Annotated in this window: 39 protein-coding genes, 2 tRNA genes and 1 rRNA gene; 24 read left to right on the forward strand and 18 right to left on the reverse strand. The window is 56.4% G+C overall.

Annotated elements, in window-relative coordinates; translation table 11 throughout:
• Window positions 1-1,056, reverse strand: coding sequence for a LacI family DNA-binding transcriptional regulator (locus DWV16_RS03950; protein ID WP_118477866.1), 1,056 nt, complete (start codon window positions 1,054-1,056; stop codon window positions 1-3).
• Between the two features lie 307 nt (window positions 1,057-1,363).
• Between DWV16_RS03950 and DWV16_RS03955 the strand changes: the two genes are divergently transcribed.
• From DWV16_RS03955 to DWV16_RS04050, 20 genes are all read left to right on the forward strand, one after another.
• Window positions 1,364-2,179, forward strand: a complete 816-nt coding sequence (locus tag DWV16_RS03955) for a transketolase (protein ID WP_118477867.1) — start codon at window positions 1,364-1,366, stop codon at window positions 2,177-2,179.
• 1 nt (window position 2,180) lies between these two features.
• The gene (locus DWV16_RS03960; RefSeq protein ID WP_118477868.1) at window positions 2,181-3,125 is read left to right on the forward strand and encodes a transketolase family protein; all 945 of its coding nucleotides are present in this window, start codon (window positions 2,181-2,183) and stop codon (window positions 3,123-3,125) included.
• The gene (locus DWV16_RS03965; RefSeq protein WP_118477869.1) at window positions 3,122-4,591 is read left to right on the forward strand and encodes a glycerol kinase; all 1,470 of its coding nucleotides are present in this window, start codon (window positions 3,122-3,124) and stop codon (window positions 4,589-4,591) included. The genes DWV16_RS03960 and DWV16_RS03965 overlap by 4 nt, the downstream gene beginning before the upstream one ends.
• A 19-nt stretch (window positions 4,592-4,610) precedes the next feature.
• Window positions 4,611-6,026 (forward strand): L-fucose/L-arabinose isomerase family protein, encoded by a 1,416-nt coding sequence (locus DWV16_RS03970; RefSeq protein ID WP_118477870.1) that lies wholly within the window; start codon window positions 4,611-4,613, stop codon window positions 6,024-6,026.
• 77 nt (window positions 6,027-6,103) lie between these two features.
• Window positions 6,104-7,186: a C4-dicarboxylate TRAP transporter substrate-binding protein gene (locus tag DWV16_RS03975; RefSeq protein ID WP_118477871.1), complete on the forward strand. Its 1,083-nt coding sequence runs from the start codon at window positions 6,104-6,106 to the stop codon at window positions 7,184-7,186.
• A gap of 99 nt (window positions 7,187-7,285) precedes the next feature.
• On the forward strand, window positions 7,286-7,786 hold the full coding sequence (locus DWV16_RS03980) for a TRAP transporter small permease (protein ID WP_118477872.1): 501 nt from the start codon (window positions 7,286-7,288) through the stop codon (window positions 7,784-7,786).
• Entirely contained in the window at window positions 7,783-9,066 is a 1,284-nt protein-coding gene (locus DWV16_RS03985; protein ID WP_066452501.1) for a TRAP transporter large permease, read from the forward strand. The genes DWV16_RS03980 and DWV16_RS03985 overlap by 4 nt, the downstream gene beginning before the upstream one ends.
• 22 nt (window positions 9,067-9,088) lie before the next feature.
• Window positions 9,089-10,015 (forward strand): nucleoside hydrolase, encoded by a 927-nt coding sequence (locus DWV16_RS03990; protein ID WP_118477873.1) that lies wholly within the window; start codon window positions 9,089-9,091, stop codon window positions 10,013-10,015.
• Between the two features lie 219 nt (window positions 10,016-10,234).
• On the forward strand, window positions 10,235-11,791 hold the full coding sequence (locus DWV16_RS03995) for a PucR family transcriptional regulator ligand-binding domain-containing protein (RefSeq protein ID WP_158572773.1): 1,557 nt from the start codon (window positions 10,235-10,237) through the stop codon (window positions 11,789-11,791).
• 280 nt (window positions 11,792-12,071) lie between these two features.
• Window positions 12,072-13,382 (forward strand): uracil-xanthine permease family protein, encoded by a 1,311-nt coding sequence (locus DWV16_RS04000; protein WP_066452498.1) that lies wholly within the window; start codon window positions 12,072-12,074, stop codon window positions 13,380-13,382.
• A gap of 62 nt (window positions 13,383-13,444) precedes the next feature.
• The gene (locus DWV16_RS04005; protein WP_199719762.1) at window positions 13,445-14,302 is read left to right on the forward strand and encodes a cysteine hydrolase family protein; all 858 of its coding nucleotides are present in this window, start codon (window positions 13,445-13,447) and stop codon (window positions 14,300-14,302) included.
• A gap of 91 nt (window positions 14,303-14,393) precedes the next feature.
• Entirely contained in the window at window positions 14,394-15,368 is a 975-nt protein-coding gene (locus DWV16_RS04010; protein ID WP_118477875.1) for a carboxyltransferase domain-containing protein, read from the forward strand.
• Window positions 15,369-15,385: 17 nt separating this feature from the next.
• Complete coding sequence (locus DWV16_RS04015; RefSeq protein WP_118477876.1) at window positions 15,386-16,345, forward strand: 5-oxoprolinase/urea amidolyase family protein; 960 nt, start codon at window positions 15,386-15,388, stop codon at window positions 16,343-16,345.
• A gap of 14 nt (window positions 16,346-16,359) precedes the next feature.
• Window positions 16,360-16,620 (forward strand): hypothetical protein, encoded by a 261-nt coding sequence (locus DWV16_RS04020; RefSeq protein ID WP_066452495.1) that lies wholly within the window; start codon window positions 16,360-16,362, stop codon window positions 16,618-16,620.
• A gap of 14 nt (window positions 16,621-16,634) precedes the next feature.
• Complete coding sequence (locus DWV16_RS04025; protein WP_066452494.1) at window positions 16,635-16,997, forward strand: biotin/lipoyl-containing protein; 363 nt, start codon at window positions 16,635-16,637, stop codon at window positions 16,995-16,997.
• A gap of 164 nt (window positions 16,998-17,161) precedes the next feature.
• Window positions 17,162-18,367, forward strand: coding sequence for a sodium ion-translocating decarboxylase subunit beta (locus tag DWV16_RS04030; protein WP_066452493.1), 1,206 nt, complete (start codon window positions 17,162-17,164; stop codon window positions 18,365-18,367).
• Window positions 18,364-19,536, forward strand: a complete 1,173-nt coding sequence (locus tag DWV16_RS04035) for a hypothetical protein (RefSeq protein ID WP_147349421.1) — start codon at window positions 18,364-18,366, stop codon at window positions 19,534-19,536. Before DWV16_RS04030 ends, DWV16_RS04035 begins: the two co-directional genes overlap by 4 nt.
• 202 nt (window positions 19,537-19,738) lie before the next feature.
• Window positions 19,739-23,323, forward strand: coding sequence for a response regulator (locus DWV16_RS04040; RefSeq protein ID WP_368183614.1), 3,585 nt, complete (start codon window positions 19,739-19,741; stop codon window positions 23,321-23,323).
• A 3-nt stretch (window positions 23,324-23,326) separates the two neighbouring features.
• A complete protein-coding gene (locus DWV16_RS04045) occupies window positions 23,327-23,695 on the forward strand; it encodes an Hpt domain-containing protein (RefSeq protein WP_118477878.1) in 369 nt (122 codons plus the stop codon).
• Between the two features lies 1 nt (window position 23,696).
• The gene (locus DWV16_RS04050) at window positions 23,697-27,983 is read left to right on the forward strand and encodes a PAS domain-containing protein (protein WP_118477879.1); all 4,287 of its coding nucleotides are present in this window, start codon (window positions 23,697-23,699) and stop codon (window positions 27,981-27,983) included.
• A gap of 152 nt (window positions 27,984-28,135) precedes the next feature.
• Here the strand turns inward: DWV16_RS04050 and DWV16_RS04055 are convergent, their stop codons facing one another.
• The 5 genes from DWV16_RS04055 to DWV16_RS04075 form a co-directional block, all read right to left on the reverse strand.
• Window positions 28,136-29,239, reverse strand: a complete 1,104-nt coding sequence (locus DWV16_RS04055; RefSeq protein WP_118477880.1) for a Xaa-Pro peptidase family protein — start codon at window positions 29,237-29,239, stop codon at window positions 28,136-28,138.
• A 27-nt stretch (window positions 29,240-29,266) separates the two neighbouring features.
• A complete protein-coding gene (locus DWV16_RS04060; RefSeq protein ID WP_118477881.1) occupies window positions 29,267-30,562 on the reverse strand; it encodes a lactate racemase domain-containing protein in 1,296 nt (431 codons plus the stop codon).
• Entirely contained in the window at window positions 30,559-32,061 is a 1,503-nt protein-coding gene (locus DWV16_RS04065; protein WP_118477882.1) for a tripartite tricarboxylate transporter permease, read from the reverse strand. The genes DWV16_RS04060 and DWV16_RS04065 overlap by 4 nt, the downstream gene beginning before the upstream one ends.
• 12 nt (window positions 32,062-32,073) lie before the next feature.
• On the reverse strand, window positions 32,074-32,529 hold the full coding sequence (locus DWV16_RS04070; RefSeq protein WP_066452485.1) for a tripartite tricarboxylate transporter TctB family protein: 456 nt from the start codon (window positions 32,527-32,529) through the stop codon (window positions 32,074-32,076).
• A gap of 119 nt (window positions 32,530-32,648) precedes the next feature.
• The gene (locus DWV16_RS04075) at window positions 32,649-33,722 is read right to left on the reverse strand and encodes a tripartite tricarboxylate transporter substrate binding protein (RefSeq protein ID WP_079987957.1); all 1,074 of its coding nucleotides are present in this window, start codon (window positions 33,720-33,722) and stop codon (window positions 32,649-32,651) included.
• A 191-nt stretch (window positions 33,723-33,913) separates the two neighbouring features.
• On the opposite strand from DWV16_RS04075, the gene DWV16_RS04080 reads away from it, so the two are divergent.
• Window positions 33,914-34,795 (forward strand): AraC family transcriptional regulator, encoded by an 882-nt coding sequence (locus tag DWV16_RS04080; protein ID WP_158572774.1) that lies wholly within the window; start codon window positions 33,914-33,916, stop codon window positions 34,793-34,795.
• 37 nt (window positions 34,796-34,832) lie between these two features.
• Here DWV16_RS04080 and DWV16_RS04085 read toward each other — a convergent pair whose 3' ends face one another.
• The 11 genes from DWV16_RS04085 to DWV16_RS04135 form a co-directional block, all read right to left on the reverse strand.
• Window positions 34,833-35,861: a Gfo/Idh/MocA family protein gene (locus DWV16_RS04085; protein WP_118477883.1), complete on the reverse strand. Its 1,029-nt coding sequence runs from the start codon at window positions 35,859-35,861 to the stop codon at window positions 34,833-34,835.
• A gap of 164 nt (window positions 35,862-36,025) precedes the next feature.
• Window positions 36,026-37,054 carry an L-threonylcarbamoyladenylate synthase gene (locus tag DWV16_RS04090; RefSeq protein WP_243007270.1) on the reverse strand — a complete coding sequence of 343 codons (1,029 nt, stop codon included), beginning with the start codon at window positions 37,052-37,054 and terminating at the stop codon, window positions 36,026-36,028.
• 100 nt (window positions 37,055-37,154) lie between these two features.
• Window positions 37,155-38,117 (reverse strand): D-2-hydroxyacid dehydrogenase, encoded by a 963-nt coding sequence (locus DWV16_RS04095; RefSeq protein WP_118477884.1) that lies wholly within the window; start codon window positions 38,115-38,117, stop codon window positions 37,155-37,157.
• Window positions 38,118-38,130: 13 nt separating this feature from the next.
• Window positions 38,131-38,907, reverse strand: coding sequence for a FadR/GntR family transcriptional regulator (locus DWV16_RS04100; RefSeq protein WP_066452482.1), 777 nt, complete (start codon window positions 38,905-38,907; stop codon window positions 38,131-38,133).
• Between the two features lie 178 nt (window positions 38,908-39,085).
• The gene (locus tag DWV16_RS04105; RefSeq protein ID WP_118477885.1) at window positions 39,086-40,372 is read right to left on the reverse strand and encodes a TRAP transporter large permease; all 1,287 of its coding nucleotides are present in this window, start codon (window positions 40,370-40,372) and stop codon (window positions 39,086-39,088) included.
• Entirely contained in the window at window positions 40,369-40,860 is a 492-nt protein-coding gene (locus tag DWV16_RS04110; protein ID WP_066452480.1) for a TRAP transporter small permease, read from the reverse strand. Before DWV16_RS04110 ends, DWV16_RS04105 begins: the two co-directional genes overlap by 4 nt.
• 88 nt (window positions 40,861-40,948) lie before the next feature.
• Window positions 40,949-42,022 carry a TRAP transporter substrate-binding protein gene (dctP, locus tag DWV16_RS04115; RefSeq protein ID WP_066452479.1) on the reverse strand — a complete coding sequence of 358 codons (1,074 nt, stop codon included), beginning with the start codon at window positions 42,020-42,022 and terminating at the stop codon, window positions 40,949-40,951.
• A 26-nt stretch (window positions 42,023-42,048) separates the two neighbouring features.
• Window positions 42,049-42,924, reverse strand: a complete 876-nt coding sequence (locus DWV16_RS04120; RefSeq protein WP_118477886.1) for a 3-keto-5-aminohexanoate cleavage protein — start codon at window positions 42,922-42,924, stop codon at window positions 42,049-42,051.
• 16 nt (window positions 42,925-42,940) lie between these two features.
• Window positions 42,941-43,882 carry a transketolase family protein gene (locus DWV16_RS04125; RefSeq protein ID WP_118477887.1) on the reverse strand — a complete coding sequence of 314 codons (942 nt, stop codon included), beginning with the start codon at window positions 43,880-43,882 and terminating at the stop codon, window positions 42,941-42,943.
• Window positions 43,879-44,709, reverse strand: a complete 831-nt coding sequence (locus DWV16_RS04130; RefSeq protein ID WP_199719763.1) for a transketolase — start codon at window positions 44,707-44,709, stop codon at window positions 43,879-43,881. Before DWV16_RS04130 ends, DWV16_RS04125 begins: the two co-directional genes overlap by 4 nt.
• Window positions 44,710-44,714: 5 nt before the next feature.
• Window positions 44,715-45,773: a zinc-binding dehydrogenase gene (locus tag DWV16_RS04135; RefSeq protein WP_118477888.1), complete on the reverse strand. Its 1,059-nt coding sequence runs from the start codon at window positions 45,771-45,773 to the stop codon at window positions 44,715-44,717.
• 369 nt (window positions 45,774-46,142) lie between these two features.
• On the opposite strand from DWV16_RS04135, the gene DWV16_RS04140 reads away from it, so the two are divergent.
• Window positions 46,143-46,949: an SDR family NAD(P)-dependent oxidoreductase gene (locus DWV16_RS04140; RefSeq protein WP_118477889.1), complete on the forward strand. Its 807-nt coding sequence runs from the start codon at window positions 46,143-46,145 to the stop codon at window positions 46,947-46,949.
• Between the two features lie 190 nt (window positions 46,950-47,139).
• On the opposite strand, the gene DWV16_RS04145 is transcribed toward DWV16_RS04140, so the two are convergent.
• A tRNA-Arg gene (locus DWV16_RS04145) sits at window positions 47,140-47,216 on the reverse strand.
• Between the two features lie 558 nt (window positions 47,217-47,774).
• Between DWV16_RS04145 and DWV16_RS04150 the strand changes: the two genes are divergently transcribed.
• Both DWV16_RS04150 and DWV16_RS04155 read left to right on the forward strand, forming a co-directional pair.
• Window positions 47,775-49,301: ribosomal RNA gene (locus DWV16_RS04150) — 16S ribosomal RNA — on the forward strand.
• Window positions 49,302-49,410: 109 nt separating this feature from the next.
• Window positions 49,411-49,487: transfer RNA gene (locus DWV16_RS04155), tRNA-Ile, on the forward strand.
• Window positions 49,488-49,507 lie beyond the last annotated feature (20 nt).

The following is a 49,507-nucleotide window of genomic DNA, read 5'->3' on the forward strand; positions in this document are numbered from 1 at the left end:
CTATGCGCGCGCGCTGACCGCGGGCTTTCCTGGATGCAGCGTTCGAACGCTGTCACGCTTAACGAGCCCGGTGGAGACTTCTATTTTGGTGGTCACGCCGTCGGTTTCGCCGTTGATCAGGCTGACAAGCTGGTTGACGGCGAGCTTGCCCAATGTGGATTTGGGCACATCGATCGTGCTCAGCGGCGGATCGAGCGCTTCACAGATCGGGACATTGTCAAAGCCGACGAGCGAGATGTCCTCCGGGATCCGGTAACCGGCCCGTTTGAGGGCGCGCATGCAGGCTGCGGCGATGATGTCGTTGTCCGCGAAGAATGCGGTCGGCATGGGACCGGACGTGCTGGAAAGATAGGCCTCCATGTCGGTGAAGGCCTCTTCGGTGGTGGGAGCAATTTTGATGATCCGTTTACTGGAATGGTTGGGGACTGAGATGGTGCGGATCGCTTTGAGGTAGCCCTCCATGCGTTCGCGGAAATTGCGGATTTCCACCCGCGAGCTCAAATAGCCGATTTCGGTGTGGCCGCAGTCGATCAGGTGCTGGACGGCGAGCCGCGCGCCCTGGATATTATTGATCTGGATGCTGTCATAGTTTTTGAAGGGGAAACAGTTGTCGAGGATCACGATAGGGATGGAGAGCTTTTCGAACGGCCGCAGGTCGACGGTGTGCATTTCGGTGGCCAGCAGGATGATTCCCGCACAGTTGGTGGCCTGGAGGGAGCGGATCTGCTCCGGGATGCTTTCATTCTGGTAAAAGTAGGTGATGAGCAGCTGATAGCCCCGTTTTTTAACCTGTGCGTCAATCCCCTGGGTGAGCATCGCGAAGAATGGTGTGTCCGCGACGACGTTTCCGTGGCGCTTGTAAAGGATGAGCTGGATATGCTTCACCTGGCTGCCTGCGGATTTTTCAAGGTGCTTGGTATAGCCCATATCGGCTGCGGCCTTGAGAACCTTTTCTCGGGTTTCGTCGCTGATGCCGGGGTGATTGTTGAAAACCATTGAAACTGTGGTGGGCGATATCCCTAACGCATTGGCGATATCCTTGGCTAAAATTGCCATCTGTCAACACTTCCTTAATTATCGACCTTGTGCCTCTGGTAATTAATTCTATCATAAGCTTTATTTTTAGTCAACGATTTATTAAATTATTTATTAAAAAACTCTTTGTAAAGCTGAGTTGCTTAAAATAATATGGATGAAATATATAAAAAATTTAAAATTATAGCGATAATATAAACAAAAATTAAAAAAATATTTGGAATTCAATTGACCAAAATCAAAAGCGGTGCTAAAATATAGCTAAATTATTAATTAAAAATAAAGTTAATTAATGACGAAATTTAATTGACGCAATGGAGGCGTTCAAATGAGCCTATCGCTGGAGCAGCTCGCGTGGCGGCGCAGGCTGGATGTGCTCGAAATGGTCCGCCGTTCCAAAGGCGGCCATATTGGCGGCAGCATGTCCTGCATGGATATTTTGGTGAGCCTTTATTATGAGGTGATGGATGTTTCCAAAATCCAATCAGGCGCGCCCGACCGCGACCGCTTTATCCTCAGCAAAGGCCACTGCGCGGAAGGGCTCTATGCCGTGTTGGCCGACCGGGGATTTTTCCCGAAGGAGGAGCTCGATACCTACGCAGCGTTTCAAACCCGCCTGGCGCAGCATCCGACCCGCAAGGTTCCGGGTGTGGAGCTCGCAACCGGCGCGCTCGGACATGGACTTTCGGCGGGGACCGGTATGGCGCTCGCGCTGAAACGGGACGGCATTCCCGCACAGGTCTATGTCCTGATGGGGGATGGCGAACAGGCGGAGGGTTCGGTCTGGGAGGCGGCCATGGCGGCGGCGAAATACAAACTGTCGAATCTGACTGCGGTCGTTGACCGCAACCGGCTGCAGATTTCAGGCTGCACCGAAGATGTGATGCCGCTTGATGATCTTGCGCAGCGTTACCGGGCGTTTGGCTGGAACGCGGTGGAGTGCAATGGCCACTGCCAGGCCGAACTTTGCAGGGCTTTGCGCATCCGCGCGCAGGAACAGCCAACAGCGGTCATCTGCAGCACCATTAAGGGTTATGGTTCCCCGGTGATGGAAAACCGGGCGGATTGGCACCATAAGGTTCCAAATGATGAGGAATACACGCGGATCCGGGAGGATCTGCTTTCAAAGATGGAGGAACGGTGAGATGGCGAAGGGATCCTGCCGCAAGGCTTTTACAGGCGCGCTGCTCGATGCGGCGCGCGCGGATGGAAAAATCTACGCGGTTGCCACCGATTCCCGCGGCAGCGTGACGCTCGGAGCATTTGCCGAGACGCTTCCAGATCAGTTTGTGGAGGTGGGCATCGCGGAACAGAACGCGGTGGCGATATCGGCAGGGCTTGCCTGCTGCGGCAAACGGGTGTTTGTAACCGGCCCGGCCTGCTTTCTTTCGGCGCGCTCCTATGAACAGGTCAAGGTGGATATTGCCTATAACCGCAGCGATGTAAAGGTGGTTGGCGTAAGCGCCGGGGTGAGTTATGGACCGCTTGGCGGCACCCATACCGCGTTGCACGATTTCGCCGGGATGCGCAGCCTCCCGCAGATCAAGGTGTTTGCGCCGGCGGATGCGGTGCAGACCCGTTTTCTCACACAATATCTGGCTGCGACCGAAGGCCCGGCCTATATGCGGATGGGGCGCGGCGATGTGGAAGAGATTTACAAGGCGGACGAGAGCTTTGTAATCGGGAAGGCAAAACTGGTGTGCGGCGGCAGTGATGTGACCATCATCGCCTGCGGTGAGATGGTGTATATTGCAAAGGAAGCCGCGCGTCTCTTAAAGACACAGGGCGTTTCGGCCCGGGTACTCGATATGTTCACCGTTAAGCCGGTTGACGAACAGGCGGTGGCCGGCGCGGCCCGCGAAACCGCAGGAATTCTTACGCTGGAGGAACACAGCATCTTCGGTGGACTCGGGGAGGCGGTCGCCCACGCTGCGGCGGAGTATTCCCCCGTGCCGGTGAAGATCATGGGCTTTCCGGACGAGCAGTATGAGGTTGGAAGCAGCGCCGAACTGTTCCGGCACTACGGTTTCACACCGGAGAATATTGCGGCTGAAGCAATGAAACTGGCCCGGGGAGGCGCGCGCGGATGAGTTACATCCTTTCGATCGACCAAAGCACTTCCAGCACCAAAGGGACCCTTTGGAATGTGTCTGGCCAACTGGTTGCGCGGGAAGATCTGGCGCACCGGCAGATTGTGAGCCCGGAAGGCTGGATTGGACACGACCCGGAGGAGATCTATGCAAATGTGCTGCGGGTTTCCAGCCTGGTGCTGGAACGCGCGGGCGTGCAGCCCCGGGAGGTTGCAGCCGCGGGCATCAGCAACCAGCGCGAAACCGCGGTCTGCTGGGACCGGCAAACCGGCAGGCCGGTCTGTGACGCCATCGTCTGGCAGTGCGCGCGAGCCACGGACATTGTGTGGGACGTTCGGGAAGCCGGGTTGGAAGGGGATGTGCTGGGACGTACCGGCATCCCGCTTTCTCCGTATTACAGTGCGGCGAAGTTCGGCTGGATCATGCGGCACGTGCCGGAGGCGGCCGGGCTGATGCGGCAGGGCAGGCTCTGCTGCGGTACAGTGGACAGCTGGCTGCTTTTTAAGCTCACGGGCGTACATAAAACCGATTATTCCAATGCGAGCCGCACCCAGCTGCTCAATATTGATACACGCTCCTGGGACACGGATTTGGCAAAGGCTTTTGGGATTGATCCCGGCTGCCTGCCGGAAATCTGCCAGAGCGACAGCCTGTTTGGAGAATCCGATTTCGGCGGGCTGTTCCCTGGAAAGATCCCCGTCCACTGCATGCTTGGGGATTCGCATGCGGCGCTCTTCGCAAATGGATGCACCGCCCCGTTCACGGCAAAAGCCACCTATGGGACCGGATCTTCGGTCATGATGAATGCGGGGAGCGCCCGTCCGAAGGCGGGGAAGGGGATAGCGGTCAGCCTTGCCTGGGGAATGGGCGGCCAGGTTGACTATGTGCTCGAGGGGAACATCAACTATACCGGCGCGGTCATCAAATGGCTTGAGAAGGACGTGGGCCTGCTGGAAAGCGGGAAACAGGCGGGCGAATTGGCCGCGTCCGCCGGATCGTCGGGCGGCGTCTATCTGGTTCCGGCCTTTTCCGGGCTGGGCGCGCCGTACTTCAATGACCGGGCGCGCGCGGCGATTGTGGGAATGAACACCTCCACGGGGAAGGCGCAGATCGTGCGCGCGGCGGAGGAAAGCATCGCTTACCAGATCCGTGATGTGGTCGAAACGATCAACCAGGCGATTGCGCAGCCGCTTTCGGTGCTGCGGGTGGACGGGGGACCGACGCGGGATCGTTTCCTGATGCAGTTCCAGGCGGATCTTTTGCAGATACCGCTCGAGGTGAACGCGGTTGAGGAGCTTTCCGCCGCTGGCGCGGCGTATGGCGCGGCGATCGGCTGCGGCGCGGCGGACCGGGAGGCGCTCTTTGCAAGGCGGCAGTTCACGGCGCGGACCCCACAGATCGAAAGAACGGAAAGTGACCGGCTCTATGCGGGCTGGAAACAGGCGGTAAGCCTGATCAATCGGTAAGTAAGAAGGAGAAGGCAAGATGAAAAAACAGACGTTCGGCGTGATTGTGACGACGCGCGGTTTTTTTCCGTCGCACCTGGTGCAGACGGCGCGCGCGCAGATCACGCAATTGCTCGACGACCTTGGCTACGGGTATGTGATGGTTTCCGAGCAGGACACCCACCTCGGCGCGGTGCTCACTTATGAAGAGGCAAAAACCTGTGCCTCGCTCTTCAAAAAGCACGCGGACGAAATCAGCGGTATCATCGCGGTGCTGCCGAATTTTGGAGAGGAGCTCGGCGTGGCGGAGGCGATCGACCTGGCAGGGCTCGGCGTTCCAGTACTGGTGCAGGCATGCGACGACGATTTTGACAAGCTCGACATGGCCAACCGCCGGGACGCTTTCTGCGGAAAGATTTCGCTTTGCAACAACCTCTACCAGCGTGGCATCCGCTATACCGAAACCACCACCCACACCTGCAAAATTGACAGCCCCGCTTTCCGGGAGGACCTGGAACGTTTCGCGGCAGTCTGCCGGGTTGTGACCGGCTTGAGAGGTTCGCGCATCGCCATGCTCGGCGCAAGGCCGGTGGCGTTTAACACGGTGCGGTTCTCCGAAAAAATCCTGCAGCGGCTTGGCGTGAGCGTGCAGACGGTGGACATGTCGGAGATCCTCTTTGACGCGATCAACTGGCCGGACGGCGAAGCGGTTCGGGAAAAGGAAGCCGCGATCCGCGCCTATGGGAAAATCCCGGACTCCATTGCGAATGAAAAGATTACCCGGCAGGCAAAGCTCTGCCTTGCGATTGAGGCGCGTGTCGCTTCGCTCGACTGCCAGGCGAGCACCGTACAGTGCTGGGACAGCGTGGAAAACAACTACGGCTGCGCCACCTGCCTTGCGATGAGCATGATGGGCGAAGCGGGCAGGCCGAGCGCCTGTGAAAGCGATGTGACCGGCGCTGTGAGCATGCTGGCGGCCTATCTCGCGGCGGGGAGGGCCCCGGCGCTTATGGATTGGAACAACAATGTCCGCGAGGAACGCGACCGCTGTATTTCGCTGCACTGCTCGAATTTCCCGAAATCCTTTTTCCAAAACGAGGAGATGGAGATCGAATGTCTGGACGTGCTGGGCAACACGCTTGGAAAAGACCGGTGCTTCGGCGCCTGCAAGGCACAGGTCGCGCCCGGTCCGATGACCTACCTGCGGATCACCACCGATGATCAGCAGGGGATTGCGAAGGCATATGTCGGGGAAGGGGACTTCACCGGCGAACCGTTGCCGACCAAGGGCGGCCTTGCAAATTGCCATGTGCCGGGCCTGCAGGAGCTTATGAAATACATCTGCAAGAACGGATTCGAGCATCATGTCTGCTTTGTGCGCGGGCATGTGGCGGACATCCTGCAGGAGGCGCTCGAAAATTATCTTGGCGTCCAGGTCTACCGCCATCGGGCATAGGGCGGCATTGAAACGGCTTCTCGCTGCGCGGCAGATGAGATAGAAACAGAACCATATAAGAGAAGGAGAAGAACACAATGAAAAAAACGCTTGCCATTTTATTGTCAGCATTGATGTTGGTAACCCTGATCGCGGGATGCGGCGGCTCGGACGCTGCGCCTTCCAGCAGCGCGGCTCCGGCCGCACCGGCAGCTCCGGCTGCATCCTCCGAAGCGGCCCCGGCCGCCCCGGAAGTGACCCTTTCGATCGGCTACGAGAACAATCCCGGTGAAACGATCGACCTCGCGGCCAACGAGTGGAAACGCCTGCTCGAAGAGAGAAGCGGCGGCACCATGAAGGTGGAACTCTATCCCTCCAGCCAGCTCGGCAGCAAAAACGATCTGGTTGACCAGATGATCGCGGGCGACTCGGTCATCACGCTGGGCGACGGCGGCATGTTTGCCGACCGCGGCGTGCCGGATTTCTCGATCTCGGTTGCGTACGGCGTGTTTGACACCTGGGATCAGGTCTGGAAACTGGTCGATTCCGACTGGTTTGCAGAGCAGTCCAAACAGCTCGAAGAAAAGGTCGGCCTGAAAATCCTGGCCGCCAACTGGATCTATGGCGAACGTCATATCCTCTCAACCAAACCGGTTCGTTCGTTGGCTGATATGAAGGGCCTCAAGATCCGCGTCCCAACCGCCAATATGCATGTGGTTGCGTTCCAGCTGATGGACGCGAGCTCGGTTTCGATGAACCTGGGCGAGGTTTACACCGCTCTGCAGCAGGGCGTCATCGACGCGCTGGAGAATCCGCTTTCGGTCCTGTATAACGGAAAATATCAGGAAGTTGCGAAATACCTGACCCTGGACGGCCATTCGAAGGCCACCACCACCTGGTTCTGCGGCACCACCTTCTATAACTCCCTCACACCGGAGCAGCAGCAGTGGCTCTGTGAGACCGCTGAAGAAGCCGGCCTTTTCAACAATGACCTCGCGCTGGCCTCGGATGCGGAGATGATCGAGAAATTCAAGGCAGAAGGCGTTGAAATCATCGAGCTCACCGACGCAGAGAAAGCCGAATTCCTGGCGCCGATGAAGGAACTGTTCCAGTCCTCGGAAATTGCAAAAACCGTGAGCCCGGGCCTTTATGACACTGTCATGGGGATCATCAATGGCTAAAGAATAACCGAATACCACGGTGGCAGTACTCCGGAGCCCCGGAGTGCTGCCGCCGGCTGTGAGACCAGCCAACACATCCTGCCATAAGAAGGTGAACAAATGAAGACGCAAAAGGTTAAGATTCTAAAGGCTATTTTAAACATCGATCTTTTCATCGCGATTGCCGCGGCGACAGTTCTGATCCTCATCACCTTTGCAGGTGTGCTGTTCCGTTATTTCCTGAACTCCCCGCTTGTCTGGGTGGAGGAGGTCCAGCTGGCCTGCTTCGTATGGATCCTGTTTTTTGGAGCGAGCGCGGCCATCCGCAACGGCGGCCACGTGTCGGTGGACGTCTTTGTGGATATGATGGGCCCGAAGCAGCGTAAGGCAATCACCTGGTTTGTCTATATTGCTGTGACGGTGGTATTGCTGTTTTTACTGTTCAATGGTTACAAGCTCTTCTTACAGATGCTTGCGGTGAACCGCCGTACGGACACCCTGAAAATCCCCAGCGCGGCAATCTATTCGGCCATGCCGATCTCCTGCCTGCTGATGCTGATCAATTTCGCGGGCATGCGGTTTGCGCCGCAGATATTCTCGGATGAGGAGGAGGACACATGAATATCGTTGTTGGCTGCCTTGTGATCATGCTGACCCTGCTCCTGCTCAGCGTCCCGGTCTTCGCTTCGATCATCTCGGGCGTGGCGTTCTATTTTGCCATGAATACGACCGTGCCGACCCAGATCATCGCGCAGCGGATGATCTCAGGGGTGGAGAGCATCCCGCTTTTGGCGATTCCATTTTTTGTCTGCGCCGGTATTGTCATGAACTATTCCGGTATCACCAAACGGGTCATGGACTTCTGCGTGGTGCTCACCCGCAGGATGTACGGCGGCCTTGCGCAGGTGAACGTCCTGCTTTCCACCCTGATGGGCGGCATGTCCGGCTCGAACCTGGCGGACGCCGCGATGGAAGCCAAAATGCTCGTTCCGGAGATGGAAAAGGCGGGATTTTCGAATGCGTTTTCTTCGGTCGTCACGGCGACCTCTTCGATCATCACGCCGCTCATCCCGCCCTCGATCGGGCTTATCATCTATGGTTCGCTTGCGAACATCTCGATTGGAAAGCTGTTTGTGGCGGGAATCAGCCCCGGGCTGCTCCTGTGCCTTTCGATGATGATTCTCGTGACCATCATTTCCAAAAAGCGCGGCTACCAGCCCCCCGCGACCGAGCCGCTGCCGAAGGGTGCGTTTTGGGAGGCGTTCAAGAAAGCGGCCGCTCCGTTATGTATGCCGGTCATCATCATCGGAAGCATCCGCTGCGGCATCTGCACCGCGACCGAAGCCGGTTCGGTGGCAATCCTCTATTCGTTCATCCTGGGAATTGTTTACCGGGAGCTGAATGCCAGGATCATTTTCAAGGTTATGAAGGAGACGGTCATCACCACGGCGGGCATCCTGCTCATCGTCAGCACGGCGTCCTCGTTCGGATGGGTTCTGACCAAGGAAGGAGTCCCGCAGTTTTTGGCGAATGTGGTCCTGGGCGCCATCTCCAACAAATATGTATTCATGCTGATCGTCAACTTCCTGCTGCTTATCATGGGCATGTTCATGGAAGGCACGGCCATCCAGCTGATTCTGGTCCCGCTGCTCGCGCCGATCGCGGTTTCGATGGGCATCGACCCAATCCACTTTGCGATTGCCTTTGCCTTTAACCTCGGCATCGGCTGCCTGTCTCCGCCGCTCGGCACGGTCATGTTTGTGACCTGCGGTATTACAAAGTGCAAGATCAAGGACTTTGTCATAGAGGCGATCCCGTTCTATATCATGGCAATCATCTGCCTGCTGCTGCTCATCTTTGTGGAGCCGCTGTCGCTCTTCTTTGTCAATCTGATCTATTAAGCCGGGAAAGTGAGGAAGGACCATGATTTATAAACAGTCGGGTTTTCCCGTGCCCCCGGAAAAAATGATCCGTGTCATCACCAGCACCGACGCCAAAAATGAGGCGGATGACCAATATGCCATTGTGCAGACCCTCCTGAGCCCGCGGTTCGACAACCGCGGGATCGTCGCCGCCCATTTTGGGCAGGAGAAATCCGCCGCGAGCATGCTGGACAGCTATCACGAAGTGGAAAAGCTCTTTGGGCTGATGGGGTTGGAACCACAGATCCTGCGCAAAGGCGCGGAGCACGCCCTGCCGGACGAACAGACGCCGGTCCCTTCGGAAGGCGCGCGGCTCATCATCGAAGAAGCGCTGCGGGAGGACGCCAGACCGCTTTATGTCACCGTGCTGGGCCCGCTGACCGACCTTGCAAGCGCCTGCCTGCTCTGTCCCGAGATTGTGGGGCGCTTCACCGCCATCTGGATCGGCGGCGGACGTTATCCGAAGGGCGGTATGGAGTACAACCTCAAAAACGACCTGCATGCCGCAAATGTGGTGATGGACGCGGGGCTTGACCTGTGGCAGGTGCCGGAGGATGTTTATCAGCAGATGCTGGTATCACTGGCCGAACTGCGGGTGCGGGTGAAGCCGAATGGGGCGATTGGGGATTACCTGTTCACCCAGATGGTCGAATGGGGACAGACCTATTTTGGCAAACGCAGTTCGCTGCGCACCGGCGAATGCTGGTATCTGGGTGACTCGCCGGTCGTTGGGCTGATGCTCAATGAGCATCCGAACGATTACGATCTGGTTCCAGCGCCGCATATAGCGCCGGATATGACCTATCAGCCCTCGAAAAGCGAGCATATGATCCGGGTTTACCGCCGGATTGACAGCCGTTTCGTGCTGGAGGATCTCTACGCGAAGCTGCAGCTCTTCATCGAAGAGCCCGGGGAAATGATCTATTGATCCGGCCCCCACGGGATATTTAAAAAGCAAAAGGCCCGGGGAACCGCTGTGAAGCGGTCCCCGGGCCTTTTGAATTGGTGCGCTTTGCGGGGGTTCAAGCGGCTGATGGGAGGAGATTTACGAGGGGGGGAACAGGCCCGCGCTTTAAAAAGCAGGCAAAATACGAGTTGCTTTGTATCCAGGATCCTGTATAATCGAAATTGGAGGGAGGAGAGAAGCATGGGATTTGACATGAGCCGGATTTTGACGCTGGAATGCTTTGCGGGCGCGGAGGTGCTCGCTGGCCACCGCGGGCTGAGCCGGGAAGTACATCTTGTAAATGTGATGGAGGTACCGGACATCTCCAACTGGGTAACGGAAAATGAGCTGATCCTGACCACGGCTTATCCGTTTAAGGACGACCCTTCCGCGTTGGGCACACTGATCGAACAGCTTTGCCGGAAAAATGTCAGCGGCCTGGCAATCAAGCTCAGCCGTTTTATCAAGTGCCTGCCGGCGCCGGTCCTTGAAATTGCGGACCGTCTGGATTTTCCGGTTATCTCCCTGCCCTCAAACGTCCAGTTCGACCGTGTGATCCTCGAGGCGTTTTCGCATATCATCGAAGAGGACTATGTTGAAATCAAAACATCGGGAGACCTGTCAAAACGCCTGCAGGAGATTGCGGTGGGGGGCGGAACGCTTGAAGAGGTCGCCCAGGCGCTTGCCGGCTGGTGCGGCGGGGAAGTGGTGATCAAAAGCCCCGAAGGGAGGGTGCTCGCGCAGTCCGCGGGGCGATCGGTCAAACCAGGCGTGCCCGGCTCCGTCAGTTATGAAAAACAGGTGACCTTTGACGGCCGGCTCTATGCGGTGATCACCTTGAACCTTTGGCGCAGGACGGTCAGCCGCGCGGATCTTGAACTGATCGACTCGGCGATTCCGTCGATCATCATGATCCTTTTTCAGATTTCACTGCGGGCGCACATCCAGAAGCGGGAGGAATCACTCAATGACCTGCTCCTGGGCCGGATGGTTCTCTCCCCGAAAAACATGGAGTATATCAGTTCGCTCGGCGTCGACCTTGCCAGCCCGTGCACCGTCTGTGTCCTGCGCGCCGGACGGCTGCAGGGGGAATCCTACGACCTGCTTGCTCATGCAGTCACTCAGGCGCTTGAGGAGGCGGTGGGAACGCGGGGCGTGTGGCCGGTTATCACGAAAATGCAGGGCTGCATGGTGCATCTATATTTTTCGGAACAGCATGGCCCGGCGGCTCTGGCAGGCCTCTATCAAAAGCTCCTGGCCGAAATCAGCCGGATGATGCCGGACATTCCCCTGAGCGTTGGTATCGGGCGCCGCGCCAAAAAGGCGGGCCGGATCAATGCGGGTTTTCTGGAAGCGCAGAAAGCGCTGGATATCGGGGCGCAGATCTTCGGCCGCGGCGGGGTTTATCTCTATGAAAACCTGGCGGTGGAATCGCTGCTTTCGCATCTGCCGCTTGACGAGGAGCTGGTGGAGTTTGTAGAGGGGGAACTGGGCGCGCTGATCGCCTATGACCGGCGCAAGAAAAAACAACTCCTGCTGACGCTGGAGGAGCTGCTTACCGGGGACAGCGATACGGCCATCGCAAAGCGGATGTTCCTGCATCCCAAAACGCTTGCGTACCGCAGAAGCCGTATCGAACAGATCCTAGGGGAGGAGCTGGACGGGACGAGCAAGCGGGTTCGGCTGCTGATCGCGCTCAGGCTTTACCGGCTGAACAGCCTGCGCTGGAAAGGACGGCTTGGGGGACAGGAATCTTGATGAAAGCGGCTGCAGAAATGCGGCAGGAATAGGAAATTTATGGATACACTTTTCACGGGCGCTTTGCGTCCGGGGAAAGTGTATTTTTGTAGATTTGTCATGAATATAGATAAATAAATTACAAAATGTGGATAATATTTTTATAATAAATCTGTAATTTATCTGATCAGGATAAGGAATGGATCTTTTTTTATCTGGAGCAGAAATGGTCAATTATTACCGATTTGTTAAAATATGATTACAGAATTATTTACATCAGGCATGTGAGAGGAGGAAAATCATGGTAAAAACCCAAAGCACAATCCAGCTTGTCTACGAGCCGGAGGAGAAGCCGCGCTCAACCAAGGACGCGATCATCTATTCGCTGCAGTGGATCATGATCATGTTCTACCCGGTCGTGTGGGGTTACTCGGTTGTAGGCAAGGGCCTCGGCATGACAGGGGAAGAGATGGGCATGTATATGGTGCGCGTCGTCTTCATCATCGGAATTTCCACCCTCGTCCAGGTTTGCGCAGGTCACAAGCTCTCGATGGTCTGCGGACCGAACATCATCCCGTCGCTTGCCATCGTTGCGGCTTTCTCGGTGGGCGGCAAAGAGTATGCGTTACAGTCTTTCAACGCCTATATCATCGCGGGTATCATCGTCGCCATTCTGGGGGCCACGGGGCTCATCAGCAAGATTGGCAGCGTCTGGACGCCGCTTGTGTCCGGCGCGATGATCATGATGGTGGGACTCACCACCAGCACCACCGGAGTCGGGCTGATCGCCAGCCAGAACGCGACTGCTCCCTTCTTCATCGGTATCCTGCTCGCGCTCATCTGCGGCTATCTGTCGCTGCGCGGCAAGGGGATGATCGCTTCGATCCCGGTGCTCATCACAATCGTGCTCGGCTATGTGGTGTTCATCGCAATGGGAAAATTCGACTGGGCGCTTGTCTCGTCGATGCCCACCTTTACCCTTCCGCAGATTTTCCCCTACGGCTTGAGCATGCCGCCGGTTGACCTCATCATCACGATGGTGATCGTCAACATCTTCTCGGCCATCAACCTCTATGGCAATGTGCAGGGTTATACGGGAATCATCGGCCGTAAAATGGAGCCCAAGGACGAGCGCCGCTATTTCACCGCCTTTGGGCTGGTGGAAGGGGTTGTGGCCTCGATCTTCGGGGTTCCTAGCAACACTTCCTACGGCGAAAACCTCGGCTTCGTGCTGCTGACCAGGGTGGCCTCCCGCTTTTTCCTGATCGTGGCGAGCATCGCATTCATCGTGCTCTCCTTCTTTGGAAATGTCGGCGGGCTGATGGCGGCAATGCCGGAAGCGGTCGCGGGCGCGGTGCTGCTGGGCGTCGCCTGCACCCTCATTGGCATCGGCGCGGACAACTGGGCCAAAGGTCCCAAGTTTGAGACGAGGGAAATTTTCATCGTCGGATTTTCGGTGTTCCTTGCGTTTGGGCTCAACTTTTTGCCCGAGACTTTCTTCGCAACCGTCCCGCGGCTGGTCGGCACCCTTTTCAAGAACCCGGTCATCATGGTCATCATCCTGGTGGTCATCATGGAGCAGATCATCTTCCGCGAGAAAGCAAAAGCCTGAACGCCCCGCAAAATACGGTCAAACATTATTCACCCATATATGAAATCTAGGAGGTAAGAAGCATGGCAGAACTGAGAAAATACGAGCCCCTTTACAGCGTGAACCGCGACAAGAAACTGGCGAAGGTGCAGGAGGCGTATGAGCGCTTCAAAGAGACAAAAACCTTTGAGTTCCCGCAGTGGCTCTATGGCGCGCCGATCGGCAAGCTGATCAAGGTCGAGGTCGAGGACTGCCCGAATTTCGGAGACACGGCCTATGTCGAGATGGATTCGGCGCGTACCGCCTTCATCGCGGTTGATATGCAGACCGATTTCTGCGGCAAAAAAGGCTATGTGGATGTCATGGGGTACGACCTCAACAACACCGCGCGGGCCCTGGAGCCGATCGCCAACGCGCTCGAGGCGGTGCGCGGCACCGATATCAAGGTGATCCACACCCGCGAGGGCCATGAACCCGATCTTTCGGACGCCCCGTTCAACAAGGTCCTGCGCAGTAAGATCATCGGTGAAGGCGTTGGCATCGGCGACGTGCCGGAAAACGGCCTCGGACGGCTGCTGGTGCGCGGCGAGCCGAACTGGGACCTGCACGAAAAGGTTTACCCCATCCCGGGCGAAATGATCATCGACAAGGCCGGGAAGGGCGCCTTCGGTTCGAGCACCATCCACATGGTCCTCAAGAACCTGGGCATCACCCACATCGTCATCTGCGGCATCACCACCGACGTATGCGTACATACGATCATGCGCGAAGCGAACGATTACGGCTACTGGTGTGTCCTGATGAAAGACGGCACCGGCGCGACCGATATGGGCAACCATGAGGCGGCGATCAAATCGGTCAAGATGCAGGGCGGCGTATTTGGAAACGTGACCGATTCCAAACGTTTTATCGAAGCGGTCAAAGCGGCGGGTCTCAAGTAATCCGCGCTGTCCGCGGCGCCTGCATAAAATTTGCGGGACGCATTCAGACATCCGTCCGAATGCGTCCCGTTTTAAGAAAGGGGTACTTTGCTTGGGAATCAAATCAGAGGCGGTCATATGTGTCCTCAATGAAAACACCCCGGACCGGAAGGTTGTCATCCGGATGTCCGGAAACGACTATGTGCTGGTGGAATACGGCGAGATGAAACTGGATGTAGGCTACCGGGTGCGTCTCTACTGGCTGGAAAAAATCATCCGGCAGATGCAGGTCGCGGGAATCCGGGAACTTTCACCGGGTGTACGGTCAATGCTCATCTATTACGACAGCCTCACGCTGCCTCTGAACCGGCTGGTGGAGGTCATCCGCATGGCGGAAAAGAGCATCGCGGCATATGAGGATCAGCCGGTTCCTTCCCGGCTGGTGAAATTGCCGATCGCGTTTCACGATGAAAAATGTCTGGCCTACGTCCGTAAATATATGGAGTCGGTACGCGCCGAAGCGCCGTACCTGCCCGACAATATGGAGTTTGTTGCGCGCTGCAACGGGCTCGATGGGGTTGAAAAGGTGCGGGAATACTTCCTCGCCACCGAGCATCTGGTGATCGGCCTGGGAGATGTCTATCTCGGCGCGCCCTGCGCGGTGCCGCTCGACCCGCGCTACCGGATGAGCGCGCCGAAATATAATCCCGCCCGGACGATGACGCCAGAAGGCGCGGTCGGCATCGGCGGCGCGTTCATGTGCATCTATCCGATGGAATCCCCGGGAGGTTACCAGCTCATCGGCCGCACCGTCCCGTTCTGGGACACCTGGCAATTAAACGACGCTTTCCGGGAGGCTCCGTGGCTGCTGCGGCCGTTCGACCGGGTTCAGTTTGTCGCTGTGAGCGAGGAGGAACTCGACCGTATGGGGGCGGGGGTGCATAACAACACCTATCAATTTGAGATTGCAGACGGGGAATTTGAGATTGGCGCCTATGAGGAATTCTGCCGGCAGGTGGAACCGCAGGCGCTGGCATTTAGACGCCGGCAGGCGGAATCAATCGGCCTTGCGACACAGGGCTATTAGGAAGGGGAGCGGGTTAGATGATTGAGATTATTGACGGCGGCCTTGGCCTGACTGTTCAGGATTACCCGGGACGGATCGGTTATTGGAATATCGGGATCCCACCCTCCGGGCCGATGGACCCGTTTGCGTTCCGGCTTGCGAACCGTCTCGCGGGAAATGAGGACGGGGATGCCGGGCTGGAAATCACCGGTATGGGACCGACCCTTTTGTTTCACGACCCGGCGGTGATCGTGCTGGGCGGCGCGAAATTTGCCGCGACGATGGATCGGGAGGAGCTTCCCTGGTGGACGCCGGTCGAGGTGCCCAAAGGTGCGCGGATCAAGATCGGCCGGGTGATTGGCGGAGGGTTCCGCGCGTATCTGGCAATCCGCGGCGGGATCGACGTGCCGGAATACCTCGGCAGCCGCTCGACCTTTGCATATGGAAAATTCGGCGGCTTTGAAGGCCGGCCGTTGAAAAAGGGCGATATGCTGGAGATTTTTACCGGAAAGCCGGTGAAATCGCGCAAAAATGCCTTCAACGTCTCCTGCATGCCCCAATATACCAGCCGGTGGGAGATCGGCGCGCTGCCCGGGCCGCATGGCTGTCCGGATTTCTTCACCGAAGAAAGCGCGGACCTGTTCTTCTCATCGGATTACCACGTGAATTACAACGCCAACCGCCTGGGAATCCGCCTGGAAGGCCCGAAACCGGTTTTCGCGCGCGCCGACGGCGGGGAAGGCGGCCGGCATCCTTCGAATATGCACGATTATACCTATGCGATTGGGACGGTCAATTTTTCCGGCGACACCCCGATCATCATCGGTGTGGACGGGCCGAGCCTCGGCGGGTTCATCTCGTTTTGCACCGTGCCGACCGCCGAACTGTGGAAGGTCGGGCAGGTCAAGCCCGGGGATGTCATCCATTTTCGCAAGATGACCCTAGGGGAAGCGATCGAACTGCAGCGTGAGATGGAAACCATCCTCTCGCTTGTCTGAAAGGGGGAAACAGAATGACGATCTCCACCTTGTCATTGGCTTGGTCGCTCTGGCTGGCGGTGGCAGTGGCGGTTTGCGCGGCGGTGCTGATCCATAACGTCCGCCGCGAGATCCGGCATGTGAAACCGCGCGCCGCCGTGTCCGCAGGGGCGAACCGGCCGGCTGAAGCCGCGCCCGCGGGAGAGCTTAGCGCTGAACAGGTCATCGCGGCCGCGGCCTATTACTGGCTGCATCCCGAAAATCCCGCGGGCCAAAGCGAAAAAATTGATCAGTAAAAGGAGTGTCCCATATGAAGCATCTGAAAATTACCTATAACGGCTTCACCTATGAGGTGGATGTGGAGGAGACCGGCGCGGTCAGCTCGATTTCACCCGCTTGCGCGGCGCCAATCCCGGCGGCTCCCGCGCCTGTACCGGCCCCGCCGCCCGTCCCGCAGGGCGGAAACGTCGTCGAAGCGCCGATGTCCGGGCGGATTGCAAAAATCCTGGTGCAGGTGGGCGATACGGTTCGCGCGGACGACCCGGTCGTCATTCTGGAGGCCATGAAGCTGGAGAATGAAATTTATGCCGATTATGACGGCGTGGTGCGGGAAATCCGGGTAAAACAGAACCAGGTGGTAAATACCGAAGATGTGATCGCAGTGATTGGCTGATGGAGGTGAACGGCATGGCACAGGTCTGGATTATGACGGCGCAGATTGCCGGTGTGGCGTTTGTGCTGTCAATACTGACAGCCGTGGCGATCTCATTGATCCGCACAGTCCTGCAAAAGTTCGTGCGCAAATGAGTTCCGTCCGGCGCAATAAGGAGTGAGAATATGGACCTTTCAATGTTGTTTCAGGGGATTTCAACCCTTTTCGCAGTGGATCCCCGGATGGCCCTCGCGCGCATCCTGCTGATCGCACTGGGCGTGCTGCTGTTCTATCTCGGCTGCAAACATACGCTGGAGCCGCTCATCATGATCCCGATGGGCTTTGGCATGGTGGCGATCAACAGCGCGGTGCTTTACCTGTCCACCGGCGTGATGGGAAATATTTTTGTCGATCCAATGGTGTCCGATACCAACGCGCTGATGCAGATTTTGCAGGTGGATTTCCTGCAGCCGATTTATACGTTTACCTTTAGCAACGGGCTGATCGCCTGTATTGTTTTCCTGGGGATCGGGGTGCTGACCGACGTGGGATACCTGTTGGCCTATCCCTTCACAAGCATGCTGATCGCCTTCTGTGCCGAGCTCGGCACCATCCTGACCTTTCCGCTGGCCATCTCGATGGGGCTCGCCCCCGGAGACGCGGCTGCGGTTGCGCTCATCGGTGGCGCGGACGGCCCGATGGTACTGTTTGCTTCGCTCACAATGGCAAAGGACCTGTTTGTCCCAATCACGATTGTGGCATACCTCTATCTGAGTCTGACCTACGGCGGCTATCCATTTTTGATCCGACTGCTGGTTCCCAAAAAGCTGCGCGGGATCAAGCCGCCTGTGGATGACCGGATCGCCAGCGTGACCCGGCGGGAAAAGCTGGTCTTTTCGATCGTCGCCTGTCTTGTGCTTTCGCTGCTTTTCCCGGTTGCCGCGCCGCTGTTTTTAAGCTTTTTCCTTGGGGTGGCGATCCGCGAAGCGGGGGTGGAAAAATATGCTGAAATGCTGGAAAACACCTTCCTGTATGCCTCCACCTTTTTCCTGGGGCTTCTGCTGGGGGTGCTCTGCGAGGCGACAACCATCCTAAATCCCGTGATCCTCAAGCTGCTGGTACTCGGGATGTTTGCCCTGCTGATCTCCGGAATCGGCGGCATTGGCGGCGGATATCTGGCCTACTTCATCAGTGGGAAAAAGTTTAATCCTGTGACGGGTATAGCGGGGGTGTCCTGCGTGCCGACCACTGCCAAGGTCGCGCAGAAGGAGGTCACGCTGGCCAACCGGTCCGCAATCATCCTGCCCTACGCAATCGGTGCAAACGTTTCAGGGGTGATCACCACAGCGATCCTCACCGGCCTGTACATCACCTTCCTGCTCTCGAAATGACGCGGCGGGATCCACTGCCCCAACGGCTGGGCGGCCTGCTGATTGGGCTGGCGCTGGGATTTGCCTGCTACTGGGGGCTTCCCGCGGCTGGAAGAAGCACGCTTTTGCCGCTTGACTACGATTGGATTGTCGCGGGCGCCGCCCAAAGCCTGCCCAAACAGCTTGCCTGGTTCTTTATGAACTTCGCCGAGCCGCAGTTTTACGCGGGAATTCTTTCCGGCCTGGGCGTGATTCTGGGCGGAATCGTTGCATGGCTGCGCTGGCGGGACGGAAAGCCCACGCGTTTCGCGCTCTGTGGGAACCCCGTGTTGTTCCCCTGGGTGCTTGCCGCGCAGCTCGCATCGCTCGCGCTCACCCTTTTTGTGTTCGGCCGGTTTGGGAGTTATTTTACCGATGGGGCGGATTGGGTGGCGACCTTCATCCCGGTGGCCGGCGCGCCGCCTGCGGTTATCCTGCTGTGCGGACCGGGCTGGCGGCAGCTTTTTGCCGGTTCGGTTTTGGGCGGACTTTTCTGCGCGCCCACGGCGGTGTGGCTGAATCTCCATGTGGCTGCGCCGCTCGGGCTGCCCAGCGTGGTGGCGAGCGTCATCGCGATGGCAGTGACCGGCGCGGTGATCTGTCCGGTCTGCGCCGCGCTTTTTGGTGTGGCGGCGCCGCCGGCGCAAAAACCAGCCGCAGCCGGCCGTGGGGTCGCCTGGCGGGTGAAACGGATGCTCGCTGATTTTAGTGAGGCGCAGTTTTATGGCAATGAGACAGCCTCGCTCTTCTTGTTGGGCGGGGTGCTGTTGGAAACGGCGCTCTGCGCGGGGCATGGGGTCTATGGAACCGGGCTTGTCCCCGCGATTCTGCTTTCCCAGTTCACCGGATCGGCCGTGGGGATTTTCCTTTACGGAGAACGGCTTGCGGACGGATACGCCACCTTTATCCCGGTTGTAAGCGTGGGCCCGGCCTGCGTGCTCTTTTATGGCGGAGGGCTGCTGCCCGCGCTGTTCGCGGGTATTTTGGGCGGCATTCTTGGCGGCCCCACGGCGCAGATGATCCGCGGGAAGCTGCCGTGCGGCGTTCACCCGACGGTTGCCAATGTTACGGCAATGGCGGTGTGTACCACGCTCGTGACAGCCGCTATGGATCTGCTGCCCTGTTTTTCACGGGTTCCAAACTTAGCTTGAGACTGGGAAAGGGGTTGGCTTTATCCGTTCGCAGGGCCTGCCGCTGCCTGTGGTGAGGGCGGTGGAAACGATAAAAAAGATTGCCCCCGAACGTTTCCTATGCTAAAATAAAACATATACAGGCAAAATCCGGAACAACGGGATTTGTGCTTCGCAAAGGCGCGGCAGGGCATGTCATGCCTTTGTGGAAAGGATGAGACGGATGATCACGACAGCCAAGGAAACGGTTCGGCGGTTCTGTCAAAGCTGGTTTGAACAGCGCGACGCGGAAAAGACGCTGACATTTTTATCAGAAGACGTCAGGTTTGTGGGCACGGGTGAGGACGAGTCTGCCCAGGGAAGCACCGAAATGGCAGCATATCTCAGGCAGGACATTCAGGAGATACCCGAGCCTTTTCATTTTGAACTGGCTGATATCCATGAGCAGAGGATTGCGGAGCATGTATGCAGTCTGGCCGCGGGGCTGATCCTGAAAAATACGCTGTATTCCTGGCGGCTGCGGGCATTTTTCACCCTGGTTCAAACAAAAGGCGGCGAATGCCTGATCAAAAATCTTCATTTTGCGGAACCCAGCGCGAGCCAGCTTGAAAGCGAGCACTATCCGCGGTCGCTGGTGATGGAAAATATCGCCCGTCAGCGTCAGGAGCTGTTGAATGATTCTCTGGCCGGCGGGATGATGGGCGGTTACATAGAGCCGGGTTTCCCATTTTATTTTATCAACCGGCAGATGCTGGCATATCTGGGTTATGAGAGCGAAGCGGAATTTATCTCTGATATTGGCGGTATGATTTCCAACTGCATGGCGCCGGAGGACCGGGAATTTGTGGATGTGCAGGTAGGGCGCCAGCTGGACGAAAAGGGAGAATACACAGTAGAATACCGGATGAAAAAAAGGGACGGGTCCTATATCTGGGTTCACGATGATGGCAGACGGATCACAGCGGAGAACGGCAGGCCCGCCATTGCTTCGGTTTGCATTGACATCACGGCGCAAAAGCAGACGCGGGAAGAATTGCTGCATATCTATAACAACATTCCCGGGGCGGTTTTTCGCTGCAAATTTGATCCGGATTTCTCTGTCGTTGAGGCCAACGACGGCTTGTTTGACTTTATCGGGTACAGCCGGGAAGAATTTGCAGCCATGGGCAACAAAATGTCCACAGTGATCTATCCCGAGGACCTGCTGGCGATGGCGGATAAATTGAAGGCGCAGCTGATGAATGGGAATACCATCCATAATGAGAGCCGTCTGGTGTGCAAGGATGGGACGGTCAAATGGCTTTCCATCAAAGGCCAGCTGTTCACCGAGCAAGATGGGGAACAGTATTTTTATTGTGTTTTTGTGGATATCACCGATGAAAAGCAACTGCGGGAACGGGTCCAGGAACTGTATGAAAAGGAGCTTTCCTATTTTGTGGAGCTCTCTTCAGCGGAAGGCTGCATCCAGGGGCGGCTCAACGCCACACAGAACCGGATGGAAAGCTATCTGGCGACGGCGGATGTAGCGGTTGCGCATTCCGGAGATTCCTACGATGATACGATCGAAAACCTGGCGGCCTCCGCGGTGGACCCGGCTTATGGGGAGGATATCCGCAGGCAGCTTTGCAGGGATAAGGTGCTGGCGGATTACGCTGCGGGAAAAACAGAATACCATTTCGATTTTCTGCGCAGGCGCAATGACCGCGGGGCATTCTTTGGCAGCACAAACTTTCGCTCCTATATGAACCCGGAAACTGGGGACATCATCCTGTTTTTCTATACGCATGACGTGACCGAACAGAAAATTCAGAGAGAGCTCCTGAACCGGCTGGCGGAGCTGGATTACGACGTTATTACCGACATCAACATTCCCCGCGATTTTCACCGCACGATCTCGATGGACAGAGGCCGCAGGGACACCGTCCCCCGACAGGGCGAATTTCAGAAAGAGATCCGTAAGGTGGCCCAGCGGTTTATGGACGAAACCTGGCAGAAAGAATATCTCGGCAAGCTGGACTATGCCTATATGAAAAAGATGCTGGAGGAGCAAAACACCTACTCCTTCATTGTGGAGATGAAGGATGATCACGGTGAGCGGCGGATCAAGCGGTTCCAGGTATTCTATATTAATAAGGAACTGGGGCGGGTCTGCATGGCGCGCTCCGATGTTACGGATGTGGTCCGGCAAGAGCAGAAACAGAGGGAAGATTTGGCGGCGGCCCTAGTTGCGGCGGAACAGGCCAACGCGGCCAAAACCGATTTCTTGTCCCGGATGTCCCATGAAATCCGCACGCCGATGAATGCGATCATTGGGATGAGCACAATTGCGGCTCAGTCGATCGGGGATGACGAGCGGATCGCTGACTGCCTGTCCAAGATCGGCATTTCATCCAGATTCCTGCTGTCCCTGATCAACGACATTTTGGACATGAGCCGGATCGAAAGCGGCAAGATGCTCTTAAAAAATGAGAAGATCCCCGTAGAGGAATTCCTGAGCGGGATCAATGCCATCTGTTATACCCAGGCGGCGGCCAAGGGTGTGGAATATGAATGTATTGTGGACCCGGTTCTGGACGATTACTACATTGGAGACGCCATGAAACTGCAGCAGGTGTTGATCAACATCCTGTCGAACGCCATCAAGTTCACCAGCGAGAACGGGAAGGTCACATTTTCCGTTGAACAGCGCAGGAAAACCAAAAATGACGCTGAGCTGCGCTTTATTGTGAACGATACCGGCTCTGGAATGAGCGAGGAATTCCTCCCGCATATCTTTGAGCCGTTTTCCCAGGAATCCACTGGCGCCACCGCCGTGTATGGCGGTACCGGGCTGGGCCTTGCCATTTCCAAGAACATTGTGGATATGATGGACGGGAACATCACAGTGCGCTCGATCAAGGGGATTGGTTCCGAATTCACTATAAATGTGAAGCTCGGCATCACCGAGGAGGAAAAACTCCGGCACCATCTGAAAAAGCGGGATTATCATTTCTCTCACTTGAAAACACTGGTTGTGGACGACGATGTGACCGTCTGCGAGAGCGCGGTCGCCACGCTCAAGGAGATGGGAATCCATGCCGAATGGGTGGACAGCGGAACAAAAGCCGTCGAACAGGTGAAAACCCTTTGGGAGAACGGCAGATTTTATGATATGATCCTGATCGACTGGAAGATGCCAGAGATGGACGGCATCGAAACCGCGCGGCGTATCCGCCGGATTGTCGGGCCGGATGTCACAATCATCATCATGACCGCCTACGACTGGGTCTCCATCGAGCATGAAGCGAAGCTGGCGGGCGTTAACCTGCTGATGAGCAAGCCGATGTTCAAATCCTCGTTGATTTCTGCGTTTACCAAGGCTCTGGATAAAAAGGAGAGCCAGGAAAAACAGCCCGAGATCACCGACTATGATTTTTCCGGAAAACGGATTCTGCTGGTGGAGGACAACCAGATCAATACCGAAGTGGCCGCAATGCTGCTGGAAAACAAGGGGTTTGAGGTTGAAACGGCAGGAAATGGGCTGCGGGCGCTGGAACTGTTCAGCAAATCGACGCGGGGGTATTACGACGCAATCCTTATGGATATCCGTATGCCCCTGATGGATGGGCTGACAGCTGCCACCAACATCCGGCACCTCAGCAACGCCGACGCCGATTCCATCCCGATCATTGCAATGACCGCGAATGCCTTTGATGATGACATTGAAAAGAGTAAGGCTGCGGGGATGAACGCCCACCTCGCCAAACCCATCGAACCGGGGCGCCTGTATCAGACTCTGTCTGATTTTATTTTCGGGAAGGAGTCCTGAGGAATGCGGGGATTCAGAGAAGCGTTTGAAGCCTATGGTGCGGATTATGGGGCCACAATGGCGCGGTTTATGGGAAGCGAGACGATGTATCTGCGGCTTCTGGATATGCTGTTCCAGGATAAAAACCTGCAGAAGCTGGGCGACGCAGTCGCGTCCGGCGACCTGCGCGGCGCGTTCGAGGCGGCGCATACCCTGAAGGGGGTGGCCGGGAATATGGGGCTCACCCCGCTGTATGATGCGGTCTGTGCCATGGTGGAACCGCTGCGGACCGGACAGCAGCGCGCGGACTATCCGGTTTTATATCAAGTGGTACAGGAGGAATTTCAAAGGGCGAAGATCTTTCGGGACGATTTGAAAAGGACGGTGGAGTAGAATGAGGCTTGCGCATGAGCTGGAAACGCTCCTCAGCAGCATTCCCAGCGGGCTGTGCGTCTACCGTCTGGAGGGCGGACAAATCCGCCCGGTGTTCCATAATTCAGCTTTTTGTACGGTTTTGGGTTTTTCGGACGAGCATATCTTCCAGGATGGGCAGGAGTTGTCCTTCTCCAATATATACGAGGAGGATCTGCCGACCCTGCGGGAAAAAATCTGCGGACTTATGAAAAACAGTGCGGGGATGTCCCACACCTTCCGGGTATTCAACGACAGGATGGGGGAATACCGCTGGCTCCATGTCGAGGTTTCTGCCAAGCAACAGGGGGACGGCCTGTTTTTTTATGCTGTTTACAGTGATGTGAGCGAACAGGTGCGGCTGGAGCGGGATCTGACTGACACAAATGGAAAGATGGGGGATATCATAAACGCCATTCCGGGCGGTGTGGCGATCTATAAGGTTTCCGATATTTTTGAAACGGTGTATTTTTCGGACGGCGTCCCGCAGCTGTCCGGATACACCGTTGCGGAATACCGCGAGATGGTCAAATGCGACGCGGCTGAGATGACCTATTGGGAGGATACCGGCATGGTGGTATCCCGGGCCAGGGAGGTCATCCGGACCCGCGGGGTTGATGAACTGGAATTCCGCAAGCGGCATCGGGACGGGCATATCGTGTGGGTGCGCGCCCAGGTAAAATGGATCGGGGAAGAGGATGGATGCGCGCTTTTGCACTGCGTGTTCCACAATATTTCAGATCTCAAGGAAGCGCAGCTTGAGATGGAGCATCTGGTCAATTCGATCCCGGGCGGCATTGCCAGTTACCGGGTGGAAGGGAATCGATTTATCCCCACCTTTTATTCGGACGGCGTCATGGTGCTCTCCGGCCATACCAGAGAAGAATATGAGGAGCTGGTGCGGGACAACGCGCTCGATATCATTTATGAACCGGATCGGGAACGGGTGCTCGCAGCGGCGCGGGCGGCGGTTCTGAGCGGTGAAGTTCTGGATGTTTCCTATCGGATGCACCATAAGGATGGATCCCTCATCTGGATCCATCTCAATGGCCGCCGGCTGGGACCGCTTTCGGAGTCCACACGGTTTTACGCGGTTTTTACGGGAATGTCTGCGCAGACGCATCTCTTTCAGAATATTGCAAATGAAACGGCGGATGGAATTTATGTGATCGCCAAAGAAAATTACGAACTGCTCTATGTCAATGAATCCAAGGCCCTTTTTCTCAAGGAATCGGATTGTATCGGAAAAAAGTGCTATGCGGCAATGCATGGGAAGGATGCGCCGTGCGAGTTCTGCACGCTGAACAGCCATGCGGCGGATGCGCAGGAACACGAGATGCCGGTTGACGGGACCGACCGGTTTTACAAAACACGTTTCCGGGAAGCCGATTGGAATGGAATCCCGGCCTACATCAAATATGTCCGCGATGTCACCGAGGAAGTCAGGACCCGGAAGGACAAAGAGCGCCTGGAGATGTATTTCCGGACGGTGGTTTCCAATCTGCCCGGAGGGATTTCGGTCATCCGCTGTGATCCGGACGGCAATATGACGCAGGAGTTCATTTCCGACGGCTTTGCCGCAATGACGCATATGACGGCGGCACAGGTGTCCGGGTTATATGGCCGGGATATCTTCACAGGGTTTCATCCCGGGGATGTCCCGGCGCTGCGGGAAAAACTGCAGGCCTATGCAAAAAAAGGCGAGGGGCACTGTGAGCTGGCCGGCCGGATCAAACGGGGCGACGGCAGAGGCTATGTCTGGGTTAAATGCACCCTGTCGCTCTTGCAGACGGAGGATGGCGTCCACAGGATCTATGCCGTATACACAGACATGACGGCCGCGGTCAGAGAGCAGGAAAAGATCCGCCAGCAGTATAAGGAGATGCTCCTCCAGCATTACCGCACGCCGGGACCGAACGCCCTGATCCTTGGCCACTGCAACGTCACCCAGAACCGGATCCTGGAGATCATCGACCATACCGATTCCAACCTGATGAAAGTCTTTGGCACGAACCGGGAGAATTTCTTTACCAGACTGTCCGACATGATTGTCGGGCAGGAAGATCGGAGTTCCTTTTTGAACACCTATCTCAATGCCCCGACGCTGGCTGCTTTTTCGCGGGGAGATACCGAGCGTATCATGGTTTGCTTTGTCAGGCTTCCAAAGGAAGAAACCGGCCGTTATGTCCAGTTCAAGGTGAATTTGGTGGAGACTCCGGACACCGGAGACGTCACGGGAATCCTGACGGTCACCGACGTCACCGAACAGGCGATTTCTGAGCGGATACTGCGCCAGCTTTCGGTCACGGGCCATGATTTCATTGTGGATGTGGATCTCCTGCGGGATCGCTACACCATCCTTTCGTGCATAGAGGACACCGGCAACGTTCCGCCGCGCCAGGGCCGCCATTCCGAATGGATACAGAAGATGGGCAACTGCAAAGTTGTGCCAAAAGACCGGGAACAGTACCTGCGGGGGCTGGACCCTGTGCGTATGCCGGAGCGGCTGAAGCGGGAAGGGGCATATACGTTTGCTTTTTCCGTTGTGGATGACAACGGGGATATCCGGACAAAAAATATGACTGTTTCCGCCGTGGATCTGCGGTTGGGCAGGATTTGTCTGTCCCGGACGGACATCACGGATTCCATCCGGGAACAGCAGGGCCTTCTGCATATGATCGCGTATACCTTTGAACTCGCGGGGTTCATCAATGTTGGCAGCGGCCGCCTGACCATGCATACCCGCCAGACAGTTCTGGAAAACCTGGCGCCTTATATCGTTGAGCAGTATGATCATGCGGTGGCGTATTTCGCGGGCCGTTACGGCGTGGAAAAAGACGGCGAGGCCGGCGAGCAGTTCTGCCTGGAGACCATGCTCCGCCGTCTGCATGAAAAGCCGGAAGGCTACGACTTTGTGTTCCCCTACCATGCGGACGACGGGCTGCGGTATAAGCAGATCAACGTGCTGTGGGGGGATCAGAACCATCGGACGATCTGCATGGTGCGGGCGGATGTAACAGATATGCTGGCTGCGGAACGGGAAACCAAAAGGAATCTGGAGGACGCGCTTACGCAGGCGCGCAATGCCAACCGCGCCAAAAGCGATTTTCTTTCGGCGATGAGCCACGATATCCGCACGCCAATGAACGCTATCATGGGGATGACCACGCTGGCAGCCGCTTATATTGACGATCCCGAACGTGTGAAGGACTGCCTGCAAAAGATTTCCGCGTCTTCCCAGCATCTGCTGAGCCTTATCAACGATGTCCTGGATATGAGCAAAATCGAACAGTCCAAAATTGCCCTCAACCGGATGTATGTCACGCTTGCCGACTTGGTGGGACAGCTTTCTTCCATCATGGCGCCGCAGGCCAGGGCGGCGGGGGTTCTGTTGGATGTCCGGATCGCGGACGTTTCCCACCGCAGCTTTTATGGGGATGGGCTGCGTATCAATCAGATTCTGCTGAATATCCTGAGCAACGCGGTCAAATTCACTCCGGAAGGCGGGCGGGTGGACTTTTTGATCGAGGAAGTTTCCCCAGCCCGCCATACGGGATGGGTTCGTTACCGGTTCACTGTGAAAGACACAGGAATCGGAATTCCGGAGGAATTCCTTGCACATATTTTTGATCCGTTTATCCGCAGCACCCTGGTGGCCCGTATCGAAGGAACCGGACTTGGGTTGAGCATCGCAAAGGGGCTGGTCGACCTGATGGAGGGCAGCATTTCTGTGGAAAGTACGGTCAATAAAGGTTCGGCCTTTTACGTTGAGCTGGAATGCGAACCTGCGCCGGCTGGAGCGGACCCTTGTCCGGATGCCGCTGGCAGCAGACTTTTCCAGATAAAGGCGGACCGGTTGTTATGCGGATGCCGTTTTTTGGTGGCGGAGGACAATGCGATCAACGCGGAAATCCTCTGTGAGCTTCTCCGGCTGTTTGGTGCGGATTCGGTTGTAAAAGCGGACGGGGCGCAGGCTGTGCGGGAATTCAGGGATGCGCCGGAAGGAACCTATGACGCGATCCTGATGGATATCCAGATGCCGGAGATGAATGGATATGAGGCGGCGCGCGCGATCAGGCGGATGGAACGCGCGCAAGCAAAAACCATTCCGATTGTGGCAATGACGGCCAATGCCTTTGCGGAGGATGTACAGGCGGCGCTGCAGGCGGGGATGGATGCGCATGTGGCCAAACCGTTGGATGTAAATGTGCTGCGCTCGGTCCTGAGTAAGGTGCTGGGAAAGGGAATGCCGGATCGGAACCTGCAATGAAACCGCGCAATAGGCTGACGCGCTGTATCGGTTGATCCTTGAAAACTTCCCACCGCTTGCTTTGGATTGTGTGGAAAACCTTCCCGCCCTAAAGAAGCATAAAAAACGGCGGTCTCGCAGAGACCGCCGTTTTTTATGCTTCTTTAGGGCGTTCAGCCTTCCCAGATCGCTGGACGGGTGAAGGTCTGATCTTCGACAGTGACTGTCATGACCGGGCAGATCACTGGCCGGGACACCGGGATAATTCCATGGGAGGTGGCAATCACGGTGTCTTCGCTTTTGGTGCCGGTGATGGAAGGATTCCAGCAGAATGCCTGGTTTTCCTGGATGAGGCCCGGCGTGGAGAAATCCACCCGGTAATCGCGTCCGGCGTAGCCGATCGGCCCGCCCTGATGATGCAGTTTGAATTCTTCGCCGTAACCGTGCGCTTCGTACGCTTTCTGCCCGGCTTCCAAAGCCGAAACAAAACTCTGGCCGGGGATGGAATTGGCCATAAGGGTGCAGTCGATTTCCACATTGGCGCGGTATTGGCTGGCCAGCTGGCTGGAGACGGGGACAAAGTTCATCAGCCGTGTGCAGCAGATGATGAGCCCGCGGTACCGCATATTTCCGCCGAGCTGAACCCGCTCACGCACAATTCGGTCGGTCGGGACAGGGTGCCGGTAATTGGAAATCCGGTCATCCGCCGCGCACATGGCGGACACAACGTCGAGGCCGGTTTCGCGAATGCGGTGCGCAAGCTTGCCGATGATGGAAAGCTCACTGTCGCCCGGGCGGGCCTGCGCGATGGTTTCCTCGATGGCGCGGGCGGTCAGATACCCGCCCACAAGGTAGCGTTCCACTTCAGATTCGGTCAGCGAGAAACGAAGGAGCCGGATCTCATTGGAGATGTTCGGCCCGGCCGGATTGCCATGATCAAAACCGACCTTTCCGGACGGGACAAGCCGGCGGATCGTTTCGCCTTCAAACGCATTTTCATACCAGGTCTGGCAATGGATCGGATAACCCAGATCTTCAAGCTTTTCCTCGTCACGCATCCGGGCCGCTTCGATATTGGTGGTGATTGCGTACTGGCTGTCCCGGGTGATCAAAAGGCCGCAGTTGCCCATTTCGCCCAACCCGACATAGTTGATGCCGCCGCCGGTCATCCAAGCGAAATTATCCTGCCGCTTGAGATAAACCGCGTCGAGCGAGAGTCGTTCAAGGGCTTTGCGGATGCGGTCCAGCTTGATTTGGATCTCTTCCATGATTGTCATATGTAAAATCCTCCCCGTATGAAAAGTTTAAAATAAATTGCCTTGGGCATCAAATCGCCAGGCGTAGGGATCGCTGAGAATTTCAAAACGGCCGTCGCCCCTGAGCGTTCCGGCAAGGTTTTCGGACACCTCGATTTCGGTCAGGCAGAGGGTGTTATGGATTCGCACCAGGGCCGCGTCCGCAAAATTGGCCAGATTGCTGGTTTTGATGCAAGCCTGGACCGCCTGCTGATCGTTTGGCAGGACCATGGGGATCTTGACGCCGCCGGTGAGGGTGGCGGTCAGGGTATTTGGATAGGTTTGTGTGAAATCGAACTTTTCAGCAGCCCGCCGCGTGGTGAAATCGGCCATCCCGAGGCCGTTTCCATTCCCCTTGGATTCCTTGGAGATATCGAGGATCAAAAGCCGCTTGATTTTGGGCCCGCCGCTGATCCATTCGGAATGGTAACGCCCGACGACGTTCGTGTCGAATCCGGCACCGCTGATATTTTTACCGATCTCATCGATGATCAGCGTATCCAGCTGGTCGAAGTGCAGGCGCGGCGCGTAGGACTTTGCCATCTCGAGCAGGCGGGGTTCCTCCGAAGCGATCTCCTCCCTGCGCAGCACGGCGCAGGCGGCGGTTTCATGAAACGCGTTTTCCACAAGCCCCACAGCGCACAGGATGTTCAGGTGCCGGATCGCCTCATTTGCAATCTCGGGGATATGCTCCGGCATGCGGCCAAACCCCAGATTATGCGCAATATCCGCGCCTTTCTGTTTGCCCAGGCCGATGGTGATCATCTTCATCAGCCCCGATTCATAAGGGCCGCGGAAGCAAACATGCGGCTTGATCCGGTTAAGCACAATCAGGTGATCGGCCTCATACGCCAGCCGGTCGGTCAGCACAGGAAGGCCCGAAGCGGTGCGCCCCAGCTCCACGGTGTCCATGGTGGCGCGGATCGGCGCGCCAACGGCATCTTCCGTATAACCCATTCCGCGCAGCATGGCAGCCTGGCCTTCGGCCGTGGCCCCTGCGTGGCTGCCCATGGCCGGAATGAGAAACGGCTCGCCGCCCGCTTCGCGCACAAGTCCCACCAGAGTTTTTACCGCAAGCGGCTGGTTGGCGATGCCGCGGCTGCCCACGGTGATTGCCACGGTTTGGCCGGGACGGACCGGGTCAAGCAGATGTTTTCCATGAACCTGCCCGGAGATCTGCTGCGCAACGTCAACCGGAGCGGGATGTACAAAATGCTGTCGGACTTTTACCATCCGCGGGATTTCGATGCCGGAGAGCAGGTTTTCAATGGTGGACCAGTTCCCATTCCCTCCGGTGCGGATCATACTGCTACCTGGCTCTTGGCCTTGCTCTGTCGGTAGGTTGACCGGATCTGCATCAGGATGAATACAGCGGCCAGCAGCAGGAAGGCCAGGGAGATCGGACGGGAGAAAAGGATAGTCCAGTCATTTTTGGAGATCTGCAGGGCGCGGTTCAGATTCTGTTCCGCCATCGGCCCCAGGACGATGCCCAGAATCAGCGGCGCGCCGGGATAGCCGTACTTTTTCATGAACAGCCCGACCAGGCCGAAGATCAGCGCGACCAGGATGTGATAGACCTGATTCGACTGGGAATAAGCGCCCACGATGCACAGGATCAGGATGATTGGCATGAGGATATTGATGGGAACCTTGAGGACATACGGCGCGACCCGTGCAAAGCCAAGCCCCACGGCGAGCATGAGGAACTGGATGACGAACATGCCGGCGAAGATGGCGTAAACAATATCCGCGTTCTCCACAAAGAGCAGGGGACCGGGCTTCACGCCGATCAGAACCAGCGCGCCGAGCATAACCGAAGTGACCACATCGCCGGGGACGCCCAGGGTGAGCATCGGGATCAGCGCGCCGCCAGTGGTGCCGTTGTTGGAAGATTCACAGGCCGCGATTCCCTCAAGCGAGCCGTTGCCAAACTCCTCCGGCCGTTTGGAGACCTTTTTTGCCACGTCATAGGCAAGGAACGCGGAGATTGCGCCGCCAGTGCCCGGGATGATCCCGATCAGGACTCCGAGGATGCCTCCCAGAACCGAAATCTTAAAGAAGGATTTAATTTCCTGGAAAGTGGGAAGCAGGTTTTTGACCTGTTTGCCTTTGATGTCGGAACCATCCTTGCCGTGGCTGCCGACCTGTGAGAGAACTTCGCTCACCGCGAAGATTCCGATCAGCACCGGCAATAGCGGGAAGCCGTTCATCAGGTAGTGATTGCCGAAGGTGAAACGGGAAGCCCCGAGAATCGGATCGGTTCCGACCGTGGCGATAAAGAGCCCGGCCGCGGCGCTGATGAGCCCCTTAAAGATATTCTTGCCCGACGATACCGCGACCATTGTCAGGCCAAAGACCGTCAGCGAGAAATAATCGGCCGCATGGAACTGCAGTGCGATTTTGCTCAGCTGCGGGGCGATCAGGATAAGACAAAGTGTGCTGATGATACCGCCGACGAACGACGCGATCGCGGCAGTGCCGATGGCTTTGCCGCCATACCCCTTCTTTGCGAGCGGGTACCCATCCAATAGAGTGGCTGCCGCGGAAGGCGTTCCAGGCGTGTTGAGCAGGACGGCCGAGACCGACCCGCCAAACATCGAGCCGCAGAATACGCCGCAGAGCATGACCAGGGCGATATCGCTGGGCATCCGATAGACCAGCGGCAGCAGCAGGATGATTCCGATGGAACCGGAAAGGCCCGGCAGCGCGCCGATGACAATCCCTTCGACCACGCCGAAGAGCATAAACAGGAAACAGGCCGGCTGAAAAACAGTCGCGAAGCCTGATAAAAGTGCGCTTAACATGCATTGCCCCCCTTAAAACCACCGGCATTCCGGCAGGAAGATCATAAAGACTTTTGAGAAAAGGACATAGATCACCACGCTGGTAACGATACTGATGATGGCGGCGGAAAGATATTTGCGGTAACCGAACAGCATCATTACGGAAAACAGCAGCAGCGGCGTGAGCAGCAGGAAACCAGCCTGCCGCAGAAGCCCGACATAAAGAAACGCGATTGCGGCGGTGGCCGCGATCGGCCGGATTGTTGCCCAGTCGAGCTGTACCTGGACATTCCGGAATCCTTTCATGCAGGTGAACACCATCTGGATGGCGCCCAGCAATATCAGGCAGAAACCGATCACCCGCGGGAAGCCGCCCGAACCCAGACCAATTTTTGCGGTGGGGAGCGACGACGAAAGTACGAACGCTCCGATTCCAAGTATAAGGGTTCCGATCGCGGCTAACAGATCAGAGATCCTGGTGTCTTTCACAGATAATTCCCCCAATCAGGGCCTCGTGACAGGCCCCTGCGATAAAAATCGGCCGCACAGGAGGTCCCTGTACGGCCGGCGACTGTCGTTTGGAGCGTCGCAGCAACCGCTTTTGTCAGTTAACTGGCCTTGTAGCGGTCGCCGAGGCCCTTGGACTTGATCAGTTCCTCAAAGCGTTTGTTTTCTGATTCCATAAACGCCTTGAAATCGGCGGTGTTCTTATACGCCGGGACAGCGTCCATGCTCTTCATCTTTTCAACATAACGTTCATCTTCCACACATTCCTTGATGATGTCATGCAGCTTTGCAATGAGCTCCGGCGGGGTTCCCTTCGGAACGACCACGCCGCGCCACTGTTCGATGGTGAGGTCAAGTCCGCTCTCCTGCGCGGTGGGGACGTCCGGATATTTCTCAAACCGTTTGGAACCGAAGTTGCCCAGGATTTTGAGCTGTCCGGCGTCCACGTTGGTCATGCCCTCCGGGGCGTTGCACATGGCCGCGTCAACCTCTCCGCTGAGCAGGCCGGTGACGGTCGGGCCGCCGCCGCTGTAGGAGATGTGCGAGAATTCCGCGTCAACCGCCTGCTCGAAGAGCAGGGCAGCCAGATGGTTTCCGCCGCCAACGCCCGCGTTGCCGATCGAAATCGTGCCGGGAGCCGCTTTTGCGTCCGCGATGAATTCATCCAGAGTGTTCCATTTCGCGTCGGCGTTCACCAGCAGGTAGTTGTAGCTTTCCACGATCTGGATCACCGGCTCAAAGGAAGTGATGTCGTAGGGGACTTCGCTCATGTGGATTTTTGAAACGTGGGCGGTGTTGACATGCATCACCTTGTAACCATCCGCTTCAGCGTCCATGAACTCGGTGCTGCCGGTGACGCCGGAAGCGCCTTCGACATTTTTGATGACCATCGGCTGTCCGTTCGCGTGGTCGGCGAAGACGTCGGCCAGCGCGCGGAACACGAGGTCACCGCCGCCTCCGGCCGCCCACTGGACAGTGGCTTCAACCGGTTTTGCCGGGAAATCCGCAGCGGGGTCCTCAGCGGGCGCCTCACTGGAAGGTGCGGCGGGTTCGCTGGATGCGGCGGGCGCCGCGGACTGGGCAGGCGCTGCGCTGGATTGCGGCGCGGCGGACTGGCCGCAGCCGGACAGGCATATCAATGCGATTGCTAATACGAGAGAAAGGGTTCTTTTCATTTTCCATCCTCCTTATTCAAGTCTGCTTCTTTTTGCGAGTGGGAATTTCCCCTCGCTAATATTATGGTACATTCACAAAATGTGAAAAGTAAGTGCAAAAAATGCTGTGCATGTTGCAAAAAGTGCTCTTGTCGATTATAATAGGCGTATATTTTGAAAGGGCTTGTCCCGGCAAAAAGGAGTGCGCACATTTGAAAGAAAAAACCCAGAGGCAAACGCTGCATGGCGTTCCGAATATGGACCGTGATTATCAGATTTTTCATTATCTGGACGGCTGGGATTACTATGCGCCGCTGCACAGCCACAATTTTTATGAACTGTATTTTTTGATTTCCGGAAGCCTCAGCTATCAGATCGGGAATACGATCTTTGCGGTAAAACCTGGGGATATCCTGCTCTTTGGAATCAACCAGCCGCACCGCCCCCTGTTCTCCGGACAGCAGGTGACCTATGAGCGAATCGTGCTGCGGATTTCGGAAAAAATGCTCTGCCAGCTCTCCGATGAAGAAGATGATCTGGCCGCCTGTTTCAAATGGCAGCGTTTCGGGGTCTACCGTTTTTCCCTTGAAACGCAGAACAATATCCGGCTGCTCCTCAGCCGGCTGATTGCGGAACAGGACCGGGGACAGGACAATTTTGGCAGCGGCGTGCTTTATAAAGCATATCTGACCGAACTGATGGTGCTTTTCCGCCGCAACTGTGAAGAAAATGCCCCGCAGTATATGAGCGATCCGGTCAAAAAACGGCAGATGATCGAGATTGTCAACCACTACATCGAAGAGAATCTGGAACGGCATATCTCTGTGGCGGAACTGGCGGAACATGTGTATCTGAGCAAATATTATTTCATGCGTTTTTTCAAGGAAATGACCGGGACTTCGGTGTATCAGTACATCATCCAGAAGCGCTTGGTGGGCGCAAGCAACCTGATTATGGAAGGGGTGCCGGTCGCGTCGGTCTATCTGTACTGTGGATTTGGAGACTACACCAGTTTTCTGCGGGCGTTTAAGAAGCAGTTTGGCTACTCCCCGAAACAGTACGCGGAATATCTCGCCGCCCAGGAATCGAATTGATATCCGATTCCTGGGCGGCATTTATAATGATGTGGGATTAAAGGTAGATCTCGCGCTTTTGGTCGGAAGAGGTATAGATCGCTTTGATGACCGAAAGCCCATGCAAGGCGTCCGCGCCGGTTACCGCCGGCTGCCGGCCTTCCAGCAGCGCCTGGGTGAAGTCCTCATACTGCCGGTAATGGGACTCATCGCTGATGCGTGCGTCGAGATGCTGCGAATTTGCGCGGGCCACATCCACAACCGCGTCGAGCGCGGCGTTTTTTCCGGATTCCAGCTGGTAAAACAAGAGATGGTCATTGCGTACAATTGCGGAGCCTTTTTCACCGAACAGGCAGAGCTCCGCGTACAGCCCAGGATAGCAGACGGTCGAACCTTCCACCGTGGCAAGGCAGCCGTTTGAGAACTCCAGATTGGCAACCCCGACGTCCTCAGCTTCGATTTCATGATGCAGCAGGGTGCGGCATTTGCCGCTCACACTTTTTACCCGCCCAAAAAAATTGAGCAGGAGATCGATATAATGGATCGACTGGTTGATCAGCGCGCCGCCGCCGTCATACTGCCAGGTGCCGCGGTAGGGGTTCTGGAAATACTGCGCGTCGCGGTACCAGATGGTGCGGGACGCGCCCCAGAGCAGCCGTCCCATAAGCCCTTGCCGGACCGCTTCCTGCAATGCGAGGACCGGCCGGTCGAACCGGTGCTGCAGGATCACGCCGAACGTTACGCCGTTTTGCCGGCATGCCGCAACCATCTCCTGCGCATGTTCCACGCTGATATCGATGGGCTTTTCGCAAAGGACGTGCTTCTTTTCCCTGGCGCAGGCGATCACCGCGTCGCGGTGCATTCCCGACGGCAGGCAGACAGTGACCGCGTCGACCGCGGCGTCGCGTAAAAGCTCACGGTAATCGTTATACACCTTGCAGCCGTATTGCGCCCCCATTTCGGCCGCGGCTGTCTTGTTCACATCGCAGACAGCGGCCAGGTATGCGTTTGGCAGGCGGGAGATCACTCCTGCGTGCAGTTTGCCGATAAACCCGCAGCCCAGTACTGCATATCCGATCTTTTCCATTCCTGTGCTCCTTTCCGGTTTGGATTCATCCTTACTATACCGGATTTTTCGCTTCCATCGCAGTGCAAAACCTGCCCAGCCTATTGCAAAAAATGCTCAAAAAGGAACGCTGCAGAGGCAAACCCCATTGTGGCCGGTTACACGTGTCAACCGGTTTTCATCGCTTACAGCGCGATCACCCGGAACCCGGCGGCTTTTTTCAGGCGGTTTGCGACTGCAAGACCAAGACCCTGCGCATCCGGGCATTGGGCCCAGATTTCGCGGACGCAGGTGTGATCGAAGGCGCGCAGCGCGTCAAAGACGCGCCTTGCCTGTTCGCGCTTGTCCGTTTCGCTCCCCAGACAATGGACTATATGTCCCGCGAACCGGTATGCATATTCGTCAAAGCAGACGATCCCGGAATCACCGCTCATATGTGCTGCGATATAGTCCGCCGTATTCGCTCCGGAGCCGGTCAGGACGGTCACTGGCGCTTTTGGCGCGTAATGCCGATACTTCATACCCGGCGCGCGCGGCCGTTCGCCGTCCTTCAGCTGGGCGGTGACCGCCCGGTCGAGGACGACTTCGCCAAGTACTTCGCGCAGCGCTTCAAGCGGCAGACCACCCGGCCGCAGCAGGCGCGGCGGATTGCAGGTCAGGTCAAGGATGGTGGATTCCACGCCGACTTCACAGGGCCCGCCGTCCAGAATCCCTTCAATCCGGCCACCCATATCCTCCAACACATGAGCGGCTGTGGTGCAGCTGGGCCTGCCGGAACGGTTGGCGGATGGACCCGCGACCGGCAGATCCGCCAGCCGCAGAAGTGCAAGCGTAAGCGGATGCGCAGGGCAGCGCATACCGACCGTATCGAGCCCGCCCGTTGTGCGGTCCGGGATGCAGGCTTTCCGGCGCAGGATCATTGTCAGCGGGCCGGGCCAGAATCGCCGGGCAAGAAGATAGGCGCTTGACGGAACCTCCTCGCAGTAGCGGGTGAGCCATGCGGCGTCCGGGACATGGAGGATCAGGGGATTGTCCTGTGGTCGGCCTTTTGCCTCGAAAATCCGGCATACCGCAGTCTCATCCAGGCCATTTGCGCCAAGCCCATACACGGTTTCGGTGGGGAAGGCCAGCAGCCCGCCGCCTGTGATCACTTTGGCAGCTTCGGAGAGGATCTTCGAATCCACACCATCCGGTTTCCACATTTTCGTTTTCAATAAAAAAACCCCCATTCGTTTGATTATACCGGTGAAAAAGCCGCCGCATATTGATTGCGTGTGCATCAACATGCGGCGGCTTTAATTTTGCTTGGAAAAGTCAGTTGACCACGTTGACCGGATTGCCGGAGAGATACGCCTTGACGTTCTCGGCTGCGCAGTCCATGATGCGCTGGCGGCTCTCCTTGGGCGCCCAGCTGATGTGCGGCGTGATGATGCAGTTCTTCGCCCCCAAAAGCGGGTTGTCCCCCTTGATTGGCTCGGTCGATCCCACATCCAGCCCCGCCGCGTAAACCTTCCCGCTGTTTAACGCGTCCGCCAAGTCCTGCTCCACGATGAGCGGCCCGCGCGAGTTGTTCAGGATGATCACCCCATCCTTCATCTTCGCGATGTTTTCCCTGCTGATGATCCCCTGCGTCTCCGGGAACAGCGGGCAGTGCAGCGCGATCACATCCGAGGTTTTCAGCACCGTTTCCAGATCCACATATTCCGCCAGCGCTTTTCCGCTCTCATTCGGATACGAATCGTACGCGATCACCTTCATCCCCAGCGCCTTCGCGATCCGTCCCGTCGCCTGACCGATCCGCCCAAACCCGATGATCCCCATCGTTTTGCCCGCAAGCTCGATCAGCGGGTAATCCCAGAAGCACCAGTCGTCGTTATGCTCCCATCTGCCCTCGTGCACCGCCTTGTTGTGGTGCCCGATGTGGTGGCAGATTTCCAGAAGCAGCGCGATCGCGAACTGTCCCACTGACGCGGTGCCGTAGGCCGGGATATTGGTGACGGGAATCCCCTTTTCCCGCGCATACTGATAATCCACGACATTGTAGCCGGTCGCCAGCACGCTGATAAACTTCAAGTTTGGACAGGCGTCGATGACTGTCCGGGTGATGGGGGTTTTGTTCGTGAATACGACCTCGGCGTCCCCGATGCGTGCGATCGCCGCCTGTTCATCGTCCAGGGGGGTGCGGTCATAGACGGTCAACTCCCCAAAGGCTTCCAGTCCCGCCCATGAAAGGTCGCCGGGATTTTCTGTATAGCCGTCCAAAATGATGATTTTCATGAAGATCCCTCTTTCAGTCTGATTCTTCCGGAATGCTTTTTGGCTGGCGGTCCGGCCGGTTTGTCTTCCACAGCTCCGCCAGCACGATATCCCGCGCGTTTTCCTGCCCAATCCAGGTGCTCCAGAGGTCGACCGACGCGCGGATCGCATACCCCACCTGGAGAAAATCTCCGCTTTTCAGCGCGTTCAAGATTTCCGTATGAGTCGCGAGGGCGGATTCGGCATTCTGTCCCTTTTCATAGTTTTGCAGGATGAAGGGGGCAAAGATATCAAATGTAAACTGGTACACGTCCCGCATGATGGTGTTGTGCGTCGCCTCCGCCAGATGTTTGTGAAACATCAGGTCCAGCTGATACAGTTCCCAGCTGTCGGATTTGCGCTGGTCGATGAAATCCTGCATTTTTTGGTTGCAGGACTCCAGATTTGCGAAATCATCCGCGTTTGCGTTGCAGATGGCCAGCCGCATGACCCCCATCTCGATGGATTCCCGGAAGTCATAGAGTTCCTGGAGGGTGTTCTTTTTCAGGATGATCTTGAAAAGCAGCGGGCCCATAAAAGAGATCTGATCCGGGTCCGAAATATAGGTCCCGTCGCCGCGGCGGATCTCCACAATGTGGCTTGCCTCCAGTACTTTCATAGCTTCCCTGACACAGCTTCGGCTGACGCCAACCTGTGTGCAGAATTCCTGTTCGGTCGGCAGCTTGTCCCCGCTCTGCCATTTCCCGGCCATGATACAATCTCTGATATAATTGGTCACTTTGTCAGTCGCCATCGAGCCGGATACTTTCATAAATCGCATTCCTCTACCGTAATTTTTTACAGCATCCCGCAGCCGCCCAATCTGCGGCGCGGAATAATCGCCCGTCACAGCAGCCGCGCAGGCAACCTGCGCATGCCTGCTATAATAGCCGCTTCGCGGCTATTATAGCATAATTCTCTGCCGAAGAAAAGCTGTCGTATCATATCCGTCAAGTCAGCAGCCCCGGCAGCCAAGTCACCAGCTGCGGGAAGAAAATGAGCAGCAGCAGAGTGATGAACATGGCCGGCAGATAACGCAGGGATTCCTTTGTGACGGCGCTCACCGGGAGCTTGGCCACATCGGAGACCACGAACAGGCAGATGCCGAACGGAGGCGTGATGATGCCGATAATCAGAGCGACCACCATGATGATACCGAATAAGATGGGATCGATCTGCAAAGAGTTTACGATTGGCATCAGGATGGGGGCGACCATCAGGATGGCGGCCGTGGTGTCGAGGAAACACCCTACCACCAGAAGGAAGGCGGCGATAACGAGCAGTCCCACGGTCTGGCTGTAGCCGACAACCGGCTGAAGCAGAGCGGTGAGCATCTGCGGCAGGCCTTCACGGGTCAGAATCCAGGTGTAAAAACCGGCCACCGCAATGATATACATGAAGGTGCCGGCCGAAGCAACGGTGGCCTCCAGGGTTTCCCAAACGCTTTTAAAGGAGATCTCCCGATAGAGAAGTCCGAGCAGGATGGCGTAGTCGATCGCCAGGATGGCGGCCTCGGTGGGCGTGACGACGCCGAGCGAAATTCCGCCGATGATGATGACCGGGCAGAGCATGGGCAAAATCCCCTGCAGGCAGGCGTTTAAGACCTCTTTTCCCGGCACTTTGTCGACCGGCCAGGAACGGCCCTCTTCGGTGAAGTGGGCGCGCAGGGTAACATTGAGCATCAGCGCGGCAGCCATCAGGAGCCCGGGGATGATCCCGCCCATAAAAAGTTTGCCGATCGAGATCGAAGCAGTCGCGCCGAGGATGACCATGTTGACACTCGGCGGGATGATCGGCCCCAACACGCTCGAAGCGGCAGTAACGCCTGCCGCTACGTCCTTTTTATATCCCGCGCGGTCCATCATTTCCATTTCGACCTGGCCGAGCCCGCCGGCATCCCCGACCGCTGTGCCCGACATCGAGGCGAACATCATGCTTGCGAAGATGTTGGTATAGATAAGTCCGCCGCGGAAACGTCCCACCAGCGCGCGCGCCAGGTTAAAAATGCGGTTGGTGACTCCGGTGCCGTTCATCATCCGACCGGAAAGCAGGAAAGCCGGCAGCGCGATCAGCACATAGTTGAAAAGCGGATTTGTCATCGCGTGAGGCATGAATTCGATCGGGATGGTACCGATATTCAGAAAGAAATAAAGAATCGTCGGAATCCCAAGTGAAAAAGCCACAGGGACACCCAAAAGCAGTAAAATCAGGAAAACAATTAACAGCATCGGAATCATGCTTCACTCACCCCTTTTTTCGTCATCGTCAGGTATTCGATCAGTTCCGCCAGATAGATGGAGAACATCATGACGGACGACAGTGTAATCGAGATATAGTAGCAGTAGCGCGGGATCCGCAGCGCCACGCTGACATGCTGCATGGTGGGGAACAGGATGAAGGAGCCGGCCACGATCATCACCATAAAGGCAAGGATGAACAGATAGACGATGATCTTGATCATGCCGTTTACCGACCCAGGAAGCTTGCTGACGAGGAAATCGACCGCCACATGTCTTTTTTCATAGGTAGCGGTCGTTGCTCCGAGAAATGAGATCCAGACAAAAAGGAAGGTCGCCAGTTCTTCAACCCAGGTGAAAGGGTTGTTGAAAAGATAACGGCTGATAATCCCCATGGTCACCGTGACAATCAGGACGAGCAGCATAAACGCGCCGGTTTTTTTGCTGACCTGGTAGAACAGGTAATTCAGTTTTTTCAGTAGATTCATAAAACGACCTCTCTATACCCGTGGATTTGTGTTAATCCGGGCCGAAAGAGGACACTTCCGGCCCGGACTGGCGTCACAGCGCTGGGGGTTATTCGGCCATGTCAGCGATCTGCTGGTACATTCCGGCCGTCCAGTATTTTCCGGAGGCGTCCAGCTCGGAAGCCCGCGCGGTCACCATCTCCCGGAGCTTTTCAAGCTCCGCCGGGTCCAGCTGGGCGATGTTGGCGCCCTTTTCCTCCATCGCCTTGAGCGCTTCTTCGCAGGCGGTGGAAATCTGTTCGGTGTACCAGTCGCCGGCTTCCAGCGCGGCCTGGGTCAGCGCTTCCTGCTGATTGGCGGACAGATTCTGGAAGGTCCGGTCGTTGATCATGACCTGCATGCTGTCACGGTTGTGCTCGGTGATCGTGACATTTGGGGCCGCCTCGAAGAAATTCATGCTGTACAGATTGTCGAGCGGGCCTTCTGCTGCGTCGCAGACGCCCTGCGACAGTGCCAGATAGGTTTCGCTCCATGCGATCTGGGTCGCCTTGCCGCCGATCGCATCCACGGACTCGAGATAACCGGTGAGTTCCGGGACGCGGATTTTCATGTTGGAAAAATCCGCCGCAGTGGTGATGGGGGCTTTGGTGACGAATGAACGCGCCGCACGGTACCAGTTGCTCGCGATGATTCGGATGCCCTTGAGCTCGCGGAAGTCCTCCTCCATCTGTTTGTTCAGATCGCTGTTGATGTATTTGTCATAGTGTTCGGCGTTCTGGAACAGGAACCACATGCTGTCGATCGTCTTATCCTGCAGGAAGGTGCCCATCCAGCCCGCGTCCACGAACATATCCTGCGAGCCCATGCCAACCGCTTCCACCTGCGCGGTCGCGTTACCCAGCTGGGACGCGGGATAAACTTCCAGCGTAAGGCTGCCGCCGCTTTTTTCTTTGGCGAGTTCAGCCATCTTGTAGAGCGCTTCGGTGGAGGGATCCTCGGTGGTCTGGATTCCGCCAACCTTCAGTATGACCGCTTTTTCATCGGAAGCGGGTGCGCTCCCGCCGTCTGGGGAAGAGGCCGCCGGCGCCGCGGAGGACTGGGACGCGCTGGAATTGCCCGCGCCGCAGGCGGCGAACGAAGTGATCAGGACAGTAGCCAACAGGACGCTCAGGATTTTTTTCATTACAATTCTCCTTCTCTTTCCGTATTTCATTCTGCGTGGATCATCTTTTTCACATCGCCGGGCGATGCGATTTCACGGTCAAACTGTCGGGCAATTTTGACGGCCCGGGTGATGAGCATTTCATTTTTGGGCGCGCCGAGCTCGCTGTAATGGTAATCCCCAATGCCGATGGCAAGGTTCCCCCCCGACGCGATCACATGCGGGGCGACATTTAAAAGGCTGCCGCCCAGGCAGTTGGCCGTCCAGTAGCATTCCTCGTCGGGCAGGGTGCTGCGCAGGGCATCGACGCCCTCCTTGGTGCAGGGGTGCCCGGTCAGATACCGCCCTTCGGTCAGATGGAACAGGAAATAGCCCGGCTTGGTGATCAGCCCCTGGTCAAGAAATTTCTTTCCGCGCCGGACAAAACCGACGTCCCAGCAGGTCATCTTCACCTTGATTTTATATTTTTTCATTTCGCGGGCGCAAAACTCCAGCGTGCCGGTGGGATTCAGGTAGACCTCGTCCTCGTTTCGGAATTGGCCGGAGGCTTCATCGTATTGTTCCAGGTTGACGCTGCCCATGTCGAGCGGGATGATGTCCGGGCGGGTGGCAGGGTTTTCCGCGAGGGCGCAGATGATCCGGATGCGGTCCCTTTCCTCCTTGTCGTTGCTGTTGAAACCAAGGGTGGGAAGCAGGAGGATATCGGTCTTTTCCCGGACCTTTTCGATGATTTCGGCGTATGTTTCCGGGCGGTTGCAGGGACTTCCATCCGGATTGCGCGCATGGAAATGGAGAATCGCGGCCCCCGCATCCCGGACCCGCTGCGCCTCGTCGACGATTTCCCGCACAGTCCAGGGGACATGCGGATTCCTGTCCCGCATGGCGTATTCATTGATCCGCGCCTCCAAGATTACCTTGTCCATGATCATTGGCCCCCCGTCAGCGGCTGCAAAGTTCTTTTGCCGCTTTTACAATTGCATTCGCCGACATGCCGTAGGCATCCAGCAGCGCGTCGGCGGCTCCGGATTCCGCGAAGCGGTCCTGCACGCCGATAAAGGCCATGGGTGTCGGGCAGAGTTTTGCGGCGGTTTCCGCGATTGCGCTGCCGAGCCCGCCGATCACATTGTGATCCTCAACAGTCACCGCCCGCTTACAGCGCGCAAGCACCTCGGCAACGCCCTGCTCGTCGATCGGCTTGAGGGTGGAGACATCCACCAGCGTGGCGGAGATGCCTTGTGCTTTCAGATCTTCAGCCGCCTGGACCGCCCGGTTCATCAGATAGCCGGCGGCAAAAATGGCCACATCGTCGCCGTAGTTTTTTAGGACGCGGATCTTTCCAAATGTGAACGGGACGCTTTCGTCATAGACGACAGGCTCCCGTCCGCTGGCGCAGCGGACATAGACCGGGCCGTCGATTTCCATGGCGGCTTTCACCGCGCCGTAGACCTGATACTGGTCCGCCGGGGTCAGCACCGTGATATTCGGGATGGTGCGCACGATGCCCAAATCCTCGATAAACTGGTGGGTCACGCCTTCCCGTTCACCGCCGAGCAGACCGCCGTTAATCCCGATGAGTTTTACGTTCATATTGGGGTAAGCGCAGTAGGTGCGCATCTGTTCGCAGGCGCGCATGGTGATGAATCCGCCGTAGGTCCCGACGAACGGGACCAGTCCGCAGCTTGCAAGGCCGGATGCGACCAGCACCGCGTCCTGTTCGGAGATGCCGCATTCCACATAACGGTCGGGGTACTGTTCGGCAAATTTTGTAGCGCGCATGGCCTTCAGGGAATCTGCCGAGACCAGCATCGCGCGGTCGTCCTTTTCCGCAATATCAAGCAGCGCTGCGGTAAATGCTTCTCTGGAACCGCTGTATTTCATCATTTCTGATCCCCTCCCAAAAGCTCGATGGCACGTTCCAGCTGCGCGTCGTCTGGAACCCGCTTGTGCCAGGAATTGTCGTCCTCCATATAGTCGAGGCCTTTTCCCTTGACCGTTCTTGCGACGATCGCGGCCGGCTGGCCTTTCTGCGCTTTTGCCGCTTCGATCGCGCCGAGGATTTCGTCGATATTATGACCGTCGATCTCCTGTGTGAACCACCCGAAGGCTTCCCACTTTTCCCGGACGGGAAGCAGGCCGGAGCATTCGGTCACCGAGCCGCCGCTCTGCCAGTTGTTGTGGTCGATGAAAGCGATCAGATGGTCAAGGCTGTTTTTCTTCGCGCACATGGCGGCTTCCCAAACGGAACCCTCCTGCAGCTCGCCGTCGCCCATGATGACGTAGGTGTAGTAATCCTGCTTGCGGTATTTTCCTGCGATTGCCATGCCGGTGGCAATTCCAAGGCCGTTCCCAAGCGATCCGGAGGTCATGTCAAGCCCGGGGGTTTTCTGGAGCGTGGGGTGTCCCTGCAGTATCGAACCGAGGCTGCGCAGACCGTCGAATTCCGCTTTGGAGAAGTACCCTTTATAAGCGAGCGCCGTATAAAGCGCGGGGCAGGCATGGCCTTTGGAAAGGATGAACCGGTCGCGGTCAGGCCATTTCGGATCTTCCGGACGGATATTCATCTGGTCAAAATAGAGACAGGTCAGGATATCCATGGCGGACATGCAGGGACCGGGATGCCCGTCACCCGCGTTGTGAACCATTCTAACGACTTCCAGGCGCATCTGGTTGGCGATCTTCTGCAGTCTTTCGGTGCGTGCGTTCTCCACAAAAATCACTCCTTATCTTTATCTTTCAGGAACAGGATTTTACCGGCGCCCTGGCTGATCTGCGCAAAAGCCTGTTCGTATTCCGCAAAAGAAAACCGGTGGGTGACCACCTTCAGAAGGTCGATGCGTTTGGCGGCCATCAGGGCGGTCAGGTCATGCCAGGTGGTCCAGATGCGCCGGCCGAAGATGCCTTTGATGCTGGCGCCTTTCAGATTGATATTCTGGGTGACGTTGATTTCCACCGGACCGCCGGGGTGTCCAACAGTGACGATCCGGCCTTCGAGCCGGATCATATCAAAGATCGTTCTGTAGGCGCTGGCCGCACCGGAAAGCTCGATAACCACATCCGCGCCGCCGCGCACTTTGGTGAGTTTTTTGACCTCCTCCACCGTGTTGCATTTGGTAAAGTTGAAGGCAGCCGCGCCAAATTCCGCGGCCATTTTGAGCCGGTATTCGTCCATATCGAAGGCGATTACCCGTCCGGCTCCCGCCGCATAGGCAATCTGGATTGCCATAAGCCCGATCGGCCCGCATCCGTTGATGACAACCGTATCTCCGGGAGCAATCCTCGCCTCCTCGACCGCCCGCATTGCGACACCGGCCGGTTCGAGCAGCGCGCCTTCTTCAAAGCTCACCTCATCGGGAAGGACAAAGGAGATCTTTTCGTCCGCCACGGCGTAAGGGGCAAAGCATCCGTTGCAGCTGGTGCCGTAGACGCTCATGTTTGCACAGTTGTGCGCTTCACCGTTTTCACACTGAAAACAGGTCCCGCAGGGGATGTGCGTTTCAATGGCGACCCGCTGGCCAACTTTGCGGGTGGAAACCGCTTCACCCACAGCAACGATGGTGCCGGAGAATTCGTGGCCGATGATAAAGGGGAACTGGACGTTGAATTTTCCCGCGAAATCCTTGGCGTTCTGATCCCACTTATAATAATGGATATCCGTTCCGCAGATGGATGCCGCTTCCACTTCGATCAGGACTTCGTGGGGTTTGGGGACTGGCTTGTCAACCTCCCGGTATTCAAGGCCGATGTCCGTGCTGTTTTTTACGACCGCTTTCATGGGTTTTTCCTCCTATTCATCAGATGTTAAAATTTAGATTATTCATAAACGTCTGATGTACTATGGGCTTATTATCTGCTTAAAAGGCATTAAAGTCAATATATTTTAGCAAAATTGCATTTTTTCTTTGTTTTACACAATGATATTGTCTGATGTTTGTGCAGGATGCTTTGAAATTGTAAGATATTCTCAAAATATAAAGTCTGATGTTTGAAGGAATTTGGGAGGGTCGAACCGGAGGACTATCCCTGGTCGGAGGAACGATTGCTTTATGCGGCGGCGATATGGTATTGCGGCAGGCAAAGAAGCCTGCATAGAATCCCTTTCAGAACAAATAATGATAAAAAACGAAAGGATCAGAAAATGGCTATGGAGCGGAAATTGGAGAACAAAGTCGCGTTGGTGACGTCGGCCACCAAAGGGATTGGTTTGGCTTGCGCGTTAAAGCTTGCGGAAAATGGGGCGCGGGTGGCAATGGGGGCCCGCCGGCTGCGGGCTGCGCAGGAGATCTGCGACCGGAGCAGAGCCAAAGGGTATGAGATGTTTCCAGTGTTCTTTGACGCCCTTGAGCGGGAGAGCTACGGCTCTATGGTGGGGGCGGCTGTCAAGCAGGCGGGGCGCATCGATATTCTGGTCAACAACTTTGGAACCGGCAGGCCCGCGGAGGATCTGGATTTGGTAAACGGATCAGAAGAGGCTTTTTTTGAGATTTTGGAGCTGAATCTGGGGAGCGTTTACCGCATCAGCCGTCTGGTGGTTCCGCATATGCTGGAGCAGGGCGGGGGAAGTATTGTGAATATCTCCTCCATCGGCGGGATGATACCGGATGTAACCCGGATCGGTTATGGCGTTTCAAAAGCCGCGATCAATAATATAACCCAGCAGATCGCCATGCAGTATGCGCGCAACAACATCCGCTGCAATGCGGTGCTTCCGGGGCTCACCGGTACCGACGCCGCGATGAAAAACATGCCCGATTCCTTTATCCGATCGTTCCTGTCCCACGTGCCTCTCAATCGTATCGGAACTCCGGAGGACGTTGCGAACGCGGTGCTTTTTCTCTCGAGCGACGACGCCTCCTATATTACCGGTCACATCCTGGATGTAGCCGGGGGCTATGGCATTGGGACTCCGCAATATGCCGGCCTTGCAAGGCGCGCGGGTTCGGACGTCTGAGCGGCGGGTCCCGGTCAAAGGGGCCTGTCCGGAAACGTTGGCGCTCCAAGTGCGTCCGGTTTGACAGGAATACTATATATAATGTGTATAGGAAGTGATGGATTCGGAATGAATGCTGTAATTTGTATTTCCCAGGAGATGCCGGGCAAAAAGAAAAACCCTGCAGAGCTTTTCGCAATGCAGGGTTGTGTGGTACGCCCGACAGGATTCGAACCTGCGACCTTTTGAGTCGGAGTCAAACGCGCTATCCAACTGCGCCACGGGCGCATACCAATTTCATTATAAGATTTATGGGAATCAAATCAGTAGTTAATAGGATAGCACATTCTGAGAAAAAAAGCAATCTTTTTTCAAAAAAGCCTGGATGAAGCAGGAAAATCGTGGCATACTGTAGAAGAACGGAAAAAATCTTTTCCACACAAAAATGTTGAAAAATCCGGGAGCCCGCTTGAATAGCTTAACTAAGCCTGTGGAAAGATTGTGGAAAAAATAAACTGTAAAAGACAGGCAAAATTCTTGCCAAAACTGCTTGACAGTTTGTCCCAGCCGTGATATTATAACTAAGCTGTCTCGTGAGCGCGGCGCCAAAAACCGCCAAGAGCCGGCAAGCAGCACCTTGAAAAATGAACAACGAGAGAAAGAACAGAAGCTTGTAGATTGGCTCTGGGAGCCGGTTTATGAGCAGAAGTAACCCTTGAAAATTTTTTTGAGTACACTCATGGAAACGTGAGCGTACAAACGCGAAAAGCGAAACCAGCAAAGGTAACTTGGCTGGGTCACACTTTGTGAAGTGAGATTGAAGCGCCTTCGGGCGATTTAATACAATAAACAAAGAGTTTGATCCTGGCTCAGGACGAACGCTGGCGGCGCGCCTAACACATGCAAGTCGAACGGAGTTTATCCGACTGAAGTTTTCGGATGGAAGATGGATAAACTTAGTGGCGGACGGGTGAGTAACACGTGAGCAACCTGCCTTTCAGAGGGGGATAACGATTGGAAACGATCGCTAATACCGCATAACATTATGAGGAGACATCTTCTTATAATCAAAGGAGCAATCCGCTGAAAGATGGGCTCGCGGCCGATTAGCTAGATGGCGGGGTAACGGCCCACCATGGCGACGATCGGTAGCCGGACTGAGAGGTTGAACGGCCACATTGGGACTGAGACACGGCCCAGACTCCTACGGGAGGCAGCAGTGGGGGATATTGCACAATGGAGGAAACTCTGATGCAGCGACGCCGCGTGAGGGAAGACGGTCTTCGGATTGTAAACCTCTGTCTTAGGGGAAGAAAATGACGGTACCCTAAGAGGAAGCTCCGGCTAACTACGTGCCAGCAGCCGCGGTAATACGTAGGGAGCGAGCGTTGTCCGGAATTACTGGGTGTAAAGGGAGCGTAGGCGGGATGGCAAGTTGGATGTTTAAACTAACGGCTCAACTGTTAGGTGCATCCAAAACTGCTGTTCTTGAGTGAAGTAGAGGCAGGCGGAATTCCTAGTGTAGCGGTGAAATGCGTAGATATTAGGAGGAACACCAGTGGCGAAGGCGGCCTGCTGGGCTTTAACTGACGCTGAGGCTCGAAAGCGTGGGGAGCAAACAGGATTAGATACCCTGGTAGTCCACGCTGTAAACGATGATTACTAGGTGTGGGGGGACTGACCCCTTCCGTGCCGCAGTTAACACAATAAGTAATCCACCTGGGGAGTACGGCCGCAAGGTTGAAACTCAAAGGAATTGACGGGGGCCCGCACAAGCAGTGGAGTATGTGGTTTAATTCGAAGCAACGCGAAGAACCTTACCAGGTCTTGACATCGGATGCATACCATAGAGATATGGGAAGTCCTTCGGGACATCCAGACAGGTGGTGCATGGTTGTCGTCAGCTCGTGTCGTGAGATGTTGGGTTAAGTCCCGCAACGAGCGCAACCCTTATTATTAGTTGCTACGCAAGAGCACTCTAATGAGACTGCCGTTGACAAAACGGAGGAAGGTGGGGATGACGTCAAATCATCATGCCCCTTATGACCTGGGCTACACACGTACTACAATGGCACTTAAACAAAGGGCAGCAACGTCGCGAGGCGAAGCGAATCCCGAAAAAGTGTCTCAGTTCGGATCGCAGGCTGCAACCCGCCTGCGTGAAGTCGGAATTGCTAGTAATCGCGGATCAGCATGCCGCGGTGAATACGTTCCCGGGCCTTGTACACACCGCCCGTCACACCATGGGAGTCGGTAACACCCGAAGCCAGTAGTCTAACTGCAAAGAGGACGCTGTCGAAGGTGGGATTGATGACTGGGGTGAAGTCGTAACAAGGTAGCCGTATCGGAAGGTGCGGCTGGATCACCTCCTTTCTAAGGAGAACGCCAGCATGAAATAAGGCTGGGTACTCTGGTCAGGCAAGGAAAGTTACAGTCGTTCGACTCGTTGTTCATTTTTGAAGGCGCTGCCTTCTTTTTATTTGGGCTCATAGCTCAGGCGGTTAGAGCGCGCGCCTGATAAGCGCGAGGTCGGTGGTTCGAGTCCACTTGAGCCCACCACAGAGCGAAAGCTCTGAATC

The organism is Anaerotruncus sp. AF02-27, from assembly GCF_003465835.1.
In the GTDB taxonomy this organism is placed as follows: Bacteria; Bacillota; Clostridia; order Oscillospirales; family Ruminococcaceae; genus Anaerotruncus; species Anaerotruncus rubiinfantis.

What these genes read in the sequence shown, in the direction of transcription:
- DWV16_RS03950 (WP_118477866.1), bottom strand. Translation starts at nt 1,056, where the DNA reads ATGGCAATTTTAGCCAAGGATATCGCCAATGCGTTAGGGATATCGCCC.
- DWV16_RS03955 (WP_118477867.1), top strand. Translation starts at nt 1,364, where the DNA reads ATGAGCCTATCGCTGGAGCAGCTCGCGTGGCGGCGCAGGCTGGATGTG.
- DWV16_RS03960 (WP_118477868.1), top strand. Translation starts at nt 2,181, where the DNA reads ATGGCGAAGGGATCCTGCCGCAAGGCTTTTACAGGCGCGCTGCTCGAT.
- DWV16_RS03965 (WP_118477869.1), top strand. Translation starts at nt 3,122, where the DNA reads ATGAGTTACATCCTTTCGATCGACCAAAGCACTTCCAGCACCAAAGGG.
- DWV16_RS03970 (WP_118477870.1), top strand. Translation starts at nt 4,611, where the DNA reads ATGAAAAAACAGACGTTCGGCGTGATTGTGACGACGCGCGGTTTTTTT.
- DWV16_RS03975 (WP_118477871.1), top strand. Translation starts at nt 6,104, where the DNA reads ATGAAAAAAACGCTTGCCATTTTATTGTCAGCATTGATGTTGGTAACC.
- DWV16_RS03980 (WP_118477872.1), top strand. Translation starts at nt 7,286, where the DNA reads ATGAAGACGCAAAAGGTTAAGATTCTAAAGGCTATTTTAAACATCGAT.
- DWV16_RS03985 (WP_066452501.1), top strand. Translation starts at nt 7,783, where the DNA reads ATGAATATCGTTGTTGGCTGCCTTGTGATCATGCTGACCCTGCTCCTG.
- DWV16_RS03990 (WP_118477873.1), top strand. Translation starts at nt 9,089, where the DNA reads ATGATTTATAAACAGTCGGGTTTTCCCGTGCCCCCGGAAAAAATGATC.
- DWV16_RS03995 (WP_158572773.1), top strand. Translation starts at nt 10,235, where the DNA reads ATGGGATTTGACATGAGCCGGATTTTGACGCTGGAATGCTTTGCGGGC.
- DWV16_RS04000 (WP_066452498.1), top strand. Translation starts at nt 12,072, where the DNA reads ATGGTAAAAACCCAAAGCACAATCCAGCTTGTCTACGAGCCGGAGGAG.
- DWV16_RS04005 (WP_199719762.1), top strand. Translation starts at nt 13,445, where the DNA reads ATGGCAGAACTGAGAAAATACGAGCCCCTTTACAGCGTGAACCGCGAC.
- DWV16_RS04015 (WP_118477876.1), top strand. Translation starts at nt 15,386, where the DNA reads ATGATTGAGATTATTGACGGCGGCCTTGGCCTGACTGTTCAGGATTAC.
- DWV16_RS04020 (WP_066452495.1), top strand. Translation starts at nt 16,360, where the DNA reads ATGACGATCTCCACCTTGTCATTGGCTTGGTCGCTCTGGCTGGCGGTG.
- DWV16_RS04025 (WP_066452494.1), top strand. Translation starts at nt 16,635, where the DNA reads ATGAAGCATCTGAAAATTACCTATAACGGCTTCACCTATGAGGTGGAT.
- DWV16_RS04030 (WP_066452493.1), top strand. Translation starts at nt 17,162, where the DNA reads ATGGACCTTTCAATGTTGTTTCAGGGGATTTCAACCCTTTTCGCAGTG.
- DWV16_RS04035 (WP_147349421.1), top strand. Translation starts at nt 18,364, where the DNA reads ATGACGCGGCGGGATCCACTGCCCCAACGGCTGGGCGGCCTGCTGATT.
- DWV16_RS04040 (WP_368183614.1), top strand. Translation starts at nt 19,739, where the DNA reads ATGATCACGACAGCCAAGGAAACGGTTCGGCGGTTCTGTCAAAGCTGG.
- DWV16_RS04045 (WP_118477878.1), top strand. Translation starts at nt 23,327, where the DNA reads ATGCGGGGATTCAGAGAAGCGTTTGAAGCCTATGGTGCGGATTATGGG.
- DWV16_RS04050 (WP_118477879.1), top strand. Translation starts at nt 23,697, where the DNA reads ATGAGGCTTGCGCATGAGCTGGAAACGCTCCTCAGCAGCATTCCCAGC.
- DWV16_RS04055 (WP_118477880.1), bottom strand. Translation starts at nt 29,239, where the DNA reads ATGACAATCATGGAAGAGATCCAAATCAAGCTGGACCGCATCCGCAAA.
- DWV16_RS04060 (WP_118477881.1), bottom strand. Translation starts at nt 30,562, where the DNA reads ATGATCCGCACCGGAGGGAATGGGAACTGGTCCACCATTGAAAACCTG.
- DWV16_RS04065 (WP_118477882.1), bottom strand. Translation starts at nt 32,061, where the DNA reads ATGTTAAGCGCACTTTTATCAGGCTTCGCGACTGTTTTTCAGCCGGCC.
- DWV16_RS04075 (WP_079987957.1), bottom strand. Translation starts at nt 33,722, where the DNA reads ATGAAAAGAACCCTTTCTCTCGTATTAGCAATCGCATTGATATGCCTG.
- DWV16_RS04085 (WP_118477883.1), bottom strand. Translation starts at nt 35,861, where the DNA reads ATGGAAAAGATCGGATATGCAGTACTGGGCTGCGGGTTTATCGGCAAA.
- DWV16_RS04095 (WP_118477884.1), bottom strand. Translation starts at nt 38,117, where the DNA reads ATGAAAATCATCATTTTGGACGGCTATACAGAAAATCCCGGCGACCTT.
- DWV16_RS04100 (WP_066452482.1), bottom strand. Translation starts at nt 38,907, where the DNA reads ATGAAAGTATCCGGCTCGATGGCGACTGACAAAGTGACCAATTATATC.
- DWV16_RS04105 (WP_118477885.1), bottom strand. Translation starts at nt 40,372, where the DNA reads ATGATTCCGATGCTGTTAATTGTTTTCCTGATTTTACTGCTTTTGGGT.
- DWV16_RS04110 (WP_066452480.1), bottom strand. Translation starts at nt 40,860, where the DNA reads ATGAATCTACTGAAAAAACTGAATTACCTGTTCTACCAGGTCAGCAAA.
- dctP (WP_066452479.1), bottom strand. Translation starts at nt 42,022, where the DNA reads ATGAAAAAAATCCTGAGCGTCCTGTTGGCTACTGTCCTGATCACTTCG.
- DWV16_RS04120 (WP_118477886.1), bottom strand. Translation starts at nt 42,924, where the DNA reads ATGGACAAGGTAATCTTGGAGGCGCGGATCAATGAATACGCCATGCGG.
- DWV16_RS04125 (WP_118477887.1), bottom strand. Translation starts at nt 43,882, where the DNA reads ATGATGAAATACAGCGGTTCCAGAGAAGCATTTACCGCAGCGCTGCTT.
- DWV16_RS04135 (WP_118477888.1), bottom strand. Translation starts at nt 45,773, where the DNA reads ATGAAAGCGGTCGTAAAAAACAGCACGGACATCGGCCTTGAATACCGG.
- DWV16_RS04140 (WP_118477889.1), top strand. Translation starts at nt 46,143, where the DNA reads ATGGAGCGGAAATTGGAGAACAAAGTCGCGTTGGTGACGTCGGCCACC.